This is a genomic window from Lipingzhangella rawalii, from assembly GCF_031628175.1.
Lineage (GTDB): Bacteria > Actinomycetota > Actinomycetes > Streptosporangiales > Streptosporangiaceae > Lipingzhangella_A > Lipingzhangella_A rawalii.
Genome location: NZ_JAVLVT010000001.1, coordinates 629340 through 679797 on the forward strand (window position 1 = coordinate 629340; position 50458 = coordinate 679797).

Annotated in this window: 40 protein-coding genes and 3 pseudogenes (1 of these 43 running past the window's edge); 21 read left to right on the top strand and 22 right to left on the bottom strand. The window is 68.0% G+C overall.

From position 1 onward, the window contains the following. Window positions 1–13, bottom strand: the start of a protein-coding gene (locus tag RIF23_RS02805) for a carbon starvation CstA family protein (protein WP_310910724.1). The gene continues 1784 nt to the left of window position 1, outside the view; only the first 13 of its 1797 coding nucleotides appear in the window; it begins with the start codon at window positions 11–13; its stop codon lies off the left edge, out of view. A gap of 106 nt (window positions 14–119) precedes the next feature. On the opposite strand from RIF23_RS02805, the gene RIF23_RS02810 reads away from it, so the two are divergent. After that, window positions 120–995, top strand: coding sequence for a hypothetical protein (locus RIF23_RS02810; protein WP_310910725.1), 876 nt, complete (start codon window positions 120–122; stop codon window positions 993–995). A gap of 31 nt (window positions 996–1026) precedes the next feature. Here RIF23_RS02810 and thyX read toward each other — a convergent pair whose 3' ends face one another. Both thyX and RIF23_RS02820 read right to left on the bottom strand, forming a co-directional pair. Then, window positions 1027–1824, bottom strand: a complete 798-nt coding sequence (gene thyX, locus RIF23_RS02815) for an FAD-dependent thymidylate synthase (RefSeq protein ID WP_310911226.1) — start codon at window positions 1822–1824, stop codon at window positions 1027–1029. Window positions 1825–2009: 185 nt separating this feature from the next. Next, complete coding sequence (locus tag RIF23_RS02820; protein WP_310911228.1) at window positions 2010–4238, bottom strand: anthranilate synthase component I; 2229 nt, start codon at window positions 4236–4238, stop codon at window positions 2010–2012. Between the two features lie 436 nt (window positions 4239–4674). Here RIF23_RS02820 and RIF23_RS02825 point away from each other — a divergent pair. The 3 genes and pseudogenes from RIF23_RS02825 to RIF23_RS02835 all read left to right on the top strand — a co-directional run. After that, window positions 4675–6804 (top strand): annotated as a pseudogene (locus RIF23_RS02825) (prolyl oligopeptidase family serine peptidase); the annotation flags it as partial. 251 nt (window positions 6805–7055) lie between these two features. Further along, window positions 7056–8306 carry a cupin domain-containing protein gene (locus tag RIF23_RS02830; protein ID WP_310910727.1) on the top strand — a complete coding sequence of 417 codons (1251 nt, stop codon included), beginning with the start codon at window positions 7056–7058 and terminating at the stop codon, window positions 8304–8306. Between the two features lie 147 nt (window positions 8307–8453). Beyond that, window positions 8454–9362: a (2Fe-2S)-binding protein gene (locus tag RIF23_RS02835; RefSeq protein WP_310910728.1), complete on the top strand. Its 909-nt coding sequence runs from the start codon at window positions 8454–8456 to the stop codon at window positions 9360–9362. 17 nt (window positions 9363–9379) lie between these two features. Here the strand turns inward: RIF23_RS02835 and RIF23_RS02840 are convergent, their stop codons facing one another. The 6 genes from RIF23_RS02840 to RIF23_RS02865 form a co-directional block, all read right to left on the bottom strand. Continuing rightward, window positions 9380–10261, bottom strand: a complete 882-nt coding sequence (locus tag RIF23_RS02840; protein WP_310910729.1) for an SDR family oxidoreductase — start codon at window positions 10259–10261, stop codon at window positions 9380–9382. Between the two features lie 51 nt (window positions 10262–10312). Next, entirely contained in the window at window positions 10313–11314 is a 1002-nt protein-coding gene (locus RIF23_RS02845; protein ID WP_310910730.1) for an alpha/beta fold hydrolase, read from the bottom strand. 18 nt (window positions 11315–11332) lie between these two features. Beyond that, the gene (locus tag RIF23_RS02850) at window positions 11333–12631 is read right to left on the bottom strand and encodes a beta-ketoacyl-[acyl-carrier-protein] synthase family protein (protein WP_310910731.1); all 1299 of its coding nucleotides are present in this window, start codon (window positions 12629–12631) and stop codon (window positions 11333–11335) included. Then, window positions 12628–13923 (bottom strand): beta-ketoacyl-[acyl-carrier-protein] synthase family protein, encoded by a 1296-nt coding sequence (locus RIF23_RS02855; protein WP_310910732.1) that lies wholly within the window; start codon window positions 13921–13923, stop codon window positions 12628–12630. Before RIF23_RS02855 ends, RIF23_RS02850 begins: the two co-directional genes overlap by 4 nt. Continuing rightward, window positions 13920–14249 (bottom strand): acyl carrier protein, encoded by a 330-nt coding sequence (locus RIF23_RS02860; RefSeq protein WP_310910733.1) that lies wholly within the window; start codon window positions 14247–14249, stop codon window positions 13920–13922. Before RIF23_RS02860 ends, RIF23_RS02855 begins: the two co-directional genes overlap by 4 nt. A 96-nt stretch (window positions 14250–14345) precedes the next feature. Next, the gene (locus RIF23_RS02865; protein ID WP_310910734.1) at window positions 14346–15299 is read right to left on the bottom strand and encodes an ACP S-malonyltransferase; all 954 of its coding nucleotides are present in this window, start codon (window positions 15297–15299) and stop codon (window positions 14346–14348) included. A 301-nt stretch (window positions 15300–15600) separates the two neighbouring features. Between RIF23_RS02865 and RIF23_RS02870 the strand changes: the two genes are divergently transcribed. Genes RIF23_RS02870 through RIF23_RS02885 form a run of 4 tightly spaced genes read left to right on the top strand, consistent with a single transcriptional unit; the run spans window position 15601 to window position 19590 of the window. Then, window positions 15601–16887, top strand: coding sequence for an extracellular solute-binding protein (locus tag RIF23_RS02870; RefSeq protein WP_310910735.1), 1287 nt, complete (start codon window positions 15601–15603; stop codon window positions 16885–16887). Further along, window positions 16887–17846: a carbohydrate ABC transporter permease gene (locus tag RIF23_RS02875; protein WP_310910736.1), complete on the top strand. Its 960-nt coding sequence runs from the start codon at window positions 16887–16889 to the stop codon at window positions 17844–17846. Before RIF23_RS02870 ends, RIF23_RS02875 begins: the two co-directional genes overlap by 1 nt. Continuing rightward, window positions 17843–18742 carry a carbohydrate ABC transporter permease gene (locus tag RIF23_RS02880; protein ID WP_407659364.1) on the top strand — a complete coding sequence of 300 codons (900 nt, stop codon included), beginning with the start codon at window positions 17843–17845 and terminating at the stop codon, window positions 18740–18742. The genes RIF23_RS02875 and RIF23_RS02880 overlap by 4 nt, the downstream gene beginning before the upstream one ends. Beyond that, entirely contained in the window at window positions 18739–19590 is an 852-nt protein-coding gene (locus tag RIF23_RS02885; RefSeq protein ID WP_407659366.1) for an IclR family transcriptional regulator, read from the top strand. Before RIF23_RS02880 ends, RIF23_RS02885 begins: the two co-directional genes overlap by 4 nt. On the opposite strand, the gene RIF23_RS02890 is transcribed toward RIF23_RS02885, so the two are convergent. From RIF23_RS02890 to RIF23_RS02915, 6 genes are all read right to left on the bottom strand, one after another. After that, the gene (locus RIF23_RS02890) at window positions 19581–20387 is read right to left on the bottom strand and encodes a TIGR03943 family putative permease subunit (RefSeq protein ID WP_310911231.1); all 807 of its coding nucleotides are present in this window, start codon (window positions 20385–20387) and stop codon (window positions 19581–19583) included. The two genes, RIF23_RS02885 and RIF23_RS02890, sit on opposite strands and share 10 nt — an antisense overlap. 5 nt (window positions 20388–20392) lie before the next feature. Next, window positions 20393–21472, bottom strand: coding sequence for a permease (locus RIF23_RS02895; protein ID WP_310910737.1), 1080 nt, complete (start codon window positions 21470–21472; stop codon window positions 20393–20395). A gap of 141 nt (window positions 21473–21613) precedes the next feature. Beyond that, window positions 21614–23614 (bottom strand): ABC transporter ATP-binding protein, encoded by a 2001-nt coding sequence (locus RIF23_RS02900; RefSeq protein ID WP_310910738.1) that lies wholly within the window; start codon window positions 23612–23614, stop codon window positions 21614–21616. Window positions 23615–23759: 145 nt separating this feature from the next. Continuing rightward, window positions 23760–25142, bottom strand: a complete 1383-nt coding sequence (locus RIF23_RS02905; RefSeq protein ID WP_310910739.1) for a DEAD/DEAH box helicase — start codon at window positions 25140–25142, stop codon at window positions 23760–23762. 507 nt (window positions 25143–25649) lie between these two features. Continuing rightward, window positions 25650–25862 (bottom strand): helix-turn-helix domain-containing protein, encoded by a 213-nt coding sequence (locus RIF23_RS02910; RefSeq protein WP_310910740.1) that lies wholly within the window; start codon window positions 25860–25862, stop codon window positions 25650–25652. Between the two features lie 1382 nt (window positions 25863–27244). Then, entirely contained in the window at window positions 27245–28162 is a 918-nt protein-coding gene (locus tag RIF23_RS02915) for a LysR family transcriptional regulator (RefSeq protein WP_310910741.1), read from the bottom strand. 109 nt (window positions 28163–28271) lie between these two features. On the opposite strand from RIF23_RS02915, the gene RIF23_RS02920 reads away from it, so the two are divergent. Next, on the top strand, window positions 28272–29210 hold the full coding sequence (locus RIF23_RS02920; RefSeq protein ID WP_310910742.1) for a serine/threonine dehydratase: 939 nt from the start codon (window positions 28272–28274) through the stop codon (window positions 29208–29210). Window positions 29211–29374: 164 nt separating this feature from the next. Here the strand turns inward: RIF23_RS02920 and RIF23_RS02925 are convergent, their stop codons facing one another. Then, window positions 29375–30883, bottom strand: coding sequence for an aminopeptidase P family protein (locus tag RIF23_RS02925; RefSeq protein WP_310910743.1), 1509 nt, complete (start codon window positions 30881–30883; stop codon window positions 29375–29377). A gap of 155 nt (window positions 30884–31038) precedes the next feature. Here RIF23_RS02925 and RIF23_RS02930 point away from each other — a divergent pair, with 155 nt between their 5' ends. Beyond that, entirely contained in the window at window positions 31039–32151 is a 1113-nt protein-coding gene (locus RIF23_RS02930) for a pyridoxal-phosphate-dependent aminotransferase family protein (protein WP_310910744.1), read from the top strand. A gap of 100 nt (window positions 32152–32251) precedes the next feature. On the opposite strand, the gene RIF23_RS02935 is transcribed toward RIF23_RS02930, so the two are convergent. After that, window positions 32252–33859: an SLC13 family permease gene (locus RIF23_RS02935; protein WP_310910745.1), complete on the bottom strand. Its 1608-nt coding sequence runs from the start codon at window positions 33857–33859 to the stop codon at window positions 32252–32254. A gap of 221 nt (window positions 33860–34080) precedes the next feature. On the opposite strand from RIF23_RS02935, the gene RIF23_RS02940 reads away from it, so the two are divergent. Further along, window positions 34081–35025, top strand: a complete 945-nt coding sequence (locus RIF23_RS02940) for a TAXI family TRAP transporter solute-binding subunit (RefSeq protein ID WP_310910746.1) — start codon at window positions 34081–34083, stop codon at window positions 35023–35025. On the opposite strand, the gene RIF23_RS02945 is transcribed toward RIF23_RS02940, so the two are convergent. Continuing rightward, window positions 35022–36443, bottom strand: coding sequence for a HAMP domain-containing sensor histidine kinase (locus RIF23_RS02945; RefSeq protein WP_310910747.1), 1422 nt, complete (start codon window positions 36441–36443; stop codon window positions 35022–35024). The two genes, RIF23_RS02940 and RIF23_RS02945, sit on opposite strands and share 4 nt — an antisense overlap. Beyond that, window positions 36443–37141, bottom strand: coding sequence for a response regulator transcription factor (locus RIF23_RS02950; RefSeq protein WP_310910748.1), 699 nt, complete (start codon window positions 37139–37141; stop codon window positions 36443–36445). Before RIF23_RS02950 ends, RIF23_RS02945 begins: the two co-directional genes overlap by 1 nt. A 155-nt stretch (window positions 37142–37296) precedes the next feature. Between RIF23_RS02950 and RIF23_RS02955 the strand changes: the two genes are divergently transcribed. From RIF23_RS02955 to RIF23_RS02960, 3 genes and pseudogenes are all read left to right on the top strand, one after another. Continuing rightward, window positions 37297–38565 (top strand): amidohydrolase, encoded by a 1269-nt coding sequence (locus RIF23_RS02955; protein ID WP_310910749.1) that lies wholly within the window; start codon window positions 37297–37299, stop codon window positions 38563–38565. 102 nt (window positions 38566–38667) lie between these two features. Further along, window positions 38668–39264, top strand: a pseudogene (locus RIF23_RS20765) (serine/threonine-protein kinase); the annotation flags it as partial. A gap of 46 nt (window positions 39265–39310) precedes the next feature. Continuing rightward, window positions 39311–41035, top strand: coding sequence for a serine/threonine-protein kinase (locus RIF23_RS02960; protein WP_310910750.1), 1725 nt, complete (start codon window positions 39311–39313; stop codon window positions 41033–41035). Window positions 41036–41042: 7 nt separating this feature from the next. Here RIF23_RS02960 and RIF23_RS02965 read toward each other — a convergent pair whose 3' ends face one another. Continuing rightward, window positions 41043–41942, bottom strand: a complete 900-nt coding sequence (locus tag RIF23_RS02965; RefSeq protein WP_310910751.1) for an oxygenase MpaB family protein — start codon at window positions 41940–41942, stop codon at window positions 41043–41045. A 164-nt stretch (window positions 41943–42106) separates the two neighbouring features. On the opposite strand from RIF23_RS02965, the gene RIF23_RS02970 reads away from it, so the two are divergent. The 7 genes and pseudogenes from RIF23_RS02970 (at window position 42107) to RIF23_RS03000 (ending at window position 49319) form a co-directional block, all read left to right on the top strand. Continuing rightward, window positions 42107–43810, top strand: a complete 1704-nt coding sequence (locus RIF23_RS02970) for a molybdopterin-dependent oxidoreductase (RefSeq protein ID WP_310910752.1) — start codon at window positions 42107–42109, stop codon at window positions 43808–43810. Window positions 43811–43865: 55 nt separating this feature from the next. Beyond that, window positions 43866–44513, top strand: coding sequence for a fasciclin domain-containing protein (locus RIF23_RS02975; RefSeq protein ID WP_310910753.1), 648 nt, complete (start codon window positions 43866–43868; stop codon window positions 44511–44513). A 121-nt stretch (window positions 44514–44634) separates the two neighbouring features. Next, window positions 44635–45237 carry a sigma-70 family RNA polymerase sigma factor gene (locus RIF23_RS02980; protein ID WP_310910754.1) on the top strand — a complete coding sequence of 201 codons (603 nt, stop codon included), beginning with the start codon at window positions 44635–44637 and terminating at the stop codon, window positions 45235–45237. Between the two features lie 8 nt (window positions 45238–45245). Then, entirely contained in the window at window positions 45246–45971 is a 726-nt protein-coding gene (locus RIF23_RS02985) for an anti-sigma factor (protein ID WP_310911232.1), read from the top strand. Window positions 45972–46070: 99 nt separating this feature from the next. Further along, complete coding sequence (locus RIF23_RS02990; protein WP_310910755.1) at window positions 46071–46253, top strand: FAD-dependent oxidoreductase; 183 nt, start codon at window positions 46071–46073, stop codon at window positions 46251–46253. 16 nt (window positions 46254–46269) lie between these two features. Beyond that, a complete protein-coding gene (locus RIF23_RS02995; protein WP_310910756.1) occupies window positions 46270–46479 on the top strand; it encodes a hypothetical protein in 210 nt (69 codons plus the stop codon). Next, window positions 46457–49319 (top strand): annotated as a pseudogene (locus RIF23_RS03000) (Tn3 family transposase). The gene RIF23_RS02995 and the pseudogene RIF23_RS03000 overlap by 23 nt, the downstream one beginning before the upstream one ends. 207 nt (window positions 49320–49526) lie before the next feature. Here the strand turns inward: RIF23_RS03000 and RIF23_RS03010 are convergent. Further along, window positions 49527–49817: a Clp protease N-terminal domain-containing protein gene (locus RIF23_RS03010; protein ID WP_310910758.1), complete on the bottom strand. Its 291-nt coding sequence runs from the start codon at window positions 49815–49817 to the stop codon at window positions 49527–49529. 362 nt (window positions 49818–50179) lie between these two features. After that, the coding region (locus RIF23_RS03015; protein WP_310910759.1) for a hypothetical protein at window positions 50180–50458 on the bottom strand (279 nt) is incomplete at its 5' end.

The window sequence follows — 50458 nt, forward strand, 5'->3', positions numbered from 1 at the left end:
CCACGGCGGGCATACGGACACCTTTCGGGGCGCGCGCAGCAACGGGACGAAGACGAAACAGTGATCAACTAGAGTCATCAGAAATTAGCACGTTCTTTATCTCACACATAGGTGACGCAGTGCACAACATCGTCACGGTCTGGCGGAAAGCGGTCACCGCCGAGCTGTCCTGGATCGGCCCCCAGGGGCCGGTCGGCATCCCCGTGGTACCGCTGGTTTGGATGGGTGGAGCGCCGCGGGGTGGCGATGCCCTCTGCGCAGCACTGCCCCTGGCGCATCTGCGAACCCTGGACACGCTGACCCAACACGTCGCCGCGTTCAGCGTGACCGAGGGCGGCACCTCCCCCCGAACCACCAGTGGCTGGTGTGCCACGGGAACCGTGACGGTCACTCCCGACCTCGAGGGTCACCTGTTCACCGAACACCTGCTGGACCAGGAGTGCCTCAAGCATCCACCGAGCCGCCTGCGGGTGGACAGCCTGATGGCCCGGCGGGAGAACTGGTGGTGGCTCCCCCGCATGATCGTCACACTCACCGACGTAACCCGGGAACGGAAGCTACCCGCACGGCGGGCGGCTACTGACGCTCTGCTGGTCCGCGCGCACGCCCACGAGCCACGGGTGGATGCTGTACGGATCCAGCCGGATCACCCTGCCCCCGCGTCAGACTCCGAGCCCGAACCACCGGAACGGATCTCGGTTCACCCTCGAGCCGAGGAGGGCCTGGCCCCCCTACCCGCGGGGAGGGTCCTGGTGTTCGGTCACCAGCACAGCCCGGATTTCGAACGTTGGGAACGCTGGTACCGGTTCGGGGACCTGACCGAGGACCACAACGGTGGGGCCTGCCTGGCGGTGGCCCAGGCGGGCGGCACCCCCCAGGGGCCTCTGGAACCGTTCGGCCTGCTGGAGCGCTTCCGCAACCATCGACAGTTGGCGCGGGCGTGCCGCGACGGGATCGCCACAGCCGAGCGCCGGGGCCTGGACAGCTCTCGGTGACGAGCTCCGCCGCGCAGTGGTACGTGGCGGTTCAGACCTTGCGCCAGCTGGGAACCCAGGCCCCGTCGCTGATCTCGTAGTCACCGAACAGTGCCGGTGCTTCCTCTTGGAGAACGCGGCCGATCTGGTCGAAGACCAGCCGCATCTCCTCCTCGGCACCGGGCGCGGTGCGGGCCTCAATGGTATGCCGCAGGGTGCGGACATTGGCCGTCCACACCAGGCCGGTCGCCAACCCTTCGGGAGCGAACCGGCGCATGAACGAGGTTCGGTGCTTCTTCTCCGCGAAGGCGACGCCCTCCTCGTCCAACCCGAAGTGGTCGGCCATCCAGGTCTGGAACTCCTCCATCTGGGCCAGCATCTCGCCGGCCCGCTTCATCAGTTCCGGATCCTGGCGGGCCCAGTCCGGGAACCAGAACGGCAGATCGTTCAGCCGCACGAACCGTAGGGACTCCTGGGACACGGCGACACCTGGACGGTGCCGCACCAGCTCGTGGGTGAACACCCGGCTCACGTTGTGCAGCACGAAACTGAAGCTGACATGCTCGAGGACAGACCCGTGCATGCTCGCCAGAATGTTGGACAGGTACTGGTCCTGGTCGGTGCGTACCCGGGTCACATTCGGGTTGAGGCCCGGCTCCCAGGACCGGTAGCACAACCGGCCCGCGAACTCCGCGAGATTCTGGGGGTCGTTCAGCTGCGTGTCCAGCTCGCCCCGGTCGAGGCGCTCCAGCCACGCCTGTCCCCCCACCTCGGCGAGATAGCGCGCGACCTCCGGGTAGTCCACCTGGGGTCGAGCCACCAGATGAACCTCGGGCTCCACGCTCTGCACCACCGTAACTTCTCCCCCCGTGTCGGGACCGGCGGCCCCATCGACCGCACCACCGTCAGCGGGACACGACCCACAACCGCAGCCAACCGTGTGACGTGCCCACACCCAACCGAACTTAGCAGCGCAGGAAGACCCACCCGTTCGCGCCACAGTGCGCGCCGATCGAGCTGTCCCGGGAACAAACGTCAGGACCTGGCCAACCGCAGCACCCTGTCCACGATCTTTTCACCCACAGCTGCGCTGAGAATCGACTCCGGATGGAACTGGACGGCCCAACGTCGAGCCCGCTGATCCTCCACGGCCATGACGACCGGAATCCGCCGACCGTCGGCACCAACATCCTCGGCGACGGCCGTCACGTCGAAGCCCTTCACCCGTTCCGGGGTCGTGTAGGTGGAGTGGTACCGGGCCGCGGTGAACGTCGCGTCCTCCAGGCCCGCGAGCAGGCTCCCTCCGCGCACCTCAACCTGGCCCGGTTTGCCGTGCTTGGGCTCGGGCAGGGTGCACAGCTCGCCCCCGGCGTGTTCCACCATGGCCTGCAACCCCAGGCACACCCCGAACACGGGAATCCCGCGGCGCTCCAGCTCGTCCAACAACACACTGATCCCGAAATCCGCGGGCAGGCCGGGACCGGGGGACAGAATCACCAGGTCCGGGGCGAGCTCGTCGAGCACCCGCGGCGGAAAGCCATGGCGCAGCGTGGTGACCTTGGCGCCGTGCCGCCGGACGTAGTCGGCCAGCGTGTTGACGAAGGAGTCCTCGAAGTCAACAAGCAGCACCCGCATTCCCGCACCGCTGGGAACCGCCGCGGGCTCCACGGCCTCGACAGCGTCGGTTCCAGCCTCCTCCTGGTTCCCACCCGACTGTTCGGCCAAGGTCTCCAACAGGGCACGGGCCTTCAGGAAGGTCTCGCGTTCCTCCGCCTCGGGGTCGGAGTCGAACAGCAGGGTGGCACCCGCCCGCACCGTGGCCACACCGTTGCGGATATGGGCGGTCCGCAGAGTCAACCCGGTGTTCATCGAGCCATCGAACCCGACCATTCCCACCGCACCCCCGTACCAGCGACGCGGGGTGTCCTCGGTGGCCTCGATGAAGCGCATCGCCCACGTCTTGGGGGCGCCGGTGACCGTCACAGCCCACATGTGACTCTGGAAGGCGTCCAGGGCATCCAGTTCGGGCCGCAGGCGTCCCTCGATGTGGTCCACCGTGTGGATCAGCCGACTGTACAGCTCGATCTGGCGTCGGCCGATCACCCGCACACTCCCGGGTTCGCACACCCGGGACTTGTCGTTGCGGTCCACGTCGGTGCACATGGTGAGCTCGGATTCCTCCTTGGGGGAGGTGAGCAGGTTCCGAATGTTGGCCGCGTCCTCGAGCGCGTTCTCTCCTCGCCGCACGGTTCCCGAGATCGGACAGGTCTCGACCCGCTGGCCCTGTCCGACCGGTCCGGACACCCGCACGAACATCTCCGGGGAGGCACCGACCAGGTATTCGCCCTCCCCCATGTTGAGAAAAAACTCATAGGGGGCGGGATTGCGTTCCCGCAGTCGCTGGTAGAAACGCGCCGGCGAGTCACAGGCAGCATACATCTGGTGTCCGGGTACCACCTCGAACAGGTCCCCCCGCCGGAACCGCTCCTTAGCCTGTTCGACGATCCGGGCGTAGGAGCCCGGCTGTGGGGGTGGCGGAATGTCGGCGCCCAGCACCACGGGGGTTTGAGCCGTGACCCGGTCCAGGCCGCGGGTGCTGCGCCCCGGGTGACCGGACCGGTCCGCGGCACCGCCCTCGTCCCCGGACGCCAGGGTGAAGTCGTAGGTGAAGCGCAGGCAGGTCTCCCGCTTGCGGTCGTGGACGATGATCGCGTCGGGCAGGTGGAGGACGAGGTCCCGGTCCTGGGGGTCCCGCTGCTGCACCTCCGCCACAGGTTCGAACTGGAACGCCAGGTCATAGCCGAACGCCCCGTACAGGCCGAGGTGGGTGTCCTGGTCACTGTGGAACAGTGCAACGATCTCCCGCAGCACCGAGAACACGCTGGGGCGGCGACTGCGCTGCTCCTCGGTCAGCTGCTCGCCCCCACCGGGCTCGGGAACACGCACGGTCACCGTCGCGGATTCGGGCGAGGGGACGGGATGGCCGTGGCGCCGCAGGGCCGCCTCCACCATTGGAACCAGCACCTCCCCACGCTGGTTGAGGGCGCTGAGGGTGACGTCCCGCCCGCGGGCCACGAGCTCGAGACAGGGGTCCACGTAGCCGAGATCCCAACGGCTGTAGCGTCCCGGATACTCCATCCCGGAGGAGAACAGACCGCCCCGACGCGTTTCCACTGCCTCGACGAGCGTCAACAGCTCAGCGGGATCACAGGGCTCGGCCGTACGCTGCACCGTGATTCCACCATGGGTCCGGTAACTGTGCACGACAGAGTCGGCGCCGGCAGGTGTGTGGGTGCCTGCCCGGAAATCTTGCGGGAACGTCACGATCGGTCCGGTCCTTTTCATCGTTGGGGTGACTACACCCGAACCGGGGCCGGACTGGCTGTGCGGCCGCCGGGACGGGCGGCCGCTGGTCAGAAGTGCTGACGAGTCTTGCGCCGCCTATGGGCGGCGCCACCACTGCTGGGATACGGGTGATACTCGCACGCGGCCAAGTATATCCTCGGGCCAGCGGTTGCGCATCCAGCAACCGAACACGGCGGATTCTCACGGACACGTCACCCGCTGTGCGCAGCGTCACGACACTGGGGGATCCCGCTCGGGCATCTCCCTCTTCCCAGCGCACCGGAACGCGGTCCGCTGCCTCGGCCACAAGGGTAAGAAAACCCTGGCTTGACCCGACCACACGGCGAATTGAACCATGGCGAGCGTGCGCTCCCCGGACGGCCACAGGCCCGGCACACCGAACGGACACGGCGACTCGCAGACACCGGATCCCTTCGCGTGGCTGGAACAGCCCGACACCCCCCAGACCCGCGCCTGGCTGGACATGCGCAGTCAGGAGTTCACGGCGCACGCCAAAACCTGGAACCTGCGTCCGTGGCTGTCTGCGGAGATCCATCGCCTGCTCGCCCACGACGATCACTCCATCCCCCACGTCCGTGCGGACACCGTACTCGCCACCCACCGCCCCAGCGGGGCCGAACATCCGCGGGTCGTGGCTACCCGCGCGGGCTGCTCCTGGGTGGTGTTCGACCCCATGAAGGTGGATCCCACGGGCCGCACCACGCTGGACGCTTGGGAAGCCTCCCCCGACGGGCGCCTCGTCGCCGTGCAGACCTCCCGCGACGGAACCGAGCTGGGACAGCTGGAGGTTCTGGATGTGGCCACCGGAGAGCGGATGGAGCCACCGATAACCGGCATCCGGTACAGCCACGTGGCCTGGCTCGCCGACCACCACTCCCACGGCCCGGCCTTCTACTATGTGCGCCGGGACGGAAACACCGGTCAGCGCGGCGTGTGGCTCCACACGGTCACCCCGCAGCGGGAGTTCCACCCGGACGGCAGGGACCCGACCGACGTCCTCATCCGCCCGTGCACCGTCGCCGGGGCGGTCCCCGGGGTCCGTATCGAGCGCGGACGATGGCTCATCGTCAGTGAGAGCCACGGCACGGGCTACCGGGAAGATCTCTGGATCGCGGACCTCGCCGCCGCGCAGAGCCCGGCCCACGCGCCTGACTTCCGGGAGATCCACGCCGATGTGGACGTGGTCTCCGAGGCACGCGTCGGCCCGGACGGCTGGCTCTATCTGCGAACGAGCCTCACCGCCTCGCGGCGCCGGGTCTGCCGAGTCGACCCGAACCAGCCCGGTGTCGCCAACTGGCGCGAGGTGGTTGCCGAGGACACCCGTTCCACGCTCGACGCATTCGCCGTGCGTAGCACCGCCGAGGGGCAACCGGAGCTGCTCCTGGCACGGACCTGGCTGGGGATCAGCAGCCTGTGCTCGGTGTCGGCGGCGGACGGCCGACAGCTGCGCCGGCTGCCCCTCCCCGGTGAAGGAATGATCACCCGGATGGAGGTCAGCCCCGGGACCGGATCCCCCCGCGGGGACCATGCGCCCGAGCCGCTGTGGGTGGCCTTCTCCGGCGTGGCCACACCGCACCGCGTGCTGTGCTACTCCCGGGACACGGAGCACGATCGGGGGTGGCGCCCCTGGCCCCGGCGCCAGACCCGCACGCCCGGCCCCCCGATCCGACGCCAGGTGCACTGGTTCCGATCCTTCGACGACACGGCCGTGCCGGTCACCATCCTGTCGGCCCATCCGTTCGACACCCGTCGCCCCACCATCCTGCACGCCTACGGGGCCTACGGCCGTCCCCGCCAGTTCGGGTTCAGTGCGACCGTGCTCGCCTGGCTGCGCACGGGAGGACAATATGCCGTCGCCCACGTGCGGGGAGGGGGCGACCTTGGGCGCGAGTGGCATCTGGCCGGGGCGCACCGGGCAAAACCGACCTCGGTGGAGGATCTCCTCCACGCCACCGACGCGATCACCGCGGCAGGCTACTGCACCCGGGACCAGCTGTGCCTGTCCGGTGGCTCTGCCGGTGGTCTGGTCGTCCTCGCGGCCATGGCCCGACGCCCCGACTGCTGCCGCGCGGTCCTCGCCTCCGCCCCGTTGACGGACATGCTCAACTTCGAGCGGATGGGAATGGGGGCGCTGTGGACCCGGGAGTTCGGAACAGCCAGCAATCCGGCTGATCGGACCGTACTGGCCTCCTACTCCCCGTACCACCAGGTGGTGGCCCAGCCCCGACAGAACTATCCGGCGGTCCTGCTCACCGGTTTCCACGGGGACACCCGAACCGATGCGGCGCACGCCCGGAAGATGTGTGCCGCCCTGGGCGCAGCGTCAGCGGCAGCGGCAGCGGCACCATCACCGTCAACAGGCGCACGCCCGGCGCTGCTGCGCTACGAGTACGGGGTCGGTCATGGCCCCCGCGCTCTCAGTCGGGCGGTGGACCTCGCGGCCGACGCACACGCGTTCGTGGCCGCGTGGACCGGGCTCGCCCTGCCGAGCCTGGGATACGGGAAACAGTCGGGAGCGGCCAAGGAGGGAGGTGTGCAACCGATGGACCCCAAGGAGACCGTCGAGATCCCGGTGGAGGTCGAGGACCTGCCGAGTGTGACCTCGCGGGACACCACCGCGGGTGGTGACACGGACGGCAAGGACAGCAGCTCCGACTTCATCTGACGACCTCGGGTGGGGCCCGCATCGGGCCCCACCCGGGCCAGGGAGGATCATTGACCAGGTACCTGTTCACGGACACCGTGCACCGCGCCCTCGGTGCCGACTTTCGGGCTACCGAGCTGTCAACGCAGGTCCGACACGTCGATGTCGGGGCCCCTGCCGTCACGGACCTGTTGACCTGGACCGCCCTCAGCGAGCTGTTGTCCACGCGCGCCGTGGCACCGCCACGAATGCGCCTGCATGCCAAAGGCACGCCCGTGCCCGCGGACCGGTACACGGAGGTCGTGGACTCCTCCGGTGTTTCCAGCCGCATCATTCGTCCCGACGCCCTGTACCGGGAGCTGCGTGCGGGCGCGAGCCTCGTCCTGGACGCAGTGGACCGACTGCACCCCCCAGTTCGTGCCGCCGCCGACGACCTGATGCGGTTCGTGCGGGAGCGGGTCCAGGTGAATCTGTATGTGATCTGGGGTGACTCCCACGGATTCGACACGCACTGGGATGACCACGACACCTTCATCGTGCAGCTGGCCGGAACGAAACACTGGCAGGTCCATGGTCCGGGTAGCCGCCCCTTCCCGCTGCGGGTGGACGCCGACCACGCCCACACCCCACCCGGCTCGGCCCCGGCCTGGAAGGGGGTGTTGGAAGCGGGACACGTCCTGCACGTACCCCGGGGATGGTGGCATACGGTCACCGGGACCGGAGACGCCAGTATGCACCTGACCTTCGGGTTCGCCCCCGCCACCGGAATCGACTGGGCGCGGTGGCTGGTGGAGCGCCTCCACGAACGTGAGCTGTTCCGGCGGGACCTTCCCCGGTTCGCCTCCACCGAGCTCCAGCAGGAATGGCACCGCGATCTCGTCGCGGAGCTGACGCGGATGGCCGAGGACCCCGGCCCAGAGAACGGGAGCATCCCGAGCTATCTCCGACACCGCGATGAACGGTTCCCGCGCCGACAGGTTTTCTCCCTGCCCTGGGCGGTGGACCAGACCCCCCTGGCCGAGGACACCGTGGTGGAGTTCGCCGCGATCCTGCCACCAGAACTCGAGAGTGGCTCGGACTCACCCGATCCCGGGAACTCCCAGGACAGCGAGGATGTGATCCGCCTGACCGTGTCCGGGAGGCGCTACCAGCTCCCGCAGGTGACGCGGCCGGCCCTGGAGACCCTAATCGAACGGCCCCGAGTGGACCTGGGGGAGCTGGTCACCGCCACCGGCCAGGATGGACCCACCGTTGCCGAGGTGGTGCGCACACTGGCACGTCACCATCTGGTCCATCTGCATCCGGGCCCGTCCACACCGTGATCTTGCACCCCCAACCCTGTTTAGGATAGCCTTAATTAACACGCATCCGGCCTTCGCGCATGCGTGCCTCCTGTTCGGCGGGAGCCACCAGTCCAGCGCGTTCGGATGCGCCGGGGATGTCCACGCGGGGAAAGCGAGTACCGGTCGATGACAAACACCAGTCATCCGCTACACAGCGTCGTCTCCGCGTGCGCTCCGTTGCGGTTTGCCCCGCTGCCCCAACTCCCGGGCCTCGACGGGACGGACCCCGGCTCCAGGGCGGGGGACGGCCTCCCACGCCCCGACGTGAGCTCCCCGGCCACGGCACCGCCGCACTGGTACCGCGCGGCGGGACTCGCCGAGGCCGCCGTGCTCGGGCCGCTCTACGACAAGTTGCGAGCCGAACACGGCCCCGACCATCGGTTGGCTGCGGTCCACCGCTTCCTGCGTTCCCTGTTGCGGGAACCGATCTTTCTCGTCTCGGCCGGGACCTATCTGACGGGCCGCGCTCCACTCCTGAGCCCCACCCACCTGTGGCTGCCGTGGCAGGACAACGCCCGATTCGACACACCGGTGGTCACTGACCCGCGAATCGCCGTGCTTCCCGATGATCCCTACGCCGGGCATCCGGACACCATCACCGTGGCGGACGTGGCGACCCGGGACCAGTGGGCCGCACGTCATCTCGTAGCAGCGTGCGCCCCCATCGTCGCCGGGGTCCATGAGCACACCCGGATGAACAAGCGCAACCTGTGGGGCTGGGTCGTCGACACGGTCTACTTCTACATGCTCAACCCGGCACGGTTCCTGGGGCATGACGCCCGGCAGGCCTGGGCACAGGCGACTCGGCTGGCCGACGAGATCGCTCGCGCCGGAGCGGTCCTACGCGAGCGTCCTCGCCTCTTCCCGTTCTGTGAGAGCCACCCCCAGGGAACCTGGGCGGTACGGAGTACCTGCTGCTTCGACTACAAGGCCGACCCTGAGCACGGTTACTGTGTCACCTGCCCGCTGCGCGACGATGCCTCACGTCAGGCCGAGCTCATGGACTGGATCCGCACCCCCGCCCTGTCCCCCTGACGTGCCCACCAGGCGGGTCAGCCTCCGACGGCGACGTGCACGTCGACACGGTCGGCGGCCCCCGGGGTCCCGGCGGCCGGGGCGCGTGCAACCTCCGGCGAGTTGGCCGTGGCTGCCCCGGCGAACGGTCCGGCCACGGTCAGCCCGCCGTCGGCCACCAAAGTCTGGCCCGTGATCCACCGGGCCGCCGGCGAAGCGAGGAAAAGCACCACGTGGGCCAGGTCATCCGCGGTTCCCAGGCGCCCGAGTGGGGTGATGTCGCGGGCCCGGTCCAGCATGGTCGCAGCGGCTGGCAGCCGACGCAGGGTCTCCCCGTCGATCGGCCCGGCGGAGGCCGTGTTGGCCCGCACTCCCAGCCGACCGTACTCCAGTGCGAGGTAGCGGGTCAGGGCTTCGGTCGCCGCCTTCGCGGTTCCCACACACGCGTAGTCGGCCATGGCCGCCTGGGCGCCCGTCGAGGACAGGTTCACGATGGCTCCCCCAGGCTCGGTGTCCGCGGCGGGCATTAGCGGAACGGCATGCTGGGAGCACCACAGGGCTCCCTTGACGTTGGTGTCCAACGCCCGGTTCCAGTCCCGTTCGCGCAGCCGCCCCAGCGGTCGGAACGCTCCGGAGGCCGCGTTGTTCACCAGGACGTCGACGCGCCCGTACCACTCGCGAACCTGCTCGAACATGTCCGCGACCTCATCGTGGCGCGCCACCGAGGCACGGACCAGGTGGGCCTGCCCCGGTCCCTGCTCGGTCAGCTGCTCCACGGTGTCTTCGGCACTGGCCCGGTCGTGACAGTAGTTGACAATGACGTGGGCCCCGGATGCCACCAGACGGTGGGCGATGACACGTCCCACGCCGCGGCCACCCCCGGTTACCACTGCCACCCTGTTGGAAAAGTCGTGGTACACCAGAACTCCTTCCTCGAAACACGTGGTGGAACCGTCCCGTGCTCGGTGCGGTCAGTCGGTCGGGCGGATGCTGGTCAGGACCGTGTCCAGTCGGTCCTCGATGCGCTGCATCATGGCCAGATCCAGCCGGGTGGGGATGCGCTGTTCCGGCTGCGCCCGCGGAGTCGGAGGTGAAGACGAAGAAGACGACGAAGACACTGCCGCCTCGACCCGTAGGTGCCGGTGATAGTCGCGAACCAGGGTTTCCAAGGCCACGACACGGTCCGCGCCGGAGAAGGTGTGCCCGGCGCCGGAAATCTCGGTGAGCACGGCCGTACCGACACGACGGGCGACCGTTCGGGCGTCCTCGAGAGACACCCAGGGATCGGCCCCACCCTGCACGTTGTGCCAGTACGGCCCGGCCTGCGCATCGATGACCGTGGACTCCACCGACAGCCAGTCCTCTGCCACGACCGCGGGGGCACAGTCCGTGGAGATCGTGTGCCCGAGCAGCGTCACCTGGTCGGGAAGTCGGGAGTGGCGCAGGTCGACGACCGCGTCCCGACCGCCGCGTAGCGCGGTGAGGGTGGCACGCATATCGACGACACAGCCGAGGGTGCCCACCATCGCCACCCCCGACCCCGCCTGCGCGGCCGCACGAAGTGCCGCCCGTCCCGAGATACTCGACCCGAGGTAGGCGAGTTGGCAGCCCGGGAACTGCTCACGAGCCCAGCAGCTGACGGCGTGAAGGTCCTGGACCAGCCCTTGGGGGGTGAACTCGCGGATGGTCCCGTCGCTGTGGCCCACCGCATTGGTGGGGTCGAACCGCACCACGGTGAAACCGTTGGCGATGAGATGAAGGGCCGGTTTGAGGGTGGACCGCAGGGGCGCCCCCAGGCCGGGTACGGCGAGGATTACCGCGTCAACCGGGATCGTGTCCCCACCCCCGCCTGGGCCTCGGATGGGGCGGTGCACGGCGCCGCGGATCGTTGCGCCGTCCGCATTGGCCACCGCGAAAGCGCTGGTCCTGGCGCCGGGCCGGGATTCGATGTCAATATCGGTCATGACGTGCATGGACGCCCTTCTCGTGGATCACGGACTTTTCTGGTTCACGCATTCACGGCTGTTCGGCACCGGCCCCAACACGAGGCTGGCGTTCTGGCCACCGAGGCCGAACGAGCTGGACAACACGGGCCGGTGCCCCACCCGGCGCGGGACTCCCACGACCACGTCGAGTTCTCCGTCCAGCTCGACGTCGCCCTGGCTGTGGTTGGCGACAGGGGGAACGCTGCCCTCGTGCACACTCAGCGCGGCCACGGCAGCCTCGATCGCCCCCGCTCCCCCCATGAGGTGCCCGAACACCCCCTTCGGCGCGGTGATGGGTGGGATCTTCTCCCAGCTTCCGAACACCGTGGCCAGAGCGCGGGCCTCCATGGCGTCATTGGCGGCGGTTGAGGTGCCGTGGGCGTTGATGTGTCCGATCTGGTCGGCGGTCAGACCTGCGTCGTCGAGTGCGGAACGCATACAGGCTGCGGCCGGCTGACCGTCCGGGCGAGGAGCGGTGAGGTGGTGGGCGTCGTTGTTCTCGGCGTATCCGCAGACCTGTGCGTAGGCCCGTGCTCCCCGGTTGCGGGCGTGGTCCAGCGACTCCAGGACCAGGAACGCCGAGCCCTCCCCCATGACATAGCCGTCCCGGTTCCGGTCGAACGGTCGGGAGGCGAACTGCGGTTCCTGGTTGCGTTGGCTCAGGGCTCCGAGCTGGGCAAAGGCAGCCAAGCTGATTCTGGTCACCCCATTGTCCGCGCCACCGGCCAGCGCCACGGTACAGCGGCCGTCCCGAATGAGTCGGGCAGCCTGCCCAACCGCGCTGCTTCCCGACGCACACGCCGTGGCCAGAGCCAGGCTGGGTCCCCGCCAGCCCAACTCCATAGCGATCGCCGCGTTGGCCGCGTTCGGCATCAGCATCGGGATGAGCAGTGGGGAGACCCGGTCCGGGCCGTTGCGGTCACAGACGAGGGCCTGCTCGCAGGCCACGTTGTAGCCACCGACCCCGGTACCGCACACGATGGCACGACGCTGTTGGGGAACGTCCGCCCAGGCGGCGCTCCCCCCGGCGTCGTCCACAGCTGTCAGGGCGGCCGCCAATCCGAACTGGGCGTAGGGGTCCAACCGGCGCGCGGTCTTGGGGCTCATGTAGCTGGTCGGATCGAACTCGCGAACCTCACAGGCGATCCGTGTGGACAGACCCTCGGTGTTACACCGGGTCACGGCGTCGGCTGTGGGGGTGGCGCTCCACACCGTCTTCGCGAACTCGTCCAGTTGACTTCCCGCCGGGCTGATCACCCCAATCCCGGTGACCACGGCCGTGGTTTCGCAGTGGTGCGCCGTCATACCGTCTCCTCTGTCGGGCTGAGTACCAGCGCGGCGTTGTGCCCGCCGAAACCGAACGACGCGCACAGGGCGGGCCCGTCCGGAATGTCCCGGGGGGTTTCCATAACCGCGTCGATCGGGCACTGCGGGTCCGGGTTCGTCAGGTTCGCGATGGGAGGTACCTGTCGATGGCGCATCGCCAACAGAGTGATGATCGCCTCGACCGCTCCCGCCGCCCCCAGCAGATGCCCGGTGACCCCTTTCGGTGCAGTGACCGGGACCGTTTCCGGACCGAAAACCGTGGCTAGGGCGCGGGCCTCGACGATGTCGCCCCGCGGGGTACTCGTGGCGTGGGCGTTGACGTGTGTCATGTCGGCCGGGGGTCGTCCGGCGTCGTCGAGTGCCAGGCGCATGGCCGCCTGGGCCCCGGCCCCATCAGGAGCGGGAGCCGTAAGGTGGTACCCGTCCGAGGTCCGGCCGTAGCCGGAAACCGCGCCGTAGGGAACGGCCCCGCGGCTGCGGGCGTGGGCACTGGACTCCAGCACGACGAATCCGGCACCCTCGCCGAGGACGAAGCCGTCCCGGTCGGTGTCGAACGGCCGCGAGGCCCGCTCGGGGTCACCTCGGGTGGAAAGCGCGTCGAGGCGATTGAAGGCACGGACGGTGGTCGGGGTGACGGTCGCCTCGGCGCCTCCGGCAATCACGACGTCGCAGGCGCCCTCCCGGATGAGCCGTGTCGCTTCCCCGATGGCCTGAGCCCCGGAGGCGCAGGCCGTCACCAGACAGAGGCTGGGTCCACGCACCGGAAGGTGCAGGGTAACCGCGGCAGAGGCGGCGTTGGCCATGGCCCCGGGGACATGCATGGGGCCGGGACGGCCCCAACCCCGTTCGTCCGGGTTGGCGAATGCCGCCTCGTAGGTGGCGGCGCCGCCGTATCCGGTGCCGGTCACCACCCCGATCCGCTCCGGTGGAGCCGCCCCGAGGGTGTTCGGCCCGTCGGTCCGGCCACCGGCGTCGGTCCAGGCCTCGAACGCTGCGGACAGAGCGAGCAGGGTACTGCGGTCGGCCCGGCGAGTCTCCTTTGCGCCGAGTTCGGTGGGGCCTGCCGGGCCATGGACTTCGGCCCCGAACCACGTCCCGAGCCCGTCCGGTTCAAAGGCTCGCAGCCGCGCGGCGGCGGGGCCCGCCGCCGCGCACAGCCGGGTCCAGACCTCGTCGGGCGTGCAGCCGGCCGGCGTGGCGAGACCGATTCCGGTCACCACGGCCTGCCGGTGCGACCTCCCGGACGTGTTCCGGATGGTGGGCGTCCTCATTGGTTCCCCGCAGAGGCACCGTGACCTGCGGAGGTGGTGGCAGATTCGGCGGTGGTCCGGTTCTGCGGGCGACGGGCGAGCTCGCGTCGCACCAGTTCGACGGCGTCGGTGACGGTGGTCACGCCGTGGAGTTCGTCGTCGTGGAGCTGCACGCCCAGTTTCTCCTCCAGGGCCATATTGAACTCGGCGAAGTCCAAGCTGTCGGCCCCCAGGTCCGTACGCAGGTCTGCCTCCGGTGTGACATCGGCGCCGGACACGGCGAGTACCGAGGTCAGCGCCGCATGCACGACCTCGGCAACGTTGGTGGTCTCGGTGGGTTGTGACATGGGTGTCCCCTTCATGTTGGTGTCGTTCTGGTCTGGTCTCGTGGTCTGGTTCCGGCGCTGCGGCGATGGCGGCACGGTGCCGGGTACCGGCGGAACCTAGGCCGAGGTCTGCGCGGTCTCCGGTATGGGGTCGTGGAGCCGATCGGCCGTGTGCGGGTCACTGATGCTGATCAGTCGCACGTCGGACACCGTGCGTCGGGCGATGGAGGTCAGCGTGGTGCCGTGCCCAAGCTCGACGAGGCTGGTGGCCCCGAGCTCGACCAGGCGTCGTTGCGTGTCCCGCCAACGCACGGGAGCGGTGAGGTGTGTGGTCAGCTCCGCGGTCCAGTCGGTTTCGGCTCCCGCCACCTGACCGTCACTGTTGCGCACCACCGGACGGTTGGGGGCAGTGAACGGAACAGAGCGCAGGTGATGGGTGAACTCCCGGGCGGCGGGGGCCATCAACGGGGTATGGAACGGCCCAGCGACGTCCAGCCGGATCGTCTTGCCGACACCCAGTTTGGCCAGGGCTTGCTCCGTGGCGCCCAGCGCCTGCTCCGTTCCGGCGATGACCAGCTGTCCGGGAGCGTTGTCGTTGGCGATCCAGCTCCCGGAACGGCGACAGACGGTTTCGACGAGCTGTGTCTCGACTCCGAGGACTGCGACCATCCCGCCGGGATGTCGGCGACAGGTGGCCTCGGTCAGGGAACCTCGGATGGCGACCAGGCGGATCGCGTCAGCCGTGGTGAGTGTCCCCGCGGCGACCAGGGCGGCGAACTGCCCCAGGGAGTGCCCGGCCACCGCGAGCGGCCCCCCGGTTCCCCGCAGGCTCTGCTGGAGGTACTCCCAGGCGAGAAGGGAGGTCACGAGCACACAAAGCTGAGTTTCGGTCGTCGACGTGGGGCGGAGGTCCGGATCCAGGAGCAGCTGATCCAGTCGGCGTTCGAGCACGGACTCGGCCGTCTCCACAACGTGCCAGGCCGAGGTGTCATGCCAGGGTGCCGCCATCGCTGGCGCCTGTGCGCCCTGTCCGGGGAAGACGATGGCCGCGCGATCCAAAGGAACGTACATATCCCCCCTTTGTTACCGTGTGCTTTCAATTTAATACGGTAAGTAATGTACGGTGATTCTGGTCTGTCCGCAACGACACACGCCGACACACTCGCCCTATTCGCGCCGCGATTCCCGCCTTCTCCCGCGCCCCCAACCCAGCTCAGGGAGGCGTCGAGCAGGAGGCGAGCTGCATAGGCATCCGGATCATGTGCACTGCACAACAATCACGACTGTGTCTTCAACCGGAATCACGCGGCCGCCTACATTTCTGGCACGCCAGCGCGCTGCACACCGACCGCCCCCATACCGAGGAGAGCAGATGCGACCCAGGCATGCCCTCGCCCTGCTGAGCAGTGCCGCGGTCCTCGCCGCATGCGCTCCCGCCCAGACGGACGGGACCGACGCACAGGCCGACGAGGCCACCGGAACCCTGCGGGTCTGGTTGTTCGACGAGGTCGACCGAGCCCCCAAGGAAGACGTGGTCGAGGCCGCGGTCGAGGAATTCGAAGACACCCACGACGACGTGACCGTCGACGTGTCCTACATCCAGGTGGATGGTCGACAGGAACGCTTCAACGCCGCGTTCAACGACCCCGAGAGCGCTCCCGACGTCGCGGAGTTCGGCAACACCGACCTGCCAGGGTTCGTCGCCGCCGGTGGCATGGCCGAACTCACCGAGGAGATCGAGGACTGGGACCAGGGGGACCAGCTCGACGCGGCGATCACCGAAACCGCTCGCGTGGACGGGGCCACCTATGCCGTTCCGTGGTTCGTTGGTGCCCGGGCCCTCTACTACCGCACAGACGTTCTCGAGGACATCGACACCGATCCACCCGAAACCCTGGACGAGGTCGTCGATACCGCCCGCGCAGCCCGCGCCGAGAGCGACCTCCTGGGACTGTCCACGGGAGGAAACTATCTGTGGGCGCTACTTCCCTTCATCTGGGCTAACGGCGGCGACCTCGCCGAGGAGTCCGGAGACGGCTACACCGCGACCATCGACTCTCCGCCGGCCCGCGCGGGGGTGGACCAGTACACGGAACTACTCAGCGACGACGTCTGTCCACCCCAGACGTGCGCAGAGATGGGAGGTAACGAGAGTGTCGACAACTTCGTCGCCGGGGAAGCCGCCATGACTCTCGGCGGGAACTTCAACTACGCCGCGGTGTCCGACAGTGACATCGGCGACGATTTCGACGTCATCCCCCTGCCGGGCCAGGATCCGGGATCGGTTGCTCCCGCCTTCGCGGGCGGCAACCACCTGGGTGTGTTCGCGGGCTCGGACCGCCACACCCTCGCCGTGGAGTTCACCCAGCTGCTCGCGGGCGCCGAATACCAGGAACGGATGTATGAGGCCATGGGTAACCTCCCCACACTGACCCCGGTGCAGGAGGACGTGGCGGCCACAGACCCCGAGATGGAACCGTTCATCGCCACGCTCGAGGCCGGCACCAGGTTCGTGCCCGCGACCGAGGCCTGGACCACCATCGACGCCCAAGCGGTACTCCCGTCCATGGTGCAGCAGGTCGCCACCGGCGACGAGTCCGTACAGGACGCCACCAGTGAGGCCGCCGACCGGATGAACGACGCCTTCGACGAGTCCTGATGTCACGCTCCACATCCGCGCGTCCCCGCTCCGGCGGGGACCGCCTCCGGCTCCGCACCGCACTGCGCACCGGCAGGTTCGAACCCTGGCTGTACCTGGTTCCCGCCTTTGTCGTCCTGGGCGTGATGCTGGTCTACCCCATTTACCAGCTGGTGCTCGTGTCGATGTACGACTACGGGCAACCGCAGGTGACAGGGGCCGAACCACTACGCTTCGTCGGGGCTGACAACTACCGACGCCTGTTCGAGGATCCGCGCTTCTGGGAGGTTCTCAGCAACACCGTGATCTTCGCGGTGCTGTGCGTCTGCGGCACCCTCCTCGTCGGCATTGCCCTGGCCGTCCTCGCAACCCGGCTTCGGCCGTGGGTACGCACCGCCCTGTTTCTCGTCTCGCTGGGTGCCTGGGCGACCCCGGCTGTGACCGGCAGCGCGGTGTGGCTCTTCCTGTTCGATCCGACCCTGGGCCTGGTCAACCAGGTTCTGGTCGGAATCGGCCTGGACGGATTCGCCGGGCACTCCTGGACCTACGAGAAGTGGTCTGCCTTCGGTCTGGTGGCAGCGCAGGTGATCTGGTGCTCGTTCCCGTTCGTGATGGTGGCGGTCTACGCCGGGATCACCGCCATTCCCGCGGAGCTCGTTGAGGCCGCCCGCCTCGACGGCGCATCGACGCTGCGGGTGGCCTGGAGCGTGCTGATCCCGATGTTGCGACCGGTCCTGACCATTGTCACTATCCAGTCCATCATCTGGGATTTCAAGATCTTCACCCAGATCTACATCATGACCAGCGGTGGCGGGGTCGACGGCCAGAACCTGGTTCTGAACGTCTACGCCTACCAGCAGGCGTTTGCCGCCAACTCCTACGGACTGGGATCGGCCATCGGTGTCGTGCTCACCCTGCTCCTGCTCGCGATCACTCTGGTTTATCTACACATCCGCCGTCGCAGTGGGGAGGTCCTGTGATGCACCTACTGGGGCAGCGTCTGCTGCGGGCTGGCAACTCGGGCCGCCGTCGCCGACTCCCCGGGCGCCGGTTCGGCGTCGACCTCGCGGGCCTGGTGATCATCGCCGTGATCGCCTTCCCGCTGTACTGGATGGTCATCTCCGCCCTCAAACCACGGACCGCCATTGAAGCCGGTGACACGACGCCCTACCCAGCCAAGGTCACCCTGGAGTCCATCCGGCGGGTCGTGGTTGGTGACGCGTTCTGGCTGTACCTCGCCAACAGTCTGATCGTGGCACTGTCGGTTGTCGTACTGTCGACGTTCTGTGCGTTCCTCGCAGCCGTGGCACTGACCCGCTACCGGTTTGGCAGCCGAACCAAACTGCTCATCATGATCCTGGTCGCCCAGATGGTTCCGGTGGAGGCCCTCACTATTCCGCTGTTCTTCCTGGTCCGCAACATCGGCGGCGTCGTGCCGGGGCTGGGACTGAACCACCTGGGTTCTCTGATCGCCGTGCACACGGCGTTCACGCTGCCGTTGGCGATCTGGATGCTTCGGGGATTCGTCGCCGCGGTCCCCACCGAGATCGAGGAGGCCGCACGTCTGGACGGGGCCAGTAGTCTCACCTTCGTGTGGCGCGTGCTCTTTCCCATCGTGGCTCCCGGAGTCGTCGCGGTGAGTGTGTTCTCGTTCATCGCCGCCTGGAACGACTTCCTGTTCGCCATGACATTCATCATCTCCGCAACCGAACGACAGACCCTGCCCGTGGCGATCCTGCGGTTCTTCCAACCGGACGGTAACGACTGGGGAGCGATCATGGCCGGATCGGTACTGATGACCATCCCGGTGTTGATCTTCTTCGTACTGGTACAGCGTCGGCTCACCTCTGGCATGGCCGGGGCGGTGAAAGGGTGAACGCCCCCGTCCCCCCCACCAACGGTGATCAGCCGGAACAGCAGCGACCCTCCCCTACGGCTCCACGCCAGCGCAACGCCTCCGTATCCCTGCGCCGCGCCCTGGCCATCCTGGAGACGGTCCGTGTGCAGCCGCCGGATGCGGGTGGACTCACCCTGACCCAGATCGCCGAAGCAGTCGGAGTCAACAAGAGCACGGCCCTACGGTTGTCGACCCCACTGATCGAGGCGGGTCTGCTCCACCGCGCCCGCGACTCCGGCCGGTTTCGACTCGGGTCGGCCGCGCTCGCCCTCGGTCAGGCCTACCTCGACCAGCTCGACCTGCGCTCCGTAGCCGCCCCCCATCTGCGCGCGCTCATGCGACGCACGGACCACACCTGCCACCTGGTGGTCCTCGAAGGGCTGGACGTGGTATACGCCGACAAGGTGGAGAACACCGCCACAGTACGCATGGCCTCCCGGATCGGGGCACGGATGCCGGCCCACCGGACCGCTGTGGGAAAGGCGATCCTCGCCCACAGTCCACCCGATCTCACCGACGATGTCCTCCAGACGGGACTGTGGCCGGTCACTGGAACCACGATCACCGATCCGGAGGTGTTCCGCCGGGAACTGGACACGATCCGCGCCCGCGGCTACGCGATCGACGATCGGGAGAACGAACCGGAGGTGCGCTGCGTGGCCGCTCCCGTCTTCGACCACAACGACGACGTGATTGCAGCAATCAGCGTGTCGGCCCTGGCCAGTAGGCTCCCGGCTACTCGGGTCCGGGAACTCGGCCCCGAGGTGGCTCGGGTGGCCGCGGCGGTGTCGGGCGATCTGGGGGCACGGGGCGGCAATCACTCGTAGGGATCGGGTGGGTCGTCGACCGGGGTGAGATCCTCAACCTCGAGCTCGTGGGTACGGACCTCGCTCTGGTCACCCTCCGGTTCGACCCAACGTCCCTCCACCGTCACCCACGAGTCCACCTCGGGGGCGGGCTCGTTGGTGATCAGGACCTTGTTGACCACCGCGTCGGCGGCGCAACACGCCATCTGTAGCCGGGCCAGGTACCAGCCGTCCCCCGGTGCGTCGTCGTCCTCCTCGACCGGGGCCACGAACCCGGTCAGCCGCACGAGCTGCCCGGCGAGGTGGCGCTCCTCATCCACCCAGGCATGCATGACGAACTCCTGCACGTCCAGCTCCATCGGCTGGTCGGGATCGTCGGGAAACTCCAGTCCACCGACGCTGACGTCCTCGGGGTCGGGCGCCGAGCCCGATTCCCCCACCGAGTAGGCACCCAGCGCAGGTGGGCTCACCACGAATATCGCGGCCGCCGGCAACACCATCAGCCAGGCCACCCGAGGGGTACCGTGCCCGTGCTCGTGGCAGCTGGAATCCGCTTCGGGCTGGTGCGCGGAGCCAGCCTCCTGTGTCACCGCGGCGGTCGGTGTCGACTCCCGTGGTGGCTGAGTAGCGTCGTCCGCGCGCCGCCCCGAGCGCAGTTCCGCGACCACGGTTCCGATCCCCAAGGCCAACAGGATGATCCCGGACGCCGCTAGGAACGGCCGGAAATACTCCTTGACATAGTTCAGGTACAGCTCGGCGCCGAGCGTCGTAGACAGGGCCGCGGCACCGAGGAGAACCAGGACCAGCCCCTGGGCCATGCGATTCACAGCAGCCACCCGCCGATCAGGAACGTGAACAGGAGTGTGCAGGCCAGCGTCAGCGGTGCGAACCGCCGGACGAAGGCCCAACCGAAGGTACCAACCTGGAGTGCGATGAGCTTGAGGTCAACCATGGGGCCGACCACCATGAACGCCAGCTGCGCGGTCCCGGAGAACTCGGTGAGACTGGCCGCGACGAATGCGTCCGCCTCCGAACAGATGGACAGCAGAATCGCGAGCAGCGCCAATACCAACACCGAGAGCACCGGCATCTCGGCCACGGCCACGAGCCAGTCCCGCGGAACCGAGATGTTGAGTGTCGCCGCTGCGGCCGCGCCGACCACGAGGAAGCCTCCGGCATGCAACAGGTCGTGCCGCATCGACTCCACGAAGATCTGGAACTTTCCGGCTCCGGGCGCATGGCTGGGCCGCGAGAGTCGCAGCCAGTCGGTCCGGCCAAACCGTGCCCACAACCAGCCCACGGTCAACGCGGCCAGCAGGGAGGCGAGGAACCGCGCGAGTGCCATCTCTGGCTGGCCCGCGAACGCGACAACGGTCGCCAGGATCACCACCGGATTGATTGCGGGGGCGGCGAGCAGGAATGCCAGCGCCGCGGCCGGCGCCACCCCCCGTCGGATCAACCCACCGGCGACCGGAACGGACGCGCATTCGCAACCGGGCATCACCACACTCGCGCCACAGGCCACGGGGACGGAGGCGGCATTGTTTCGCGGAATCGCCCGCTGCCAGAACGAGGTGGGCACGAAGGCCGCAAGAGCACCCGACAGGGCGATGCCGAAGACCAGAAACGGGAGCGCTTGCAGGGAAATCGCCACGAAGATCGTGAACCAGGCCAGCACTGCCTCATCGGTGAGCTGGTCGGACACCCAGGCGTTGCCCAGGGCCATCGCCGTGATCAACAGCGCGAACAGCCAAACCGTTCCGGCACGGCTACGCTGGCGGGCTCCCCCGACCGGCTCCCGCCCCCAGTCGTCCGGAGGTACCGGGTCATCCCGGTCGAAGCCAGCCGTAAGCCGGCCGCCCAGCGTTGGCTGACCGACTCTCGGCTCACTGCTGTTCGGCACGTGTCGCCCCCCACGCTGTCGGGAGTGGATCATCCCGGCCCCCGGCCCTCCACCGGATCCGGGCGCATCCTACCCGGAAACCATTTTCATCGTCGCCGATCGTCCCCACGGCCGCGCGCGTGCACCCACGCGGCCGGGGACTCACTCCTGGAGCGCGAACTGGGTCCGATACAGCTCCGCGTAGAGCCCTCCGCCTCGCAGGAGTTCCTCGTGCGTTCCCTGCTCCACGATGCGTCCGCCGTCCAGAACAAGAATCCGGTCGGCCTCGCGCACGGTCGCCAGCCGGTGAGCAATCACCAACGACGTACGGCCCCGCAGTGCCGCGGTCAGGGCCTGTTGCACGGCCTGCTCGGACTCGGCGTCCAGATGTGCGGTGGCCTCGTCGAGCACGACGACAGCCGGCTGCTTCAACAGGAGCCGGGCGATCGCCAGCCGCTGCTTCTCCCCGCCGGACAGCCGGTAGCCGCGGTCTCCGACAACCGTGTCGAGCCCGTCCGGCAGTTCCTCCAGCAGGCTACCCAGGCGCGCGGACCGTAGCGCGGCATACAGCTCGGCATCGCTGGCCTCGGGGTGAGCATAGCGCAGATTGCCGGCGACCGTGTCATGAAGCAGGTGTGCCTCCTGCGTCACCACGCCCACCGCCGCCCGCAACGACGCACTGTCCAACTCCCGTACGTCGACTCCGCCGAGGCGCACCGTTCCGCTTCCCGGATCGTACAAGCGCGCCACCAGATGCGTCACCGTAGTCTTGCCCGCACCAGACGGCCCGACCAGGGCAACCATCTCCCCCGGTTCGGCCGTGAAGGACAACTGGCGCAATACCACATCGGTGTCGTTCGCTGCGGGCCCTCCCGCACCGTCGGCCTGGGAGATGGCCCCACCAGAGGAGAGGTCCTCGCCACCGGGATGTGGCCGCACCACCGGGGCGTGGACCGCCTCGTTCGCCTGGGCATTCGGCTCGGCTACGGCAACCGACTCCAAGGATGCCAGGGACACCTCGTCCGGTCGCGGATAGCGGAACGACACCTGGTCGAACTGCACGGCCAGGCCAGGCTGGTCGCCCGCCGGCTCAGGGAGAAGTCGGGGCGCCACCGGTTCGGTGATCGACGGCCGCAGATCGAGGACCTCGAAAACCCGATCGAAGCTGACCAGGGCCGTCATGATGTCCACGTGGACGTTACTCAGGGCCGTCAGCGGACCGTAGAGCCTGGTCAGCAGGGTGGCTAGGGCAACGAGTGTTCCGAGCTCCAACGCACCGTCGATCGCAAGGGTCCCGCCCACGCCGTACACGACGGCGGTGGCCAGCGCGGCAACGAGGGTCAGCCCGGTGAAGAAGATCCGGCTGTACATCGCCGATACCACCCCGATATCGCGCACGCGCGCGGCACGGTCGGAAAACTGGCGGACCTCGTCCTCGGGGCGGCCATACAGCTTGACCAGCATGGCTCCCCCAACCGTGAACCGCTCGGTCATCAGGGCGCTCATCTCGGCGTCCAGCCGCATACTCTCCCGGGTGATCGCGGCGAGTTTCCGCCCGAATATCTTGGCAGGAACCACGAACACCGGAAGCAGCAGCAACAGCAGCAGGGTGATCTGCCAGGACAGCACCAGCATGGTGCCCAGGACGAGCACCAGACTGATGACGTTGGACACGACCGTGGACAGTGTGGTGGTCAACGCGCGCTGGGCACCGATGACGTCCGTGTTGAGGCGACTGATCAGGGCCCCGGTCTGGGTCCGGGTGAAGAAGGCCAGCGACATCCGCTGAACGTGCGCGAACACCTCGGTGCGCAGGTCGAAGATCAGCCCTTCGCCGATCCGGGCGGAGAACCACCGCTGGGCCAGGGTGAGCACCGCCTCCACGAGGGCGAGCACGGCCAGAGCGAGGGCCAGGGCCACAACCACCTGGCTGTTGCCCGGCACCACCCCCTCGTCGATGATCGCCTTCATCAACAACGGAGTGGCCACCACGGTCCCCCCGGCAACCGCGGTCAACAGCAGGAACAGGACCAGCTGCCGGGCGTAGGGACGGGCGTAGGCCGCGACGCGGGACACTGTCCCGGGCCGCAGCCGTTGTTTGGCGACCTCACGGTCGCGTGCGAAGGAACGGAACGTGGACCACGCGGTGCTGGAGCCCTGCATCCCTGGAACCACCTCCTCGTCCGGTCACCGGCGGCCGTGGGCGGGCCATGAACCATGAACCATGAACCATGAACACTGCCACGGCCAACAGCCGCCGGTGGTGTGCTGGTAACCGCCCAGGCGGGTGCGCAGACCCGTCCGGGGCTCACCCGCCGCGCTGGGGATGTCCGGACGTTCCCGACCTGCGGGGACGTCCCGACGCGGGTGGGTTGGACCGGGAACCACGGTGCGCGGGACGTCCCCGTCCGCCGGCATGACGGTGCGGCGGCCGTCCGCCCCGGGACCGCTGGCCCCGGGTGCGTTCCGGTTTCGGTTCCGGCGGTTCCACCCAGGGGATGTAGGAGGGCTCCTGTGCTCCGGTCACTTCCGAGAGCAGCCGGTCCCCCGGATTGACCAGGTGCGCGGTCGCTGTGACCCCCGCGTCACCCAACAGCCTACGTGCCTGACGCCGTTGCCGTGGCGTGACGATGGTGACCACACGCCCGGACTGGCCCGCGCGGGCCGTGCGTCCACCACGGTGGAGATAGTCCTTGTGGCTTCCAGGAAGATCGACGTTGACTACCAGGTCGATACCGTCCACGTGGATCCCCCGCGCCGCAACGTCGGTGGCCACGAGGGTCTGGATCCGCCCCTGACGGAACTTCTCGAGCGTCCGCGTACGCACGCTCTGGGACTTGCCCCCGTGGAGGGATGCGGCGGGCACCCCGGACTGGACCAGGTGCTCGCTGAGGGTGTCGGCGCGGTGCTTGCTACGCACGAACAGTAGGGTCCGCCCCTGCCGGGCCGCGATCTCGGTGATCATCTGGTCCTTGTCTCGCGGCAGTGCCTTGAGGATGTGGTGGTCCATCGTGGCGACCTGCGAGACAGGCGGATCAACCGAATGGGTCACCGGGTCCCGCAGGTAGGAGCGGACCAGGGTGTCGACGTCACCGTCGAGTGTGGCGGAGAACAACATGGTCTGGGCCTGGGAGCCGATCTGGTCCAACAGTTCGGTCACCTGCGGAAGAAATCCCAGATCGCACATCTGGTCGGCCTCGTCGAGTACGGCCAGCCGCACATCGTCCAGGGTGCACGCGCCCTGGGCGATCAGGTCGCTGAGTCGCCCGGGCGTCGCGACGAGCAGTTCGACACCCCGGTTCAGCTGATTGAACTGACGGCTGTAGGAGCTGCCCCCGACCACGTCTCCAACCCGGACACGCATGGCCTGGGCGTAGGGCAGGACGGCGTCCCGAACCTGGTAGGCGAGCTCACGAGTCGGAACGAGGACCAGGGCCCGGGGAGCGCGGGATCGGGCCTGACCACCACCGATCCGTGCCAGGGCCGGAATTCCGAAGGCGAGGGTCTTTCCGGATCCGGTGCGTCCACATCCCAGTACGTCCCTGCCCGCCAGTGCGTCGGGGATGGTGGCCTGCTGGATCGGAAACGGGGTCGTCAGCCCTGCGGTCGTGAGCTCCTCCAGCAGTGGCTTGGGCACACCGAGCTCGCCGAACGTCGGCGTGGATTCCGGGCATACCTGGTCATGCGACACGTGACGTCAACCTTCCTCGTCAGATTCGGCGGCGTTTCGAGGAAGGCTTCCCGGGCCGCGAGGCCGCGGTGAAGAGCTCACGCAAACGCGCCGGTCGAACGCAACGCGGGCTCGGTCCCGCATCGCCGGGCGGCCCGGCGCGCCCGATGCGCGCGAACAGTGGTGACCGCCGCATTGAGCCTACTCAACGCGGCGGGACAACCGGTAACCAGGAGGTCCATTGTGCGAGTGGATCTGGCAACAGTCGCGAGTGGAGCACCGCCCTCTCATGTGCGACAAACGCACACAAATATCACTCAACGAACAAACCAGGTTTCGGTCGATCCATGGGATCTGCTGGCCGAAATAGGCCAGGCGGTGCACTCCGGGACGTAACCGGTCCGCTTCCTATCCCGGGGCACCGGATCCGCAGACCGCCGTGGCCCCCGACTCACTCCGCGACCCGGCGGTGAGCGCCCCCGAAAGTGGCCTGTCGGCACACGCGCCCACGCCGTGGTCCACCGTTCGCTACTCCCGCGAACGGCGCGTGGCGCCACCCCGTCCGCGCAACGTGGCACCGGACTCGGTCAGGACCCGGTGCACAAAGCCGTAGGAACGCCCTGTGGAAGCGGCCAGGGAACGAATACTCTCCCCGTCGTCATACCGCCTCCGAAGCTCCTCCGCCAGCTCCGCGCGCTCAGTCCCCGTCACACGGGTTCCCTTTCGCAGGGTCTCGGTCACGAGTTACCTCCTCATGGTTACAGCCGGATCACCGCCTATGATCAGACATGTGCGACCGGCTGGCTACCCACCGCGCATCAGCCAACGGCTGCCCCATTCCTGCACCGCGTTTCGGACTGCCTAAAATCTAGCCCGAATTTGACACAGGGACGGAGCGTGAACGATCACCCCGATTCCTGGCTTCCGCATCCCCCAACGGCCGATCGGATCCCAGGCACTGGGAGTCCGCCTCGGGCGCCAAAGCCACGACCAGTCCCACCCCGACACCGCACCACCTCGGCCGTGTGTTGTGGTCGGGTGAGGTCGCGAAACTTGTGACGGATGGAGGCACGTTGGACCGTGTCCTCCTCCCCCAACATCGTGGCTCGCTCCTCGGCGTGGGGTGCGGCTGGGTGGTTGCGCGTGGTTCTGCGCGAGCCGGTGGAAACCACGCTCCACACTGTTTCGGCAGCAGTGGACCGCACGACCGAGCGTGAAGGTCACCTCCCACCGAGCCCCGAAAACGTGGCGCGGATGCCACTGGCGCCGAGACCGGCCTCCCGTCCCGGCCCGGTGACGCACACCGGAACGCGCCCAATCGACACTGCGGCGCCCAACGGCCATCCCGAGACCCGCGGTGTCGCCCCCGGCCAGGCACCCCATGCCCCCGCCGGCCGCCGCGCGGGGAGCTCCACCACGGCCACCGGCGGATGGTGGTGGCCGTGATCGGGTGGCGGTACGCGCCGTGGTGGCCGCCGGCGGCGTCGCGCCCTGGGGGCGCTCCCCCGCACGACGGCCAACGAACAAGGGAGGCGGCATATTCTCCCCCGCGGTGGCGAGCCGGCCCGGGAGCGGAATACCCCAAACCGGCCAGGAAAACCCCCACACGGCGACCCGTGGAAGCAGGAACGGCGAGACGCGCAGACTGTGGTGGTGCGGAGTGCACGTACGGGATTCCCACAAGCACACCGACCCAACGGACTCTCCCCCGACCGGAGGGACAATGCCGCGAAGTCGGGCAGCTTGGGAACGGTCTCCGGGCTACCCGCGCACCCGCACCCCCCAAAGGCAAAACGAACACCCACACCCCAGATACCCACTGACCGCCGTACGGGAGAGCGCCCCCAGGACGCGACACCACCAACAGCCACCACGGCCCACACCCACAACCAACCACCGACACCACCATTCTCCGCTGACCGTCGTGCGGAGGAGCGCCCCCGAAAACAGCACACCACCGGTGACCACCAGGGCGCGACACCGCCCGTGGCCGACACGGCGGAGGCAGTCACCCAAACACCGCCACCACAACCCCCGAACCAAAGACACCCCCCGGGAAACCCGCCTCCCGCACCGCAGACAACGGCCGCAGACCACGTCACCCACCGAACGCGCACCCCGCTTCAGGCAAGCGTGCGCGTCGCGGCCTGCCGCAACATGGACACCATTTCCAGCACGGGCCCCCGGGCTCGTCGGCGGTGCACCGCGTAGATCTCACGATGCAGCGCCGGCCCGGACAGGGGGCGGCTCATCCACCCCTGCTGGGGCGCGGCCCGCAGCACCGAGGCCGGGATGAGGCTCACCCCGATACCCGCCCGCACCAGCGCCAGGGTGACCTCGTAGTCCCGGGTCTCGTAGGCCACGGTCACCTCCACATCGGCCTGATGGGCCACCCGGTCCAGTGCTGTCCGGTTGGAGACACCGGGGCCACCACAGATCCACTCCTCGTCGGCGAGGTCCCGCAGCCCCAGCGGCGTGTCGACCGAGTGCACCGCTGCGGCGTGCGTGTCCGGCAGCACCAACATCAGCGGGTCCACCAGGAGACGCTCACGGTGCAGTGCCGGCGCAGCGGGCAGGGATGTCCCCGGATAGCAGTGGGTCAGGAGCAGGTCCAGATCCCCGGACGTGACCAGCCCGTAGCCCTCGGGAGGCTCCAGATCCTGGAGGGCCAGGCGCACGTGTGGGTGGGCCGTGCGAAACGAGGCCAGCGCCTGCGGAACCAGTATCTTGCCGGCGCTGGCGAAGGCGCCAAGACCCAACCGCGTGGTCCAGGCCCCAGCGGCAGCCTGGAGCGCCGCCTCGGCATCACGCAACTCCCCGAGGACACGTTCCCCGTGCTCGACGGCGACCCGGCCGGCATGAGTGAGCCGAACCCCACCGCGGACCCGCTCGATCAGGGCACAGCCAACCTCGCGTTCCAGCTTCGTCATCTGCTGGGAGAGCGCAGCCGGAGTGAATGCCATGCGCTCGGCAGCCGCGGTGATGGAGCCGGCATGGGCGATCTCGACCAAGACCCGGAGTCGGTTCGCGTCCAGGGTCACGGAACGCTCCGCACGATCCCACCTCAATCTCGATGGCCTATAAGAACTACTTAATCACCATTAGTGAATTCCACTTCAGCTTAATCTGCGGAGCAGGCACAGTGAGAGTATGACTTCCCCGGAGCCCACGACTGCCGCAGCCACCCGCGCCGACGTCGACCGCGCCGTGCTGCGCCTGGCCCCGTACGCACGGCGCACCCCGACGCTGACCACCGTTATCGACGGCCATGTTGTCAGCCTCAAACTGGAACACCTCCAACTCACCGGGGCCTTCAAACTGCGTGGCGCTCTCAACGCCCTGGTCGCGGGCCAGGAGCGCGGAACCGTCACCGACCGGGTCGTAACCGCCTCCGGTGGCAATCACGGCCTCGCGGTTGCCACCGCGGCTCGGCTGTTGGGCCTCAACGCAGCGGTGTACGTCCCCGAAACCACGCCCGAGGCCAAGGCGCGGCGACTGGCCAACTCCGGAGCGGAGCTCGTACGGATCGGCGAACACTACGCCGTGGCCGCGGCGGCGGCGCGCGAGCGCGCCGAACGCGACAACTGTCCCTACCTGCACGCATACGACGACCCGGACGTCGTGGCTGGGCAGGGAACCATCGGGGTAGAGGTGCTGGGTGACGTCCCGGAGTGTGACGCGATCGTTGCCGCGGTGGGCGGCGGTGGACTCATCGCCGGGATCAGCGCCGCAGCCAGTCCCAAGCGCCGCGCGATCGGGGTCGAGCCGCAGGGGTGCCAGAGCCTGCACGCGGCCCTGGCCGCCGGTGAACCGGTGGACACACCAGTGGACTCGGTGGCGTCCTCCGCGCTGGGAGCGGCCCGGATCGGCGCGGTTCCCCTGGCCACACTCGGTGCGCATCCAGCGGCCACTGCGCTGGTCAGCGACGCTGAGATCGTGTCCGCGCGCGATCGACTCTGGGAGGAGTTCCGGCTGGCGGTGGAGCCCGCAGCCGCCGCACCCCTGGCTGCCTGGCTGGCTGGGCGGGTTTCCGCGGAGCATCCCTGCCTGGTTCTCTGTGGCGCCAACGCGGACTGGATTCCGGCCTAGAGGCAGCGTGTCGGCGTCCACCGCCCGGTGGGACGCATGCCTGGGAGCCTACGTCGTTGGGCGGCTCCCTGTTCTGCCCCGTCACCCCCGGCCTGAAGGCCGGAGCACCGCGAGCAGAACAGGGAGGCCGGCCCCGGGGTGGCGAGCACCGGCTGGGGTGCGGCTCACGTGGTTGTGGCGATGATCCCGTTCGGGTGATATTCGGCGATCCAGGCTTCGACGTCCTCCGCCCGGCGCGGTAGTGCGGCGGAGAGATTCTCTCGCCCACTGGCGGTGACGCACACGTCGTCCTCGATTCGCACCCCGATACCGCGCAGTTCCGCAGGAACCGTTTCGTCATCGGGCTGGAAGTACAGCCCCGGCTCCACGGTGAGCACCATGCCGGGTTCGAGCGCACCGTCGCGGTAGTTCTCCGTGCGGGCAGTCGCGCAGTCGTGCACGTCCAGGCCCAGCATGTGGCCCGTGCCATGCAGGCTATAGCGGCGCTGGAGGCCGAGCTCCAGGACCCGTTCCACGGGCCCCTCGAGGAGACCCCACTCGATCAGCCCCTCAGCGAGGACCCGCTGTGCGGCCTCGTGGTAGGCCCGTACCGGCTCGCCTGGCGCGACCGCGGCGATCCCCGCCTCCTGGGCCGCCAGAACCAAGTCGTAGACGCGCCGCTGGGTGGGGCCAAAGGTCCCGGAAATTGGCAATGTCCGGGTCACGTCGGCGGTGTAGAGGGTGCTGGTCTCCACTCCCGCATCCAACAGCAACAGTTCCCCGGGGCGAACTGCTCCATCGTTGCGCATCCAGTGCAACGTGGTGGCGTTCGGCCCAGAGGCGGCGATGGTGCCGTAGCCAACGTCGTTACCTTCGACCCGAGCCCGGAGGTGGAAGGTACCCTCGATGTAGCGTTCGGAGGTGGCCACGGCCTCGGGCAGCATCCGGACCACGTCGTGGAAGCCACGTACCGTGGAGTCAACGGCCCGCCGCAGTTGGCCGAGTTCCCAGTCGTCCTTGACCAGACGCTGGTCGTGCAGGGCCACGAGTAGCTCCGCGTCCCGGGTCGCTGCCTCGTCCGACCCGAACTTGTTCAGCTCCCCCAGAACCGCCTCGAGCCCGGTGTCGTATCCGCGCAGAATACGGCTGGGCACGTCGGGTGCCTGACGCAGCACCTCGGGCAGGGTGCGCACGTCGGCGGTGGGGAGACCCAACAGCTGGGCTGACTCGGTCAGGCTGTTACGCCGGCCCACCCACAGCTCGCCCTGACTATCGAGCCAGAACTCACCATTGTCCCGATTGGAGCGGGGAACCAGGTAGGCGGTGACGTCGTGACCTCCGCCGCTGCGGGGCTCGAACACGAGTGCGGCCCCTTCGGCCTGGTCTCCGCTCAGGTACACGTAGTCGCAGGCGGCACGGAAGGGATATTCGGTGTCGTTGGAGCGGGTGCGCAGGTGGCCGGACGGAATGACCAGACGTTCCCCGGGAAAGCGCGCGGACAGGGCCGCTCGCCGCTTAGCCGTGTAGTCGGACTGCTCCAGCGGGGTCAGATCCCGCCGCTCGGTGTCCGCCCAGCCGGTACGCATCCATGCGGCCAGCTCCTCGGAGACCCGCTGGTAGGGGCCGTTCTTACGCGGGGTGAACTCCGGGGTCTGTGCAGTTGTCGCGCTCTGGTGAGGCTGCTGCTCGGTCACGTCTTGCTACTCCTCGTCGAGTTCCCGGGCTGGTGGAACGGGCTCCGCGGGGCGGCTCCTCTCTGCCAATCGTATGAGCACCGCGTGGCCACCCCTCGGACCGTAACCCCACTCCAGTGCACCGCTACGCCTGGGGGCGTCCTAAGGTGTGCGCTATGGCACTGCTAACAGAACGTACGTTGCTCGGCCCCGGCCCGAGCAACCCGTATCCGGAGGCAACGGCGGCCCTGGCGGCTCCGCTGTTGGGTCACCTGGACCCGGAGTTCATCCGTATCCTCGACCGCACCTGCGAACGGCTGCGGACCGTGTGGGGTACCGAGAACCCGCTGACCATGCCGCTGTCCGGGACCGGTTCGATCGGGATGGAGGCCGCGTTCGCCAACACGGTACGTCCCGGAGACGTCGTGGTGGTCGCGGTCAATGGCCTGTTCGGCACCCGCATGTGTGAGGTGGCCTCTCGGTACGGCGCCGAGGTGGTCCGCGTCGATCATGAGTGGGGAACGCCGGTCGACGTGGAGCTGGTGCTGGCCGCCCATCCCAGTCCGGCCATCGTGGCTGCGGTCCACGCCGAGACCTCGACGGGTGTGCGCAGCGACATCGGCGCCCTCGGTGCCGCGTTGCGCTCCCGCTCCCCAGAGACGCTGTTGCTGGCGGACTGCGTCACCTCCATTGCCGGAGACACCCTGGAGGTGGATGACTGGGGTGTGGACATCGGGTATGCGGGCACCCAGAAATGTCTGGGCGTTGCTCCCGGCCTGGCCCCGTTCACCTTCTCGGAACGGGCCTGGCAGCGGCGGGTGGAAAATCCCCCCGTGTGGTACCTCGACCTGGGGCTGCTAGGGGCCTATGTGCGCGGCGGACCGGGTGGACGCGCCTACCACCACACGGCTCCGGTCGCAATGATCGCCTCCTTGGATGCGGGTCTGGGCCGCATCCTGGACGAGGGACTCCCCGAGGTCGCCGCACGTCACCGGGCCGCGGGCCAGATGCTCCAGGACGGCCTCATCGACATGGGGCTCGAACTGTTCGCTGCACCCGGGCATCGGCTGTCGCAACTGACCACGGTGCGGGTTCCGGACGGGGTGGACTCGGCCAAGGTCCGTGCGCAGCTCCTGTCGGAGTACGACCTGGAGATCGGCGCGGGCGTTGGGGAGTTCGCCGCAGGGGTGTGGCGGATCGGTCTGATGGGGCGCAACGCCGCACCCGAACGGGTGGAACTCGTGTTGGGGGCGCTGCGTCGCGTACTGAAACAGCACGGCGCCCTGTAGATTTCCCCGGATTTTCGCGTCGCCGGAGTTCGCTCCTGGTCCGGGGGCCTCCCCGGGGCGAGGCCCCCGGACCAGGATTCCCGCTGACGTGGTGGCTCCGCTACACGCCGTAGACCCAGCTCGCCAGGGTGTACATGACGCCCAGCACGAGCAGCAGCGCGATGATGTTGAGCCACACCCCGGCCTTGACCATCTGGCCCACCTTGATGTGTCCGGTACCGAACACAATGGCGTTGGGCGGGGTGGCCACCGGCAGCATGAAGGCGAGCGATGCGGCCAGGGCGGCCGGAATGACCAGGGCCATCACGTCCAGATGCATGCCGATGGCAACCGCGGCCATGATGGGGATGAAGATGTTGGCGGTGGCGGTGTTGCTGGTCAGCTCGGTCAGCAACAGCACAATCCCTGCGACGACCAGCACCAGCACCCATCCGGGCACGCCGGCGAGGCCCTCCACTCGCTCCCCGATCCAGGAGCTCAGGCCGCTGGCCTCGAACTGCGCGGACAGGGACAGGCCACCGCCGAAGAGAAGCAGGATCCCCCAGGGGAGCTGGGCGGCGGTCGTCCAGTCCAACACCGGGGTGCCACGCCGCCCGTCGACGGGGATCAGGAACAGCACAATCGCCACGGTGATCGCGATTCCGGCGTCACTGACGCTTTCCAGCCACGGCGCCGCCGCGAGGACCGCGTCGATGCTCTGGAGGGTGGAGTTAAGGATCCAGGCCAGGGCGGCCAGTGCGAAGACCACGAGCACGATCCGCTCGCCCCGGGACATGGGACCCATCTCCCGCAGCTGGTCGCGAATGAGCTCGCGTCCCCCCTCCAACTCGGAGATCTTCGGGGGGAAGACCACGCGGGTCAGCACGAACCAACAGACCACCAGGAACACCGCGGCGAGGGGCACACCGATGAGCATCCACTGGCCAAAACTCACGTGGATGTCGTGGTTCTCGGCGAGGTAGCCGGCCATGAACACATTGGGGGGTGTGCCGATCAGGGTGGATACCGAACCGATCGAGGACGCGTAGGCGATTCCCAGCAGCAGCGCCGTGGCGAAGTTGGAATCGGTGTGGCCGCCCCGATTCTGTGCGACGAGCGCGAGCACCGAAATGCCGATCGGCAGCATCATGATCGTGGTGGCAGTGTTGGACACCCACATCGTGATAAACGCGGTGGCAAGCATGAACCCCGCGATGAGCATGGTGGGACTGAACCCCACCCAGCTGACGATGGTCAGGGCGATGCGCCGGTGCAGGTTCCAGCGCTGCATGGCCAGCGCCAGCATGAATCCGCCCATGAACAGGAAGATGAGGTGGCTGGCGTAGGGGCTGGCCGCCCCACCGATATCCGTGACACCGAGAACGGGGAACAGCACCAGCGGGAGCAGTGCCGTGGCAGGCAGCGGGATCGCCTCGGTCATCCACCACACGGCCATCAGGGCGGCAACCGCCGCGGTGGCCCGCGCCAGGTGTGCGGGCGCCTCCGGGCTCAGGCCGAGCGCTTCCAGCTCGTCGGCACGCACCTGCCCGGCGGCCCCGTCGGGAACGGGGGGAACGATATCGGGCATGAGGATGTACAGCGCTATGGCCGCAACAATTCCGAGTACGAGCCCGATGCGTTTGCGTAGGGTCGAGTTGGTGTCCTCGGCGCTGCTGTGATCATCCTCCCTCGCCCCGGTATCGGTGGTGGATTCGGTGGTTGACGACATTCGGGGGACTCCTCGGTCTCCAATGGACGTGGTGGAAGGCGCGGCCGATCCGACCGCCGACACCCCGGATTACCTGGATGTTTCCCGGGGGTTGCCGCATGTGATGGTCATCACCGACCGCTGTTGCCCGCAAGACATCCCCGCAAGAGTTGGGATTCTTCTGACATTGCGCGACCCTGTGCACAACGACGGACACCATGCGCGCTCGCTAGACTGGCGGCGTGCGTGACCTGCCCGTATCCCGACGCACCACACTGCGGATCTCCGCCCTGGCGGCGGTCGCGGGGCTGGGAGCCGAGCACGACAGCGAAGCGGCAACCATGCCCGCCGAGCTGCGGTTGGCCACCGGCCCGCCGGGGGCCGTGTACCGGGTGGTCGGCGCGGCACTGGCGGAGGCCCTGGAGGCGCACTTCCCCCACATGCAGGTGCACACGGTTCCCAGCCGCGCTTCCACGGACAATGTGGATCTCCTACGCGCGGGTGAGGTGGATATCGGCCTGTCCAGCCTCGACGCCGCTGCGACGGCGCACGGCGCGGCCCCCTCCGAGATTCGTGCCCTCGGGCGCATCTATGACAGTCATCTCCATCTGGTCGTCCCGGCGAGTTCCCGGGTGCGCAGTCTGGACGACGTGTCCAACCGGCGCGTGTCCCTCGGGGCCCGGGACTCGGGCACCGAATTCACCTGCCAGCGGCTCCTGGACCAGGCCGGGGTGGATGTGGAGGTGGTGCGCCTGGATCAGGCGGACTCCGCTCGGGCTCTGCACAACGGCCAGATCGACGCGGCATTCTCGCTGACCGGGATTCCCACACCGGCGATCCTGGACCTGGCACGGGAACGCCGCCTGCGTCTGGTGGCCCTGCCCGAGGCCACGGATCTGCTGGCGCGGATCGATCCCGGGCCCTACGCCCCCGGGACCATTCCGGCCACGGCCTATCCCGGCCTGGCCAGCACCCCGACGGTCGCGGTGCCGAACGTGCTGCTGGCTCGGTCCCGACTGACCGTTGACACGGCGCGGCTGGTCACCGGGACAGTGTTTTCCCGGGCCGAGGCGATCGGCGCGAACCGACCGGAAGCCAGCCAGATCAACGTCCGCACCGGCATCGCGACAGGGCCGCTTCCCCTACACCCGGGAGCGGTGGCGTGGTTCCGCGAGCAGAAACGTTAGGGATCTCCATCCCGAACCAGTGGCAGTTCCACGTACACGGTGAGGCCGGGGCGAGACTCCCGTGCTGCCGCGCTGCTCGACTCCAGCCACAGCCGTCCCCCGGCGGCCTCAACCAGCTCCGCACAAATCGCCAGGCCCAGGCCACTTCCCGGAGTGTTCTGGTGTGTGGACGAACGCCAGAACCGGCCCAAAGCCGCACTCCGCTCGTCGGCGCCCAAGCCGATACCGTCGTCACACACCCACAGGGCAACCCGATCGGCACCCTCGGATCCGGTTCCCGCCCCGATCTCCAGCCGGGTTCCTCCGGACAGGCGCAGTGCGTTACTGACGAGTTCGTCCAGAATGCTTCCGAGACCACCGGGGGGCTCCAACACCACCAGTGTCGACGGGACGTTGATGGTCAGGTCGATCCCGCCGTCGGCGGCGAGGGCCCGCCAGCGGGGCGCATGAGTGTCCATGATCTCGTCGACGTGGACCGGTTCGGCCTGCCGCGCGCTGTCCAGGCGCGTGGCGGCCAGCAGCGAATTCAACATCCGGTGCATGGCCTTGGTCTCCTCCACCGCTTCGGTGTGTGCCCGCCGGGCGTCGGGCCCATCGAGATACACCCCGAGGTTCTCCACCGCCAGGCGCAGGCTGGCCAGCGGGTTACGCAGCTGGTGGGAGGCGTCGGAGACGAAGGCCCGCTGCCGCTGGAGCGCACGGTCCACCACCTCGACCATGGTGTTGAAGGACCGGGACAGGCGCCGCAACTCCGGCGGTCCTCCCGAGGCCGACACCCGGGTGGCCAGGTCGCCCTCCGCAACGGCGGCGGTCGCCTCATCAAGCTGACGCACCGGCCGCAACACCCAGCGCGACACCGGCCAGGTGACCGCCGCGAGGCCGGCCAACGGCACCAGCGCCGCCAGCCCGATCCACGCCCAGCTGCCCAGCACGTCGACCGCGAGGGACCGCGTGCCCGCATGGGCGACGACCACCCCCACCACCTCGGTGTCCCGTCCGACCGGTTCGGCCACCACCATCGGGGCCTGATTCCAGGGCCAGACGACAGTGGGCGGCTCGGGGCGGTACCCGGCCAGGGCCTGGTCCACGATGCGTTCCGTTTCGGGGGCCGCCAGCCAGTCCGGGGACGGGGAGCTTCTGGGCCAGGAGGCCAGCACGACCTCACCCGCCGGGTCCACCAGTGCCACCGGAATGTCGTACACCTCCGCGTAGCGGCGCAGTTCCAGTTCCAGAGCTTCGGTACGGTCGCTGGACAGCGCCGTCTCAGCGAGGGAGGCGAACCGCCCCACGTCGTTGAGCCGATCAATGTAGGTGTCCTGGGTCCGTTGCTGCGCGACGATTCCACCCACCGGACCCCCCAGCGCCGCCACCAGCAACACGGCCAACGGCAGCAGAACCGCGAGGAGACGACGCAGCATCAGGACGAGGTGGGGTTCACGACCGGGGTGGGCTCGGCACGCAGCCGGTAGCCGACCCCGCGCACGGTCTGGATCGGTACCGTAGTGCCGATCTTGGCGCGCAGGGCCGCGATGTGTGTATCCAGGGTGCGGGTTGCGGCCTCCCAGGTGCTGGCCCATACCTGGTCGAGAATCGTCGACCGGTCGACCACCGCTGGAGCGCGGCTGGCCAGCAGCGCCAGCAGGTCGAACTCCTTGCGCGTCAGCTCGACGGTGCGCCCATCGAGAGTGACGCCCCGCACCTCAGTGTCCACGACGAGCGGGCCCAGCCGCAGCGGCTCGGCCGCGGCGGTCGAAACGGCCCGTGCCGCCCTGGTACGACGCAACACCGCATCGATACGTGCCAGCAGCTCGGGAACACCGAAGGGCTTGACCACATAGTCGTCGGCACCGGTCCGCAATCCACGTACGCGTTCACGTTCCTCGGCCCGGGCCGTCACCGCGATCACGGCCGTCTCGGGGCGACGACGTAGCTCACGCAAGACGTCGATTCCATCAGCGTCGGGCAGCCCGAGATCGAGCAGTACCACGTCCGCGGGTGCGGCACTGCGGGCCGCGGCCGCGGACGCCACCCGCGACACCTCGAATCCGGCGTTGCGCAGGGCTGTGGACAACCCGCGCGCCACTCGGTCGTCGTCCTCCACCACCAGGATGCGCATATCTCACCATGCTAGAGCGCATTCGGCGAGCAGCCACGGAACGGGCCCGCGGCACCCAGCCAACCGGGATGGCGGGCACGTCCGTCGACAACGTCACCGCGGAGCGCGTAGCTTGCTGGTGGCCACATCACCGCTGGGAGAATCGGAGACGCCGCATGCCGACGAACGTACAGGCCGCGCTTGCTGGGCTGAACGCAATCCGCCCCACACTTACTGAGCTGTACAAGGACCTGCACCAGCATCCGGAACTGTCGTTCGCCGAGCACCGCACCGCCGAAGTCGTCGCCCAGCGACTGAGCGAGATCGGCCTGGAGGTGACCACAGGCGTCGGCCACACGGGCGTGGTGGGTGTGCTCCGCAACGGTGTGGGTCCCACGGTGCTGCTCCGCGCGGACTTCGACGCGCTTCCGGTGGCGGAGCAGACAGGGCTGGCCTATGCCAGCACCGCCACGGGCACGGACCCTGACGGGACAACCGTCCCCGTAATGCACGCCTGCGGCCACGATATGCACGTATCCTGCCTGGAGGGGGCGCTGCGTCTGCTGCGCAACGCCGCTCACCTGTGGTCGGGGACCGTGCTGGCCGTGTTCCAGCCCGCCGAGGAGATCGGCACGGGGGCGCGGGCGATGATCGAGGACGGCCTGTTCGAACGGTTCGGCACTCCCAGTGTGTGCCTGGGGCAGCATGTCATGCCGGTTCCGGCGGGAACGGTTGCAGCGCATCCCGGCCCGTGCTTCTCGGCGTCCGACTCGTTTCGAGTCACCCTCCACGGCACCGGTGGGCACGGCTCGCGCCCCGAAGCGGCGGTGGATCCGGTGGTGATGGCGGCAGCTACGGTGATGCGGCTCCAGACCGTCGTCTCGCGGGAGATCGCAGGCGACGACATGGCGGTGGTGACCGTGGGCTCGCTGCACGCCGGCAGCAAGGAGAACATCATCCCGGACAGCGCCGAGTTGAAGCTGAACATCCGGAGCTACGACGAGGAGGTGCGCCAGACCGTGCTCGCGGCCGTGCGGCGGATCATCCACGCCGAATCGGTCGCAGCCGGGGCACCCCGAGAACCACGCATCGAGCCGCTCGGTGAGTTTCCGGTTCTGGTGAACACCCCCGAAGCCACCGAGCACACCATGGACGCCTTTCGCGACCACTTCGGTGACAGCCGGGTCTTCGACTCCGGGCGGATCACCGGGAGCGAGGACGTGGGCCTCTTCGCAGAGGCCGCCGGGGCTCCGAACTGCTACTGGCTGTTCGGCGGAGCCGATCCCGACACCTATGCGCGGGCCGCAGAGGCCGGGCGCGTGGCCCAGGACATCCCCGCCAACCATTCCCCGTTCTTCGCTCCGGTCATCGAACCGACGCTGGGAACCGGGGTGTCGGCCATGGTCACTGCCGCACTCGCCTGGCTGGGACCGCCGCAGGTATAGCCGCTGGCCCCGGCCGCATCGCAGCATGCAGGAATCGCTAACCTCACCATCGTGCGGTAGCTGAACCAACCGCCGCGACAGCCCGGAACGAGAGAGCCCGCGATGTCCGACACCCCTCCCCCCAGCTCGTCCAATATCCCGGCTCCACCGCCCGAACTGCCCGAGGAACTGACCCCCCTGCACAACAGCGATCCACGCTCGCTAGGACCGTTTCGGATCGTGGGGCGGCTCGGTTCTGGTGGGATGGGCGTGGTATTCGGTGCGCTGGATGACAACGACCATTGTGTCGCGGTCAAGACCATTCATGCGGAAAACGCTGCCGACCCTGCGCTTCGCTCCGCCTTCACCACGGAGATCGACCTGTTGGCGCAGGTACACGGAATGTGCGCCCCACGCCTGTACGCCGCCGACCCAACGGCCACCACACCGTGGCTGGCGTGTTCCTATGTTCCGGGGCATAACCTCCGCGGCTACGTCAACAAATACGGCCCCCTGTCCGGTGCGCACCTCACCGCCGTTGCCGCCGGGATCGCCGAGGCCCTGGTTGCGGTGCATGCCGCCGGGGTGGTCCATCGGGACATGAAACCCGCCAACGTCATCCTCGCACCCAGCGGCCCCACCCTGGTGGACTTCGGTATCGCCGCACCCGTCGACGCGGGCGCAGAACACGGTCCCAGTTACGGAACTCCGGGCTGGACCGCCCCAGAGCGTTATTCCGGAGCCGCCCCCCCACCCAGCCGCGGACGTGTTCGCCTGGGGTGCACTGGTTGCCCTGGCCGCGACCGGACACGATCCGTTCGGCAGCGGGACCGCCACCGAGCTGCGGGAACGGGTTCGGGACGGTCACGCCGATCTGGAAGGCGTACCGGCGGACCTGGCGTCCTTGGTTGCCGCCGCCCTGAGCGTGGATCCCGGCCAACGTCCGCACGCGGCCCAACTTCTGGAGCACATCCTGCCCGCCCCACCAGCGGACACGACGGCTCCCCAGCCCGACGTCGAGAACTTCGGTTCCTCAGCTCGTACTCGGCTCGCCCTGTTCCTGGCCGAGCACTGGCGGGGCTTCTCCGCCGCCGGCCACGATCCGGCCCTTTGGGCGGCAGCCACCGGGAGCGCGGTGACCGCCGGGGCAGCCGGGCTTGCGGGGGCAGCGACACTGCCGGCCATGGGCGGTGCGCCGGCCACAGCCGGTGGCGCGGGCAGCGCAACCATAACGGGCGGTGGAATCAGTGCCGCCAGCATGACCGGTGGTGGCGCGGGTGCGGGCGGAACGATCCCAGCGGCCAGCCTCACCGGGGCCGGTGCGACCGCGAGCTCGGGAATGGGCACCGGCACGATCGCAGCAATTAGTGCAGGAGCCATCGTGGTGACCGCGGCGGCAGGTGGGGGTGGATATCTTGCCTACGAACAACTCCGCGACCCCACGCCTCAGGAAGCCGTCGAACAGGCCATCGAGATGGTCACAACCGCACAGAGCATAGAAGCCGAGCGAACGTGGGAGGTGGGCGCCCAACGTGCCGCGGAACTCTACGGCGACACCCACGATCCCGAGACGATGATCGCCCTGTCCCAGCAGACCTACACCCACAGCTACACCAGCACGCCCGAGCCACGTTTCGCGACGGCTGTGAGCGGCGACGGCGCCGTTGGCGGGTATCTGCACGTGGATGGCCAGCTCCTGTACGAGAACCCGGAGGACCCCCTGGATGGCTACCGTGAAGTGGGGGCTTCCGACGGGGCGCAGCCCCTGGACCATCCCACGAACTTGGAGAACCCCACCACACACACCCCCCGGTCCCTGACCACCGAACTCCGCGCGATCGCCGAATCCCCAGCGGTCACCGATGCCGAGGACTTCGACGACAGCGACAGCAACAACGACACTGCGGCCGGCCAGGAAACCTGGCTGCTGTCCGGGACCTTCGATCACGAAGCACTCGTCACCGTGGACGAACCCTCCCTCCAGGGAGAGATCCAGCAGGAACTCCGGAGCGAGGAGGCCGAATTCGAGCTGTGGCTGTCCGTCGAGGACGCACAGCCCGTGCAGTTGGAGTACAGCAGCCCCAGTGAGCGGGTCACTCTGGAGTTCCTGGAGCTCAACGGATCGGTAAGCATCGATGCACCCGATGCGGACGACATTATCGTGGCTCGTTGCGCCGAACCGTTCCCCGGACCAGCGGGAGACCTCTACCTTGATCCGGTCACCCCGGGGTTGGACTGCGCCGAGGCGCGGCGCGTCCTGGACGGCTACTACGAGAACCCGAGCGGGGAAGTTCGGGGAAGCAGTGGCAGGGGAACCTTTGAGGACTGGTTCTGCTCCTGGACCCCGGAAAGCCAGGTGACACCGGCAGCGGCCGACTACGTCGGCAGTTGCAGCCGCGCGGACGGCGTGGCTGACGGCCTCTCCGCCGCACAGTCCATCGCCCCCGAGGATTTCGAGGAGACCTTCGAGCTCTACACGGAGCCGAGGTAGTCATCGGTCAGCCACGTCGAATCCGACCGGTCCGGACCAGCCGCGGCCCGAAGTCGTAGCCGACCTCCTCCAGGCGCTCCCGAGCGGCCTTGGCGCGAAGCACGGTGATCTCGTCGAACAGCTGGTTGTACAGCACGTTCGGGGTCAGGTGCAGTGTGGCGCGGACCGCCCCCAGCCCCGCGCTGGTGGCGGCCTCGACACCGGGGAACTCCGGAAGGATTCCGTAGGCGTCCCGGGCCCAACGCGGAAGGCTGTAGTAGGCCAGTGCACCGATCGGCAGCCACAGTGGCTTCATGGGGGCGAGCCAGGCCAGCCGTTGTGGGACGCGCGGCCACATCAGGAATCGGGTGGCCGCACGGGCCTCCTCAGTGACGCGGAGGCGGGGACGCATCTCGGCGAGATAGCGCCGCATCTGGGCCGTGGATCCGGGCACGTCCCGGGGTTCGAGGCCGACGTATGTGGCGGTACGCTGCTGTTCCGCGAAGTAGGCATCGGCCCCGGCCTCGCTGATGCGCAGTCCGGACCGGGTGACGATCTCCAGGTAGGACGTCACCTCGGCACAGTGCACCCACAGCAACAGCTCGGGGTCGTCGGCGCGGTGTCCCTTCCCGGTCTCGGGGTCGGTGAAGGAGATGCTTCGGTGGACAGCCCGCACCCGCCGCCCGACCTCGTCGGCCTCGGCTGGGGTTCCGTAGGTGGTCACCGCCACGAAGTCGGCGGTACGCAGGAGTCGCCCGGTGGGATCCCGCATAAAGTCCGAGCGCTGCCACACGCCCTGCATCGCCACCGGATGCAGGGCCTGCAACATGAGCGCTCGCACCCCCGCCACCCACATGGCACGGTCGAGGTGCACCGCCCAGGTGACGCTCTCCGGGGCGGAAACGGTGAGACCGGCGCTTGCTCCCATGGGTGAAATGTCACCACACGACGTGCGTGGACGAAAACGGGGGGCTCCCCCGGCCTCGCCCACGTCCCCAGCCCGTGGGTCCGTGGGTCCGCCCACCACAGCGAGTCCCACCCCGCACACCCCATTCTCGAATTGGCACCAATCCGCCAGGCCGTGGGCGCCGAATGCCAGATGTGAGACACGACGACTTCGGCACAGCTCGACGGCATGCCCCCACGTGGTCCGGCGTCCAGGGCGCCCTCGTGGGGCTTCTGGTGACGGCGCTGGCGCTGGGGGTCGCGGAGCTGGCCGCGGCACTGTGGCAGGTACCCGGCCCCGTCGTGTTGGTCGGTGACGCCGTCGTCGACCTCAGTCCGGCGACACTCACCGCGTGGAGTATGGACCAACTTGGGGAGTACCAGAAGCCGGTCCTCCTCAGCGGCATCCTCGGGATGCTCGCCCTCAGCGCACCAGTCCTGGGCGCGGCCGCGCTCAACCGTCCATGGGTCGGGTATGTCGGCCTGCTGGGGTTCGCCGTCGTGGGAGCAATCGCGGTGCTCGTCCAGCCCGCCCACGGCCCGACGGCTCTGGCTGCCCTCGCGTCGGGAACGGGTGCGGGTGCCGTCGGCCTCGGGGTTCTGCTGCACCAGGCGCGCAGAACCCGGGCTGCTGGCGAATCGTTGGCCGTGTCCCCGTCCCCGTCCCCGGGCCCGGGCCAGGCCGGCCCAGGTAGCGGCACTAGTGACGCGTCAGACTCGTTGGGTCGTCGCGTCGAGGAGGAAACCGGTGCGGCTGCGGAGCCTGCGGGGGCCTGCGCAGCTGTGCCGGCACGCCGCGGATTCCTGATTGCCGGTGCGGGGGTGTTGGGGACGGCAGTCACCACGGCCGGGATCGGCCGGTGGCTGGCAGGGGCCACTGGTGCAGCCGCTGCGCGGGAGCAGCTGCGGCTTCCCGCCCCCCAACAGCCGCTTCCTCCCCTTCCCGGGAGCGCCGATCTCGACATTCCCGGACTGGCCCCGTTCCGCACCCCCAACACCGACTTCTACCGCATCGACACCGCGCTGCGTGTACCCCGGGTCCCACCGCAGCAGTGGGTTCTGCGGGTGCACGGGATGGTGGACCGGCCTCTCCAGCTCAGTTTCGACGACATCCTGCGTCGGGATCTCACCGAGGCCGACACCACGCTCACCTGCGTCTCCAATGAGATCAACGGTGACCTCGTGGGAAACACACGCTGGTTGGGGGTGGACCTGGCCGAGATTCTGCGCGAGGCGGGGGTCGCCGCATCCGCCGACCAGATCCTGAGCACCTCAACTGACGGCTGGACCTGCGGAACCCCGACTGAGGTCGTCCTGGACGGTCGGAACGCGCTGTTGGCGATCGGCATGGCCGGTGAGCCGCTTCCGCTCCGGCACGGCTTCCCGGCCCGGATGGTCGTTCCCGGCATCTACGGATTCGTTGGTGCCACCAAGTGGGTCACCGACATCAAACTGACCCGGTTCGCCGACGAACAGGCCTACTGGGCCCAGCGGGGCTGGGCCGTGCGCGCCCCCATCAAAACCATGTGCCGCATCGACGTTCCCGGTGCATTCGCCGAGGTCCCCGCCGGAGAGACCATCGTGGCGGGGGTCGCCTGGGCGCAGCGCCGGGGCATCGACGGGGTCGAGGTTCGCGTGGACGGCGGCGCCTGGCGGCAGGCGGAACTCGCCGAAGTTCCCGGGGTCGATACCTGGCGTCAGTGGGTCGCCGAACTCCCGCTGGACCCAGGGGGACACACCATCGAGGCCCGCGCAACCGATGGAGCGGGCGACACACAGACCGGAGACCGAACCGATCCGATCCCCGACGGGGCCACCGGCTGGCCCTCGATCCGGATCACCGCGAGCTGACCCGGTGCCCCGATGGGCCGGGTCTACGGTAATCACCCAGTGAGGAGACAGAGAAATGAGAACCACCCAGCTGATCGTCGCGAGTTCCGCGGCCGTTCTCACCTTCGGGTTGGCAGCCTGCGACACCGCCGACATGGAGGACGACGCCGACACCGGCGCGGACACAGAGCAGGGGGAGGACACCGAGCAGGACCGGGACACAGACACCGACACCGATGCGGACGCCGCCATGGACGAGCCTTTCGGTACTGCCTGTGCGGCCGTCCCCGACGAAGGCGATGGCAGCTTCGAGGGCATGGCCCAGGATCCCGTCGCCACGGCCGCGTCCAATAATCCGGAGCTGTCGACGTTGGTGGAAGCCGTCGACACGGCCGATCTCGTTGACACGCTGAACAGCGCCGAGGACATCACGGTGTTCGCGCCGGCCAACGACGCCTTCGCCGGGATTCCCGAGGAGGACCTCAACGCGCTGTTGGACGACCAGGACGAGTTGACCGAGGTGCTGACGTACCACGTGGTGGAGGGCACGCACGCCCCGTCCGATCTGGAGGACGGCAGCTTCACCTCGCTCCAGGGCGAGGAGGTTACCACCACCGGTTCGGGTGAGGACTACACCGTCAATGATGCGGCCAACGTGGTCTGCGGCAACGTTCAGACCGCCAACGCCACGGTGCACATCATCGACGAGGTCCTCATGCCCTGAGGCGAGATCTGCGAGACTCCTGGTCGGGCCCAGCGGTGCGGCGGGCCCGACCAGGTCCACCCTCACCCCGATGGCGCAGCAGTCACCGGCACAGCAGTGACGGAGCAGTGACGGAGTACACATGACCGAGGACCCCGCTGCCGGCGGACTGCATTCCCTGGGGGCGCACACCGGCCAGCAGTCCGATCTGGACGCACTGATCCGCACCGTTGCCCGTGGCGACGAGCGGGCCTTCGAGGCACTGTATGACCAGGTCAGCCCGGCGGTGTACGGTCTGATCCGACGGATTCTGCGGGATCCGGCCCAGTCCGAGGAGGTCGCCCAGGAGGTTCTGGTCGAGATCTGGCGTAGCGCCTGTCGGTTCGATGACCACCGCGGGAGCGCGCTGTCCTGGATCATGACCCTCACGCACCGCCGTGCCGTGGATCGGGTGCGTTCCACCCAGGCCAGCAGTGACCGTGAGGAGCGGGCCGCAGCGGCGCAGGCCACCCTTCCCTTCGACCAGGTGGAGGAGGAGGCAACGAGTCGGTTGGAGCGCGAGCGGGTGCGTCGCTGTCTGGACAGCTTGACCGAGCTCCAGCGACAGTCGGTCACACTCGCCTACTACGGTGGATACACCTACCGTGAGGTCGCCAGGCTGTTGTCCGCGTCCCTAGGGACCGTCAAAACCCGCATGCGGGACGGTCTGATCCGGCTGCGCGACTGCCTGGGGGTGGAACGGTGAGTGGACGAATGCGCCAGGACCTGCACACACTGGCCGGTGCCTACGCTCTCAACGCCCTCTCCGGAGAGGATCTGCGCCGGTTCGAGGATCATCTCAGCCACTGCGACTCCTGTCGCCAGGAGGTTCGGGGACTCACCGAGACCACGGCGTTGCTGGGGACGGTCGCGGCCCGCACCCCGCCCGCCGATCTTCGCCGTCGGGTCCTGGAACAGATCGCGACAACGCGCCAGCTCGCACCACAGCCCGCGGCGGAGCCACGGCCACGAGGCTGGTGGCGACGTTGGGGCCCGGGGATCGCGCTGGCCGCGTGCCTGGTGGTGATACTCGCGTTGGGCGGCATCGCGTGGGATCAGCACCGGCAGTTGGAGAACTATCGCACAGCAGAACGGCAGGTCGCCGAGGTTCTCGCCGCTCCGGACGCGACCTGGACCCACGCCGCCCCGGAAGAGGGTGTCAGCGTCACCATGGTGACCGCCCCCAGCCAGGAACGGCTGGTGTTCAGCGCGCACGGCCTGGAACGCCTCGATGAGGAGGACTATCAGCTCTGGCTGACCGAAGGCGACGGCACGGCGCACTCCGCGGGCGTGCTCGACGTCGCCGCCGACGGCCTGGTGGAGCCGATGGTCGCCGAGCCCCTCACCAACATGCACGCCGTCGCGGTCACGGTGGAGCCACGAGGTGGCTCCGACGAGCCCACGACCGAGCCCATGATGGCTATGCCGATCGAGGAATAGACCACAGCACCACACTCCCGAAATTCGTCGCGGATTTCGGGAGAACCGAGCAATCCTCCACTCTCCCGGCTCCGAATACCCAGGAGAGAGGAGGCGCCAGTGCCAGCCACCGAGTCGCCAACCGGCGTTCACCAGACCAGTGCCCGGCGGATCGCGGTGATCGGTTCGGGCGTTGCGGGACTCACTGCGGCCTATGCGTTAACACGTACCGGGGCCATGGTCAGTCTCCTCGAGGCCGACTCCCGGCTGGGGGGGACACGCGCACACCCACGAGCTCCGTGATGCCACCGGCACCCGCATGTCTGTGGACAGTGGCTTCATCGTGCACAACCCACGCACCTATCCCCAGCTTCGCCGGCTGTTCACCGAACTCGGTGTCACAACCCGCGCCACCGAGATGAGCCTGTCGGTGTCCTGTGCGGAGTGTGGCCTGGAGTACGCCGGCGACTCGTTTGGGGTGGGCTGTGCAGTGGGGCACGGTGCGCATGCTCGGGATCTTTCAGTCTGATGCGCCCACTGCGGTGTCTGATGAGGTGATCGGCTTCGTCGCTGAGCAGCTGGGGGTTGATCCCGCCTGTGCCGCGGAGTATCGCACCCGTTCCAAGACTGCCTATGAGCACGCCTGAGAGATCCAGGACCTTCTTGGGTATCGCGACTTCACTGACGGCGAGGAGGAGTTGCGCGCCTTTGTGGCTGCCCGGGTATGGGCCACCGAGGAGTGGCCGCGTGTCCTGTTCGACCGGGCTGTGGTGTATCTGTTGGACCACAAGGTGCTGCTGCCGGGGCTCACGGTGCTGTCTCGTGTGGCCTCCCAGGTTCACCGTGACGAGAACGCCAGTCTGCATGCGCTGCTGTACGAACGTAATCCGCACCAGGTCCGCTCGCGTATGAGCGACCTATTGATGGTTGCACCGCACACCTGGGTCTCGGAGCTGGAGAATCTACGTACCGAACCCACACGCACCTCCAGCCGGGGCATGGTTGAGGCGTTGGATCGTGTCTCTTCCATCGCCGGAATCGGGGCGGGAAAGGTGGAGGTGGGCGAGGTGCCCGCGGGGAAGCTGGACACTTTAGCCAAGTACGGGCTGAAGTCCAAGGCCCCCACCCCGCGGGATCTGACCGAGCCCCGTCACACGGCCACGCTGTTGGCCACTGTGCGCTGCCTGGAGACCTCTTCGGTCGATGACGCCCTGGATGTGTTGGATCTGCTGATCACTTCCCGGCTGCTTAACCGGTCGGTGCGTGAGGGCAATGACGACAAGCTCAACGCGTTGCCGCATCTGCGCTCCGCGGCAAAACGCATGGCCTCGGCTTTGGAGGTGCTCATGGCCACCCCGCAGGCCCACGGCGAACGGGTGGTCTCGCTTCCGCAGGTGTGGAACGCCATCGAGGAGGTCGTGAACCGAGAGCAGCTTAGGGATGCGGTCACGATGGTGGCTGCGCAGGTGCCCTCCACCGACGACGGGGTCGCTGAATGGCGTGCCCGGCTGGTTAAGCGCTACCGCACGGTGCAGGGCTTCATCGGGCTGGTGCTGGAGGTCATCGACTTTGAGGCCACCGAGGCCGGACGCCCGGCCCTTGCCGCGCTGGGCACCGCGGCGACCATGGCGCGCAGCCGCAAGCACGACCGCGTCGAGGACATCGCTGAGCATGCCGCATTGACCGGTGGGTCCTGGAAACGCCCCATTTTTGCCACCCCCGATTTGGACGCCACCCGCATCGACAAGGCCGCCTTCATCATGTGCACGGTCGAGCACCTGCATCGGGCGCTCAAACGCCGTGACGTCTTCGCCCGCGACGCCGATCGGTGGGGTGATCCGCGCGCCCGGCTACTGGATGGTCACGCGTGGCAGACCGCTCGACCTATGGTGTTGCGCACCCTGGAATTGGAGGAGGAGCCGGCTGGCCACATGACTGAACTCGCCTCAGCGTTGGATGCGGGTTACCACCGGGTCTTGGACGGGTTGGGCGCCAACACTGCGGTGCAATTCGATGGTGGCCGGCTGCGTCTTGAGCCGCTTCAGGCCGCGGCCGAGCCGCCGCTGATGCAACAGCTGCGGTCCCTGGTGGCGGCGATGATGCCGCGGGTGGATTTTCCCGAGCTGTTGATGGAGGTGGCGGGGCGTACCGGGTTTACCAGCGAGTTCACCCACATCTCCGGAGCTGATGCGCCGCGGGGCGAGTTTGAGGTGAGCTTGTGTGCGCTGCTGGTGGCCGAAGCTTGCAACGTCGGGCTGATTCCAGTGGAAAAGCCCGGCGTGGCGGCGCTGAGTCGCCACCGTCTCCACCAGGTCGACCAGGCATATGTGCGTGCCGAGACCATCGGTGCGGCCAACGCTCGCATGATCGAGGCCCAGGCCTGTATCGGTATTGTGAAGGCGTGGGGTGGCGGGCCGATCGCCTCGGCCGGTGGCATGCGGTTCGTGACACCGAGCACCAACCTGCACGCGCGAACTAATCCCAAGCACTTCGGGCTGCGTAAACGTGGCTCAACGTGGTCAACGACCGGGTGATGGGCCTGGGCAGACTGGTGGTGCCCGGTACGATGCGCGACTCCCTGTTCATCCTGGATGCCGTCCACGCCCGCGACGGCGGAGCCAAGCCCGAGGTCGTCGTCACCGACACCGCCTCCTACTCCGACATTGTCTTTGGGCTGTTCGCGATCTGTGGATATCAGTTTTCTCCACGCATCGCCGATCTGGGTGACACCCGGCTGTGGCGCACCAACCCCACGCCAGCTACGGCCCTCTGGATGCCATGTCGCGTCACAGGATCCGCCTGGACAAGATTCGGGCGCACTGGCAGGACATGCTGCGGGTGGCCGGTTCCCTGACCACCGGGACGGTGCGCGCCTACGACCTGGTGCGCATGCTGCCGCGCGAGGGGCGCCCCACCGGACTGGGCGATGCCTTCGCTCACTACGGGCGCATCGTCAAAACCCTGCACCTGTTGCAGTTTTTGCATGATGAGAGCTACCGGCGCATGATCACCGCCCAGCTCAACGTCTCGGAATCCCGCCACGGGCTGGCCCGCAAGATCTGCTTTGGTAACCGTGGCGAACTCAAGCAGCGCTACCGCAAAGAACTCGAAGATCAGCTTGGCGCCCTGGGATTGGCGCTCAACGCGGTGGTGTGGTGGAACAGCCTCTACATCGACACCGCTGTTACCCAGCTACGCGCCGACGGGTTTCCCGTCACCGAGGACATGTGCGCCCGACTATCGCCCCTGGGCTTCGACCACATCAACTTTCTGGACTCATATACCTTCCCCCAGCCCGAAGTCGAGACGGGGTTGCGCCCACTGCGCGAGCCGAGCACGCACGATAAAGAAGATCCATTTACTGGGTGAGTCACCCAGTAGGGTCAACACGCCCCCGCCCTTCCGTGAGTATCTGCACAAGGGCACCGACATCGTTCAGCACCAGTCGTATCTATCCGCGATCACCGAAAAACTGAACACCCGTACTCGCACGTGCTTGGACTTCTAACCGCCGCGAGGTGTTCCACCAGATGCTCCTCAAGGACCACCATGCACTTCAGCGAGAATCCGTCCTGTTCACCCTCCACTATCGAACCCCAGGCGCCGAAGGAGATCCTTGTCTATGGTATTGGTGTATTCATCAGCGCTGACGAACTCGAGAAGAGCAGCTATGAGCCTCTCCACCTCACTATCTCCGATTTCATTTTTTGAGATTTGACAAGGAACACTGGATTCGTCCTTGAGTATTGCAATGAACAGATGTTCAACACCTATGAAGCCGGATCCTTTTGACCTAGATATCTCACCTGCATACTTGATGATTGACGCGCATCTTGGTGTCATCGGGAGCCATTCGTCTTCAGACATCGCCCCTCCTAATGCTAATTTCTTCCCTGGCTGGCGAATAACTCTTAATTGATGTGGTTCTGCCACCGATACACCGATGGCAGAACTCGTGCAGGATATTTCGCAAGTATACTGGATCTTCGAATTTAATGGGGGATGACTTGACGGCGGGTTCGGCGGTGTACTAGCCCAGCGTGACCGTAGGCGCTAGTTAGTTCGGTTGCGGAATCCGAAGGCGTTGTGTGCTTCGAGCTTGATCAGGCGGTTGTGGCGGCGTTGGTGATGCCAGTGACTAGGTAGGCCTTGATACCGTCCCACCAGGTCTCGACGGTCTCGAACAGGGTGACCAGCTCGCCCAGGTGGGGATGGTCGGCCACATGGGCCTAGAAGCGGTGCAGTGGCCAGGCGATCTGTGCGCAGGTGGGTATGCGGCCGGTGCGGGTGCGAGCCAGGACCAGCAGTGCACGCAGTAGCTCCTGGGCGCGCCAGGCGGCCAGGAGCTGGCGTCCGGAGGTACCCATGTGGGTGAGTTCGCGTATCAGCAGGGTGTGCTGGTACAGGGCTTGTTCAAGTTTCTGATATGTCTGGTTTGCAGCTGATCCCGAAGAAGGGTAATGCTCGTTCGGGCAGGTCACGGATCGCGCGGGTGGGCGGTCCACCCC

Excerpts from the sequence above, each read along its gene's own strand:
- RIF23_RS02835 (WP_310910728.1), top strand. The coding sequence starts at position 8,454 with ATGACAAACACCAGTCATCCGCTACACAGCGTCGTCTCCGCGTGCGCT.
- RIF23_RS02845 (WP_310910730.1), bottom strand. The coding sequence starts at position 11,314 with ATGCACGTCATGACCGATATTGACATCGAATCCCGGCCCGGCGCCAGG.
- RIF23_RS02850 (WP_310910731.1), bottom strand. The coding sequence starts at position 12,631 with ATGACGGCGCACCACTGCGAAACCACGGCCGTGGTCACCGGGATTGGG.
- RIF23_RS02855 (WP_310910732.1), bottom strand. The coding sequence starts at position 13,923 with ATGAGGACGCCCACCATCCGGAACACGTCCGGGAGGTCGCACCGGCAG.
- RIF23_RS02860 (WP_310910733.1), bottom strand. The coding sequence starts at position 14,249 with ATGTCACAACCCACCGAGACCACCAACGTTGCCGAGGTCGTGCATGCG.
- RIF23_RS02865 (WP_310910734.1), bottom strand. The coding sequence starts at position 15,299 with ATGTACGTTCCTTTGGATCGCGCGGCCATCGTCTTCCCCGGACAGGGC.
- RIF23_RS02870 (WP_310910735.1), top strand. The coding sequence starts at position 15,601 with ATGCGACCCAGGCATGCCCTCGCCCTGCTGAGCAGTGCCGCGGTCCTC.
- RIF23_RS02875 (WP_310910736.1), top strand. The coding sequence starts at position 16,887 with ATGTCACGCTCCACATCCGCGCGTCCCCGCTCCGGCGGGGACCGCCTC.
- RIF23_RS02890 (WP_310911231.1), bottom strand. The coding sequence starts at position 20,387 with ATGGCCCAGGGGCTGGTCCTGGTTCTCCTCGGTGCCGCGGCCCTGTCT.
- RIF23_RS02900 (WP_310910738.1), bottom strand. The coding sequence starts at position 23,614 with ATGCAGGGCTCCAGCACCGCGTGGTCCACGTTCCGTTCCTTCGCACGC.
- RIF23_RS02920 (WP_310910742.1), top strand. The coding sequence starts at position 28,272 with ATGACTTCCCCGGAGCCCACGACTGCCGCAGCCACCCGCGCCGACGTC.
- RIF23_RS02930 (WP_310910744.1), top strand. The coding sequence starts at position 31,039 with ATGGCACTGCTAACAGAACGTACGTTGCTCGGCCCCGGCCCGAGCAAC.
- RIF23_RS02935 (WP_310910745.1), bottom strand. The coding sequence starts at position 33,859 with ATGTCGTCAACCACCGAATCCACCACCGATACCGGGGCGAGGGAGGAT.
- RIF23_RS02945 (WP_310910747.1), bottom strand. The coding sequence starts at position 36,443 with ATGCTGCGTCGTCTCCTCGCGGTTCTGCTGCCGTTGGCCGTGTTGCTG.
- RIF23_RS02950 (WP_310910748.1), bottom strand. The coding sequence starts at position 37,141 with ATGCGCATCCTGGTGGTGGAGGACGACGACCGAGTGGCGCGCGGGTTG.
- RIF23_RS02955 (WP_310910749.1), top strand. The coding sequence starts at position 37,297 with ATGCCGACGAACGTACAGGCCGCGCTTGCTGGGCTGAACGCAATCCGC.
- RIF23_RS02965 (WP_310910751.1), bottom strand. The coding sequence starts at position 41,942 with ATGGGAGCAAGCGCCGGTCTCACCGTTTCCGCCCCGGAGAGCGTCACC.
- RIF23_RS02970 (WP_310910752.1), top strand. The coding sequence starts at position 42,107 with ATGCCAGATGTGAGACACGACGACTTCGGCACAGCTCGACGGCATGCC.
- RIF23_RS02975 (WP_310910753.1), top strand. The coding sequence starts at position 43,866 with ATGAGAACCACCCAGCTGATCGTCGCGAGTTCCGCGGCCGTTCTCACC.
- RIF23_RS02980 (WP_310910754.1), top strand. The coding sequence starts at position 44,635 with ATGACCGAGGACCCCGCTGCCGGCGGACTGCATTCCCTGGGGGCGCAC.
- RIF23_RS02985 (WP_310911232.1), top strand. The coding sequence starts at position 45,246 with ATGCGCCAGGACCTGCACACACTGGCCGGTGCCTACGCTCTCAACGCC.
- RIF23_RS02995 (WP_310910756.1), top strand. The coding sequence starts at position 46,270 with ATGTCTGTGGACAGTGGCTTCATCGTGCACAACCCACGCACCTATCCC.
- RIF23_RS03010 (WP_310910758.1), bottom strand. The coding sequence starts at position 49,817 with ATGTCTGAAGACGAATGGCTCCCGATGACACCAAGATGCGCGTCAATC.